This is a genomic window from Lacrimispora sphenoides JCM 1415 (assembly GCF_900105615.1).
In the GTDB taxonomy this organism is placed as follows: domain Bacteria; phylum Bacillota; class Clostridia; order Lachnospirales; family Lachnospiraceae; genus Lacrimispora; species Lacrimispora sphenoides.
Window position 1 is genome coordinate 2,768,001 of the sequence record NZ_LT630003.1, and the last position, 57,671, is coordinate 2,825,671.

Here is a 57,671-nt window from a genome sequence, read left to right on the forward strand (position 1 = left end):
CGGTTATCTCCCTGATATTTAAGAATTTCCCGGGCAAGGCTCCTGGGTATGCTGTCGTCAATCACGGTCTTTACAAAACTTCTGGTAATTTTATTCTGTGGATTACCGAATACTTCAAGCACTGTTCCCTTCTCTAGCACCCTTCCATTATCCATAACCGCAACTTTGTTACAAACATCACAAATAACGTGCATTTCGTGAGTGATCAGGAGAATCGTAACATTCAGCTCCCTGTTTATTTTTTTCAATAACTCCAGAATAGAATCCGTGGTCTTAGGATCCAAAGCACTTGTAGCCTCGTCGCAAAGTAAGATGCTGGGATTTGTGGCAAGGGCGCGGGCTATGCCGACCCTTTGTTTTTGACCGCCTGAAAGCTTTGATACATTGGTGTGGGTTTTATCCTCAAGCTCTACAAACTGCAAGAGCTCTTTTACCCGCTTTTCTATGTCCTTTTTGGGCACTTTGTTCAATACCAGCGGCGCCGCTACGTTCTGAAAAACAGATTTGGACTGGAGCAGATTAAATTGCTGGAAAATCATGCCGATATTCTTTCTCAGCTTTCGTAAGTCCGGTTTTGACAGGGTGGTGATGTCCGTGCCATCAACCAGTACCCGCCCTTCTGATGGGCGCTCCAATAAGTTTACCAGGCGTACCAGGGTAGATTTACCTGCTCCGCTGAAACCTATCACTCCGAAAATATCGCCCTTTTTTACTGTAAGGCTGACCTGCCGCAAGGCATGAACTTCACCAGAAGCAGAATCAAACCGTTTACTTACGTTTTGAATTTCAATCATCAGATGCCTCCTGCGCAGGAATCAATTCCCCGCTTTTTAAGGCTAAAAGAGTTTTTTGTGCCAAAGCTGCAAAATAATCAATGGCCGGCTTCAATGCATTGGTGTCAACTTGAAATTTCGGGTGGTGGTTGGGATAGGACTCACCAGTTCCTATACGAATGAAGAAACCTGGAATCTTTTCCTGATAAAAGGCAAAGTCTTCTCCGCCAAGAGACGGTGAAGAAGTTTTGACCTTCAGCCCCTGTTCTTTTGCTACGGCGGCAGCAGCAGGCTCAAAACACGGGGCATTATTTGTGGCAGGAGGCCCTGCAAGCCAGTCTATTTCTGCTTCTGTCCCCTGTGACAATGCAATATGCTGAACCAGTGTACGGAAACGTTCTTCGATCAGACGGCGATTGTGTCTACCCATGGTGCGTACCGTTCCTTCAAGCTCTGCTGTCTGCGGAATTACATTCCATGTGTTACCTGCCGTAACACGGGTTATGCTGAGCAGGCCCTGAGAAAACGGATCAATATTACGGCTGATGATGCTTTGGGCAAGGGTTACAATCTGTGATGCTGTAAGCACAGGATCAATTCCGTCCTGAGGGTGAGCCGCATGGGTGCCTTTTCCCGTAAGCCTGACTGTAAACCTGTCAACAGCGGCGGTAACACTTCCGGAAACAATTCCTACAGTTCCAACCGGGAGTGTGATATCGGTATGCAGGCCGTAGATCCCGTCAACATCATCAAGAACCTTTGTTTTGATTACTTCCAAAGCACCGACCGAGGATTCCTCGGCGGGTTGAAACAGGATTTTTACCGTTCCGTGCAAATGTTCCCGCTGCTCCTGTAATTTTTTTGCCACATACAGCATCACTGTGGTATGAAAGTCGTGACCGCAGGCGTGCATCTTTCCAGTTATGGCAGAGGCATAGGGTAACTCGGTTTCTTCCTGCACGGGCAGAGCGTCGATATCGCAGCGCAGTGCGATCACAGGACCGTCGTTTTCACCTTGTATTTCTGCTGCCAATCCTGTTTTTAAATCCAAATCCAGGATACGGATATTGTAGTATTCTAAAAACTCACGAATTCGGCCCGTTGTCTCGTACTCTTCAAAGGATAGTTCGGGATTTTGGTGAAACCAATGAAAGGTTTCTGTAATCTGGTTATAAAATGTAGAATCAGACATAAACGCTCCTGCCTTTCCTATTTTCTCTTTCCGAATTTCTCATCCCTGTTATTCGGTTCATCCCAGATGGAAACATCCGGTCCCAGGGGAAGAATGTTATATGGATTGTGTCCATGGCTTCCCAGGAGATATCCCCTTTTTATGGAATCAAAATCCGTGGCCTCTTTAAATGCCGGAATCGTATACAAGTCCTTTGCATAATTCCACAGATTATCAAAATCCGCAATGCGGTTCCTGTTTGTCTTATGACTGAAATAGTAAGCCACGTCAAACCGGGCAAGGGTTACATATAACCGGATATCAGAATCAGTGAGCCGGTCTCCAAACAGATATCTCCCCTTGGAAAGCCGTTCTTCCAGCCAGTCAAGCCTTTGAAACAGCACATCATATGCAGTTTCATATTCTTTTTGGGACTGTGCAAAACCTGCTTTGTATACCCCGTTGTTCACTTCATGGAATAAGATCACATTGAGTTCATCAATTTCCTCTCTTAAATCCTCAGGATACAGATCCGGTGCCCCCGGCTTATAAAATGGCTTCCATGCGGTTTCCCAGTAATTTGTCAAACGGTGATAATCGTTGTTTACCACCTTTCTGGTCTTTAAATCTACCACAGTGGGAACCGTTGCCCTTCCTTCATATTCCGGGTCTGTGGCTGCATAGATTTCCGGGAGATACCGGATTTTAAGAACCGGATCCACGCCGCCCTCGTCAAGGGAAAATTCCCAGCCGTTCTCCGTTCTTACGGGACTTACCTTACCGACGCTGATCGCATCTTCCAGCCCCAGAAGCTTTAAGGCAATGATCTGTCTTGTGGCCCATGGGCATAGGGGCGTCCATATGAGCCGGTACCGCCCGGCTTCCACCGGAAGCTCTCCCTCCCCTTCACCAAAGGGTGTGACAAAATAATTATCCTGTCTTACAAAAGCGCCTGTTTCAGATACTTCGTGGGTATCTTCTGTGGTCGCTACCTTTCCGAATCTCTCTTCTATTGCCATATTTTCTTCCTTCTTTCCTAAATTTGAGTACAAAAAAAGCAGATGCCCTCTGACACCTGCCTTCTATGCATAAAAACCATGCACAGGAGTTTCAGGTTTCAAGACACAAATTAAATGACCATTCTTTCCGCATTTACAGCAACAACACATCTTCTCATTCATCTGAACCATTATTAACTCCTTTCCAAACTTTTCTGATTCCTTATATTCATATCTTACCATTCCTATAGGTATTTGTATAATATGAAAAAAATACAGCTGGTAATAAGATAATCTTATAGCCAGCTGTTTCCTAAACCACCAGTCATCTTATTTCATGAAACAATTTAGCCGAATAAAGGAGTGGACAAATACCGGTCACCGGAATCCGGCAGTAAGACGACGATGGTCTTTCCCTTGTTTTCCGGTCTTTCCGCCAGCAGCTTTGCGGCTTTTAGTGCAGCGCCGGAAGAGATCCCCACCAGAATTCCCTCTGATACTGCAAAAGCCTTACCTTCCTTAAATGAATCCTCATTCTCAACGGTAATTATTTCATCGTAAATTCCGGTATCCAGGACTTCAGGCACAAATCCTGCGCCGATACCCTGAATCTTGTGAGGCCCTGGTTTGCCTCCGGAGAGTACCGGACTGCTTGCCGGTTCTACCGCTACAATTCTGACATCCGGTTTCTTTTCCTTTAAATATTGTCCCACACCTGTAATGGTTCCGCCTGTACCTACGCCAGCTACAAAAATGTCCACTTCCCCAGCTGTCTGTTCCCAGATCTCCGGCCCGGTGGTTTCCTTGTGTACTTTGGGGTTTGCCTGGTTCACAAACTGTCCCAGGATTATAGAACCAGGTATGCTGTCTTTCAGCTCCTCTGCTTTCTCAATAGCCCCTCTCATGCCCTTTGCTCCCTCAGTTAATTCTAATTCTGCACCATAGGCTTTTAATAAGTTTCTACGTTCCACGCTCATGGTATCCGGGAGCGTCAGAATGGTCCGGTAGCCTTTGGCCGCCGCAACGGCTGCCAAACCGATTCCGGTATTTCCTGATGTCGGCTCAATGATGGTTGCTCCAGGCTTTAAGATCCCTTTTTCTTCTGCATCTTCAATCATGGCAAGAGCGATCCTGTCTTTAACGGAACCGGCAGGATTTAAGTATTCCAGCTTAGCCAGAAGCGTAACGCCCTCGATTCCTTCCTTTGCACTGTACCGGTTTAATTTGAGTATCGGTGTTCCACCAATGAGTTCCACTGCGCTTTCTTTAATTGTTCCCATATTCTTTACCTCCGTTTTATATGATATTTAATATTTTTGGTTAATTAAATGAAAATAGAGCGGCTGCCAATTAGGGCACCTGCTCCTTTGTTCCGCTGAAATATGGATATTTCTCATATTCCAGGATATCAGGCATCATAATAAGCATTACAACAAAGCTATATCTCTATTCATACATACAGTCTGACAACAACATCTATTATTATAAAATCCATGATTACCTGCTGCCATGAATTTGAATTCCTTCATACTGATCATCTCTTTTCATTACCTATATTTTTAATAGGTTTATATGCTATAATTATATTAATATACGAAGAGAAATGTGTCAATACCTTTTTACAATATTTTTATTGATTCCGTTGCCGATCATCCCCTCTTATAATTCATGCCAAAGATGCAGAGCCAAACACATGTTAAGGAAACGTGGTGATCGGCTCTGCAACTTTTTGGTGTCATCGAAAATGGTGATATAATAAATCTTTTATTTCCATATCTTCCATTTTTTATTATAAACCAGGTGAAATCTGGTAACACTACTGGTAAATAAATTAGGAGGAACAAAACATGGTCGCACTGAAAGACAGCGTTACAAAAGAGAACCTTTTAAAAGCTTTTGCAGGAGAGTGCCAGGCTTGGCGGCGTTACGAATTTGCCGCGTCCCAGGCAAAAAATCAAAATCTTGCTGTTTTATACTGGCTTTTCCATTATACCGGAAATCAAGAGAAGGAACACGCTGAGGTATTCTATAATCACTTAAAAGAGTTCCATGGTCAGGAAATCTCCATAAGCGCCAACTATCCAATTGACAACTCCAATAACATCCTGGAGCTTTTGCAGCTCTCCGCCCAACATGAAGCTGCCGAGCACGACACCATTTATAAATCCTTTGGCGACAAGGCTAAGGAAGAGGGATTTTCCAGTATCGCAAATTCCTTTTATATGATCGCTGAAGTTGAAAAAGTACACAGCCAGCGTTTTGCCCAGTATGCGCAGCTGGTGCAAGACAATAAACTTTTTGAAAACGATACGACCACAGAATATATCTGCTTAAACTGCGGTCATATCCATAAAGGAACCAAAGCGCCGCAGGTCTGCCCTGTTTGCAGCCATAACCAGGGGTATTTTGTACGCCGGGAAGACTCTCCATTCGGAAAATAAAGGAATTTGACGTATGGGCATAATTGCCTGTTTTCCTTAATAAACAAAAGCATAGAATAAACGCCGAAGCCTCGCAATGACATCCTTTTTATGCGGGGCTCCGGCGTTTTCCATATCAGAAACCATTTCATAATCACGACTGGTGATAAAATTATGTTTCATAACGTTTTTATAGCTTGCTCTAAGTTATCTAAGGCCTGCTCCAGAATAGACCGGGGGCATGCGATGTTGATTCTTTCAAATCCCTCTCCCACCGGACCGAACATGGCCCCGCTGTCCAGCCAAAGCCCTGCCTTTTTTATGATCAGGTCTTCTCTCTCCCCTTCTGTAAGGCCCAGTTCCCGGAGATCCAGCCAGACAAGATAGGTTCCTTCCGGTTCTATAAGCTTGACGTTGGGTATTTTTTCTTTTAAAAACTCACGTACATAGGAAACGTTTGCCTTTAAATACTCCATGAGCTGATCATGCCACTCTTCTCCATTGCGGTACGCCGCTTCACATGCAGTTAAGCCCAGGGTATTAAGCTGACTGTACCCGGCTGCCGCCACCTGTCTGCGGAACCTACGCCTCAGCTTCTGATTTGCAATAAATATATTGGAAACCTGTAAACCCGCCAGATTAAAGGTCTTACTTGGGGAGGTACAGGTAATAGTCCTGTTTTTTAGTTCTTCGCTTAGATTGGCAAATACCAGGTGCTCTCCCTCAAACACAAAATCCTGATGAATCTCATCGCTGACCACAAGGATATCCCTGCGAATACAGATTTCCCCTAATTTTACCAACTCCTCCCGGCTCCAGACTCTTCCTACCGGATTATGGGGACTGCATAATAGAAATAATTTCACATGGAACTCTTCTGCTTTTCTTTCAAAATCTTCTAAATCCATGTGATACTTGCCATCTTCTCCAAGATACAGGGAATTATCCACGACTACCCTGTCATTATCCTCAATGATTTCGCTGAAGGGATAATATACCGGCTGCTGGATCATAACCCCATCCCCCTGATCTGTAAAAGCCTGGACAGCCATGGCTAAGGCAAATACAACACCAGGTGTTTTGATCAGCCATCTGCTCTCCACATTCCAGTGATGCTTTTTTTCCATCCAGTCCCGGATGGCTTCAAAATATTCTTCCTGGACCTCGCTGTAACCAAAAATCCCATGGTCAACCCGCTCATGAAGGGCCTCCAAAATCTTCCCGGATACCTTAAAGTCCATATCCGCTACCCACAGGGGTAAAAGATTTTCCGGTTTTCCCCTTCTTATTGCAAAATCATACTTGAGACTGTTCGTATGTTTACGGTTTATGACTTCATCAAAATTAATCGTTTCCTTACACATAAAATATTCTCTCCAATTCCCTTATCAGATCTTCTGAGTCCTCGATCCCCACTGATAATCTTAAGATCCTGTCGGTAACGCCATTGGCGGCCAGAACCTCTTTCGGCACATCGGCATGAGTCTGGGTAATCGGGTAAGTGATCAGCGTTTCCACACCACCCAAACTTTCTGCAAAACGGATCAGTTTCACCTCTTTTAAAATCCGATGGGCAAGCTCCGTTGTCTCCACCTCAAAGGTTACCATGGAGCCAAATCCCCTTGCCTGCTTTTTACAGACCTCGTGACCGGGATGAGACTGGATTCCGGGGTAATATACCTTTGTGACCTTCTTTTCCCTGCACAGCCATTCCACAAGTTTTCTGGCATTCTCCTCTCCCCGCTCCATCCGGATTCCAAGGGTTTTAATCCCTCTTAATATGAGCCAGCTGTCAAAAGGAGACAGACCAGAACCTACCGTCTTAATTATAAACCTGAGCTTTTCGGATATCTCTGCCGAGGCGGTGACCAGAAAGCCTGCGATGGTATCATTATGGCCGCCCAGATATTTGGTTCCGCTGTGGACAACAATATCAGCCCCCAGCTTCAATGGGTTTTGAAAGTAAGGGGACAAAAACGTATTGTCCACGATCAAAAGCAAATGGTTCTTCTTTGCAATCTCTGCCAGCTTACCGATGTCTATAACATTCATCATAGGGTTTGTCGGAGTCTCTATGTATATTGCTTTTGTATTTTCACCGATCAGGTTTTCAAATTCTGCAATGTCCCCGCGGGAACAGTCTACGGAACTGATCAAAATCCCGTTCTTCTTGCTGATATTATCAAACAAACGGATGCTCCCGCCATATAAATCACAATCGGTTATTATATGGTCTCCCGGCTGAAACAGTTCCATTAAAGCCGTGATTGCTGCCATACCGCTTGAAAATGCCAGGGCATCCACTCCATTTTCAAGGGAAGCCACCACCTTTTCCAGCTGCTCTCTGGTTGGATTCTGCAGGCGGCTGTAATCATAACCGGTGCTTTCCCCGATTCCCCTATGAGCAAAGGTCGCTGTCTGGTAAATAGGAAAGCTGATGGCTCCAGACTTGTCTGTAGCAACCCCTTCCCCATTGCCGTATAAACATTTAGTAGAAATCCCGTATTCCATATTCATACCCCTCTTTCTCAATTTGGAATCATGCATTTATTCTTTCCTTAAGTATACCAATGGAACGCCGCCAATGGTATTACTTAAAAGCAATCACCTGCTATAGTTAATTTCTATTGCTAAAGAATTTTATTTCATGGGTTGAATACCTATTCAACCCATGGTAAAATAGGTATTGATACACAAAATTGTTTTGTAAGGTGGTATACTATGAAAATATCAACTCGCGGCCGCTATTCCCTTCGCATGATGATTGATTTAGCGGAACATTATAATGAGGAATTCATTGCCTTAAAGGACATTTCCGAAAGGCAGAACATTTCTAAAAAATATCTTGAACAGATTGTTCCTTTTTTAAACCGTAGCAATCTGCTCACTACCTACCGTGGTCACATGGGTGGTTATAAGCTGGCAAGGCAACCCTCCCAGATAACCATCGGAGATATCCTGCTCAGCTCAGAAGGAAGCTTAAATCCTGTCAGCTGTATGGACAACGATCCAAACATATGCTCCAGGCAGGCTGACTGTCTGACTCTTCCCATCTGGCAGGGGCTTTCAGAAGTTATTGCAAATTATTTAAATGGCATTACCCTGCAGGACATTCTTGACAGGTATCAGGAGTCTCCTGAATATTATATTTAGGGAAGTGAAACTCAAATACACTCATATTTATGAGATTTCCTTTTAAATCAAGGATTTCACAGCTTTATTATGGATATGTTATTTTTGCGCTTAAAGATGTAGGATATTCAACATACAGGCTTAAAAAGGAAAAGCTTTTAAGCGAAGCAACTATGCAGAAGTTCCGCAATAACGAGCCAGTATCTTGGGATAATATCTCAACTGTTTGCTAATTACTTAAATGTCAGAATGGGAATTTATTGGAATACGTATCTGACGAGGAAGAGTAGGCTTGATATACCGTTCCAGATATGCTATATTAGAATTACAAAAGGAACAACCGCCCCAATACAAGGGGTTGGCCATTAAATGAGATAGAAAACTCCACCCTACTTAACACGCCAATGTTTTACAAGGGTGGTTTTTCTATGCCTGTTTCCAGGACTTTAAAGAAAAACGCTACTTACAATTAACGAAAATAAAGGTAAGTAATGCGATTATGAACATACCAAAGGCCATAAGGTCTTTAAAGTCATATTTCATCCGCACCACCTCCCATCTATGTATGATGGAAGGCCAAACGCCCTTGCAGTGACACGATTATTCCATTCCACTATGGTAACATATCCCATTTCAATGTGCAATTACTTCAGCCTCCCGCTTTCCCTGTTTTTAGCATTTTTTTACTATAGACAGGGCCGGTATAAGCACTCAGCGCAAAAATACGTTGTCTTCCATACAGCCGATTATTCGGCTCTATTCTATTATGATTTACCTCTAAGAACAACATGGGATAGAAGTTTCAGTACAGCGGAATTATCCGCTCTATTCGAATTACTTTTCCCACTATCCAAGTAACCATGGAACTAAAGTCAGCTAAAAGCCTAGTGAGCTTTTCCCAATGACAGCATTTTCCTCAGGGGTACAGTTTCCACCATTCTACTTCTCTTTCATAAACTGAGAAAGCCGGTATCTCTATACAATATCACTCATTCTATATTCCTGGTCAGTTCCTTTTCTTTCTCATGTAATAGCAATATTTCTATGCCCATTTCTGGGCCTTAATAGAAAACACCACTTACAATTATATATAATAAAGGTAAGTAATGCTAAATGAATGCACCGATCAAATAAAACGGGAAACGCCACGGAAATACTGAACTTCAGCACACCGTGACGCATGATAAACTGCTATTAAACTTAGTCAGGAAGATGTTTTTCTTTTAATCTGATCAGTTCCGCTATATATTTTTCACCAAGGATGCTTAAGGGCATTTTTTTCTTTTTTATATATCCAATTCTCATCTTATCATCGGTATTAAGAGGAATTGCCCTATATTCATCTCCATTTAAATCTTCACAGATAATCCCGGAGCACAGGGTATAGCCATTTAATCCTACCATGAGATTTAAGAGCGTGGCTCTGTCATCCGCCTTTATGATCTGCTTATATTCATAAGTGCTGAACACTTCTTCCGCCAGATAAAAGGAATTATTATTCCCCTGTTCAAAGGACAGGCAGGGATAATTCTTTAAATCATCAAATTCGATCAGCTCTTTTTCTGCCAGCGGATTGCCCTTCCATAGGAAAACGTAGATTCCGCACTGAAATAATTCCACAAATTCCAGTTCATTATCATTAAAAATTTTTTCAATGGCCTTCTGGTTAAAATCATTTAAGTACAGGATCCCTAATTCGCTTTTCTGGTTCCTTACATTTTCAATGACTTCATAGGTTTTGGTTTCGTGGACGGCAAATTCGTAATCATCCATACCGAATTCCTTTGCCATATGGATAAAGGCCTGAACGGCAAAGGTGTAATGCTGCATGGATACGCTGAATTTTTTCTTAAACTTTTCCTTCTTTACGAACCGCTCTTCCATCTGGCGGTACTGCTCCAGCATCTGTCTGGCATATCCAAGGAACTCCTCTCCTTCCGGAGTGATTACGATTCCCCGGTTTGAACGAAGAAACAGCTTAATGCCGATCTCTTCTTCCAGATCCCGGATGGTGCTTGATAGGCTGGGCTGCGTGATAAACAACTCGGCAGCCGCCTTATTCATGGATTTTTGAGTTGCAATGCATATGGCATAACGAAGCTGCTGTAATGTCATGGTATCTCCTTTCCTCATTCTTGCCCACGCTTTTTGGGCATAAAGGTATACCCGAAGGGTGTTTCCTCATTCTTGCCCACGCTTTTTGGGTAGATCACATCGCCGATGGCTTTTCTCCCTATACCAAGCGCTCAAAGGGCTGCCATAGGAGTATGGCAGCCTGTTTTTGATTCTGTTAAACCTGACTTATTGAACCGCCTTAAATGCTTCCTCTAAATCTTCTATAATATCAGCTGCATGTTCCGTTCCTATGGATAACCGGATGGTGTTCGGTTTGATTCCTGAATCCTCCAATTCCTCTACTGACATCTGGGAATGGGTCGTGGACGCCGGATGAATGACTAAAGATTTTACGTCAGCTACATTGGCTAACAGGGAGAATAATTCCAACTGGTCAATAAAATCTTTTGCCTTCCTGGCATCTCCCTTGATTTCGAAGGTAAATATGGAACCTCCGCCATTTGGAAAATATTTGCCGTATAATTCCTGCTGCTCCGGATCCTCTGAGACAGAAGGATGGTGCACCTTCTCCACCTGTGGATGGTTCTTTAAATACTGAGCCACCTTCAGAGCATTTTCCACATGGCGTTCTACACGAAGGGATAAGGTTTCTAAGCCCTGGAGGAATAAAAACCCATGGAAGGGAGAAAGAGCTGCTCCGGTATCACGGAGTAAAATGGCGCGGATCTTTGTTACATAAGCGGCCGCTCCTACAGCCTTGGTAAAACTGATTCCATGGTAGCTTGGGTTCGGCTCTGTAAGGGAAGCAAATTTCCCGGAAGCCTCCCAATCGAATGTTCCGCCGTCAACAATGACCCCGCCAATGGCTGTTCCATGGCCTCCAATATATTTTGTGGCGGAATGGACTACAATATCCGCTCCGTATTCAATTGGTCTTACCAGATAAGGAGTTGCAAAGGTATTGTCCACAATCAGCGGAATTTTATGTGCATGAGCGATGCCTGCAAGCTTTTCAATATCAACCACGTCGGAATTGGGATTGCCCAGAGTTTCAATGAATACCAGCTTTGTGTTTTCCCGAATGGCTTTGTCAAAAGCTTCGTAATCAAAAGGATCCACAAAGGTCGTTTCAACTCCGTATTCTGGGAGAGTATGCTCCAGCAGATTATAAGTACCGCCATAGATATTCTTTGCCGCTACAATATGATCCCCGCTTTTGGCAATATTCTCAATGGAATATGTAACTGCAGCAGCTCCGGAAGCCACTGCCAGGGCAGCCACTCCGCCTTCCAAAGCAGCTATCCTGCGCTCAAAGACGTCCTGGGTTGGGTTTGTCAGTCTCCCATAAATATTTCCTGCATCTGACAGGCTGAATCTGGCCGCAGCGTGATCGCTGTTATGGAACACATAGGAAGATGTCTGGTAAATGGGTACTGCTCTGGCATCGGTAACCGGATCCGCCTGTTCCTGTCCAACATGTAATTGTAATGTTTCAAATTTTAAATTTCTCTCAGCTCTTGTCTTCTTAGCCATATGAATTTCCTCCCAAATGTTATACTGATTATTTATTTCGTATCTTCTTAATTGGTATTATACCTGGTTTTATGGCTAAGTGTTAATTGATATTATTATGACCTGGTTATAGGAAAAACCTATAGCAGAGCCTTCATAGATTTCTGTTACAAGCTCCTGCTTATCCATCATATATCCCTGAGTACTGAATATATATATACAAATAATAATAAGGACAATGACCTATGAATGAACATTACCCCTTTGTAAACCTGCCGCTGCCGTATCCATACGATGCGCTGGAACCCTACATAGACACGCAAACCATGTACCTGCACCACGATAGGCTGCAGCAACGATATGTGGCGAATCTTAACGGGATCCTGTCGAATTATCCGCAGCTGCAAAACAAATCTTTGGAGGAGCTGCTTTCGGACACGGAAAGCCTTCCTTCGGAAGTCCGTCAGGGCATCATTAATAATGCGGGCGGAGTTTATAATCACACCATCTATTTCTTCGGAATGACCAATTCCATGACCCGGACCCAGGCTGAAGTATTGTATCCTGCCATCGTACAATACTTTGGATCGGTGGAACAGTTTTTTGATGAATTCAAAAGGTATGCACTGGCTATATTTGGATCCGGGTATGCCTGGCTGGTAGTGGATTCTAACGGCGTGCTGAAACTCGTAACAACACCAAACCAGAATTCCCCTATCTCAGATGGCCTTTGCGTGATTGCAGGCATCGACTGCTGGGAACATGCCTATTTTTTGAAGCGGTTTAACGACAGGGCCGCATACATAGAAGACTGGTTCCATGTGGTAAGCTGGGAGGCTGCGGACGAACGTTATAAAGCATGCATCAGTGCAAAATCTTAATATGGATACTCCGGATTATAAAATCAAACCTTCAAACCGATGATTATTATATTGTCTGTTTGAAGGTTTTCATTCTTCTGCCGGAAAGTCTTTCATTGGTCATACAGCTTCCCTCTGACTGGATATTTAATAAGCAAAAAGAGGAACCGGCAAAGCGACTCCTCTTTCCTTTTCTAAAAGTAAAACACCTTAAAAATCAAGGTTTATCCTTAGAATTTACCTTCTCTTGCACTCTCTTCAATTCCTACAGCCACAGCAACGGTAGCCCCAACCATAGGGTTGTTACCCATACCGATCAGACCCATCATTTCCACGTGAGCCGGAACGGAAGAAGAACCTGCGAACTGAGCATCAGAGTGCATACGTCCCATAGTATCAGTCATACCGTAGGAAGCTGGACCTGCTGCCATGTTATCCGGATGAAGGGTACGTCCTGTACCGCCGCCGGATGCTACGGAAAAGTACTTCTTGCCCTTCTCTGAACATTCTTTCTTATAGGTTCCTGCTACCGGATGCTGGAATCTGGTTGGGTTGGTAGAGTTTCCTGTGATAGAAACATCAACGCCTTCCTTCCACATAACTGCAACACCTTCTGTAACATCGTTTGCACCGTAGCAGTTAACTTTTGCTCTTAAACCTTCTGAGTATGACTTTCTCCAAAGCTCTTTTACTTCGCCTGAGTAATAATCCATCTCTGTTTCTACATATGTAAATCCATTGATTCTGGAAATGATCTGTGCTGCATCTTTTCCTAAACCATTTAAAATAACTCTTAATGGTTTCTGACGAACCTTGTTTGCCTTCTCAGCAATACCGATTGCGCCTTCAGCTGCTGCAAAGGACTCATGACCTGCTAAAAAGCAGAAGCACTCGGTCTCTTCTTCCAGAAGCATCTTTCCTAAGTTACCATGTCCCAGACCTACTTTACGCTGATCGGCAACGGAACCTGGAATACAGAAAGCCTGAAGACCTTCTCCAATAGCTGCTGCTGCGTCTGCTGCTTTTCTGCAGTCTTTCTTGATTGCAATTGCTGCACCAACGATGTAAGCCCAACAAGCATTCTCAAAACAGATCGGCTGGATCTTCTTTACCTGCTCGTATACATCCAGACCTGCATCTTTTGTAATCTTTTCAGCTTCTTCAATAGAAGCAATGCCATAGCTATTTAATACAGAATTGATTTTGTCAATTCTTCTCTCATATGATTCAAATAATGCCATTATCTTGTCCTCCTTATTATTGGCCAAATATCTTCGCTTTGATAACCGCTAACCGACAGGCTTTTGCCAATCTGATTATTCATGTCTTGGGTCAATGATCTTAGCAGCTTCGGCAACGCGTCCGTACTGTCCTTTTGCCTTTTCCCAAGCAGTCGTCGGGTCATCACCCTTCTTGATGAAGTCAGTCATCTTTCCAAGGCTTACGAACTGATAGCCAATGATCTGATCTTCTTCATCCAGAGCGATACCGGTTACATAGCCTTCCGCCATCTCTAAGTAACGAGGACCTTTCTTTAATGTTCCGTACATGGTACCAACCTGTGAACGGAGACCCTTTCCTAAGTCTTCCAGTCCTGCACCTACCGGAAGTCCATCCTCAGAAAATGCACTCTGTGTTCTGCCGTATGCGATCTGTAAGAATAATTCTCTCATAGCGGTGTTGATGGCGTCACAAACAAGGTCTGTATTTAATGCTTCTAAAACGGTCAGTCCTGGCAGGATCTCTGCTGCCATAGCAGCGGAATGTGTCATACCGGAACAGCCGATAGTTTCTACTAATGCTTCCTGGATAATACCCTCTTTTACGTTAAGAGTCAGCTTGCATGCACCCTGCTGAGGAGCACACCAGCCAACGCCATGTGTCAGACCGGAGATATCTTTAACTTCTCTAGATTTTACCCATTTTGCTTCTTCTGGGATTGGAGCAGCGCCGTGATGAACGCCCTGTGCCACTGTGCACATCTCTTCTACTTCCTGTGAATAAATCATGTTAAAACTCCTTTCGAATAAGTAATAATTGTGAACAGTACTTTGTTAAATATATCACATCATACTTGATTACATTTTCTCATATAATGTCGATTTCCGCAAGCTCTTTTTAAGGAAACAGGGAGGGATCAGCGGATCCCTCCCTGCAAAACACATTCCTATACAATTCTTCTGACGGATAAAATCGTCCGGTAGGTGGCATTTCCTACCTTAATACCGGTCGACGGGGAACTGGCATGAACTATTTGTCCATTACCGATGTAAATTCCTATATGGCCTGCATAGCAGATCAGGTCTCCCGGCTGGGCATCAGAATAGGATACCTCACGCCCTGCAGAGCGCTGCTCCGAAGAGCTTCTTGGTAGGGAGTAGCCGAATTTCTTGTACACAGACAGTACAAACCCGGAGCAGTCCGTACCGTTCGTCAGGCTGGTACCTCCAAATACATAGGGGTTCCCCACAAACTGAAGTCCGTAATCCGCAACCGCACGGCCCTCCGCTGATCCTCCGCTGCTTTTGGAAGCAGACGGACCGGTGTACTTGTTGTTGGCATTGGAGGACTTGGGTTTTGAGCTGGTGTTTGCCGCAGCTTTCTTTCTGGCCTCTTCCTCCGCTTTTTTCCTGGCTTCTTCGGCTGCCTTCTTTCTGGCCTCCTCTTCTTTCGCCTTGCGGATCTCTTCATTCTTCTTTGCTACCGTCTGGGCAAAAACCGCCGCATCCTGCTTGGCTTGTGCAAGCTGGCTGTCGAAATTGGAAACTTCCTTTTTCTTCGTGGAGATCAGTGTCTCAAGTGCAGATTGCTGTTCCTTATACTCCAGCTCCATGACCTCCATCTCAGCCTTGTCCTCTTCCAGGTCAGACTTATAATCGGCCACCTTCTGCTTTGTCTCCTGATAGGTGATCAGCATGTTCCGGTCGTATGTATAAATTCCTTCTACGTATTCCGCCTTATTAAGAAGATCAGACATGTTCTTAACCTGAAGGAAAATATCCAGATATTCTGTATCTCCCTTTTCGTACATGTACTGGATTCGCTTCTTCATGGAAGCGTACTGCTTTTCTTCCTCTTTCTTAGCTGCTGCATAGTCCAGCTCTGCCTGCTTGATCTCTGCTTCCTTGTTGGCCATATCACTTTCCAGAACTTTGATATCAGCCAAAAGAGCAGTCAGATCAGAAGTCAGCTTTGATACCTGATTCTGGGCAGCGCTCTTTTTGCCTTCAGCTTCCTGGGCTTTTTTATTTGCCTCTTCCAGTTTTTTTTGCGCTTCCTGTTTTTCTTTTTCCGCTTTTGACGTGGCCCAGGCGGGAACAGTCTGGCCGCAGACCATTGCACTTACCAACAGGCCGCAGAGAAGCTTTTTAATCATTTTCCTGTTTCTTTCATACATATTCTGCATTTTTCGTTTCATCGTCAGTTCCTTTTCCCCTTTTTTCTACCTTATATGTTAACGTATAACCATGGTGAAATTCAAGTCTTTTTTGGAAAATTTTGATAATTGTAAGATACTGCCAAATGAACTTCCGGTTATCTATTCAAGTTCCGCTTCCAGACGGGCCTGGTGCTTATCCTGTGGCAGCTTTCTTGCCACCACAAGGAAGGATAAGAAGAATAGAATCCCTTTGATGATACTTGAAATGGTAAAAGCCCACCAGATTCCGTCAAGCCCAAGGGCTGTGCTGCTTAGAATCTTGGCAAGAGGTATCCTGGCGGAAGTAAATAAAACGCTGATGACCGAGCAGAGAAGGGTCCTGCCAAGACCGGAGAGAGCCCCTACTGTTGTCAGTTCAATGCACATGAACATCTGGCAAAAGCCCAGGATCACAAGATAGCGCACTCCCATTGGAATAACTTCTGGTTCATGGATGAATAATCCGAATATATGCTCGGGAAAGCCGATCAGAAGAGCTGAGCTGAACAATCCCCAGACAAACATGACACCGATTGCCGTAAAATAGCCCTTTTTCACTCTTCCATACTGACCTGCCCCATAATTTTGACCCACAAAGGAGTTAATGGCGGCTGCAAATCCATCTGCCGTCATCCACGATATGGATTCGATCTGTCCGCCTACCCGCAACACCGCCACAGCAATATCCCCAAATCCGGTTACAAACCGGGTCAGAATCATGGAAATGCTGGTATAAATAATGTTCTGAACGGAAGCAGGGAAACCGATCCGGACCATGGCTTTCATGTAATCCCAGGGGACCTTATGAAACACCTTCACCTTATCAAACAGTACCTGGTCCTTTCGAATGGCAATGAGGAATACTGCAGTAACTACTGCCTGGGCCATGACCGTTGCAATGGCCGCCCCCGCTACTCCTGAGCCCTTTATCGGACCCACCCCAAAAATCAGGACAGGATCCAGCACCATATTCAAAACCAGGCCGATAAAATTCGCAAGCAATGGTGTCTTACTGTCGCCCATCGCTGTCATGATCCCGGTAATAATCGAATTTAAAAAGGAAAATACAATCAAGCCGCAGGTAATCTTTAAATAAACCTGTGCATTATAGGTAACGAAAGCATCGTTCAACCCGAAAAATGCGATCAAAGGCTTTGCCCCGAAAAACGTCACTACCCCATACAGCAGTGCAAATAAAAGCCCCATCTGAACCGAACCGGAAGCATAGACTGCCGCCTCCTTCCTGTCTCCCTTTCCAAGCGCATGAGCTACCTTTACCTGACCGCCCATTTTTGCCAGAGCGACAACGCCCTGGGAGAGCCAGACATACATACCCCCTGCGCCGACCGCTGCAACAGCCGGGGAACCGACGAACCCGATCCAGGCCATATCCGTCAGATTATAAGCCATCTGCACCAGGGCCGTGACCATGATGGGAAGGGCCAGACCGGTCAATGATGTAAAAATATGTCCATTTAATAAATCAATTTTCTTATTCATAAATTATGTAACAACCTTTCAAAAGGGCCGCCAGTGAACTGGCAGCCCTTTATTTTCTTACTATCTGGATTATTCCTTAGAAGAAAGGTATTCATCAATGCCTCTTGCTCCAGCCCGTCCGGCTTCCATAGCCAGAATAACGGTTGCAGCTCCTGTTACCGCATCTCCTCCGGCGTAAACGCCATCCTTGCTGGTCTTTCCTGTAGATTCCTCAGCAATGATACATTTGCGCTTATTGATATCCAGTCCTTTTGTTGTATTGGATATGAGCGGGTTCGGTGAAGTTCCTAAGGACATGATAACGGTATCTACATCAATGACGAATTCAGATCCCTCTATCTCAACAGGTCTTCTTCTGCCGGAAGCATCCGGTTCTCCAAGCTCCATTTTAATGCATTTCATTCCATTTACCCAGCCTTTATCATCGGTGAGAATTTCTAACGGGTTGGATAAAAGGTTGAAAATGATTCCTTCTTCCTTTGCGTGGTGAACTTCTTCCGCTCTTGCCGGAAGCTCCGCCTCACTTCTTCTATATACAACGTGTACCTCTGCGCCAAGACGAAGGGCCGTCCTTGCTGCATCCATGGCAACGTTTCCGCCGCCTACCACTGCAACCTTCTTGCCCGCTACGATAGGGGTATCATAATCACTGCGGAACGCTTTCATCAGGTTGCTTCTGGTTAAATATTCGTTGGCAGAGAATACGCCGTTTGCGTTCTCTCCCTGAATTCCCATGAACATAGGAAGACCTGCTCCAGAACCGATAAATATGGCCTGGAAGCCTTCTTCATCCAAAAGCTCGTCAATGGTCACGGACTTGCCGATGATTACATTGGTTTCAATCTTAACACCAAGCTTTCTTACGTTATCAATCTCCGGCTGAACCACACCTTCCTTTGGAAGACGGAATTCCGGAATGCCGTAGGTCAATACGCCGCCCGGCTCATGAAGAGCTTCAAAAATAGTAACTTCATAGCCCATTTTAGCCAGGTCACCGGCACAGGTTAAACCGGAAGGACCGGAACCGATGACGGCTACCTTCTTGCCATTGGTCTTTTCCGGAGCAGCCGGTACGAAACCGTGCTCTCTGGAATAGTCCGCCACAAAACGCTCCAGCTTTCCGATAGAAATAGGTTCTCCCTTGATTCCGCGGATACACTGGCCTTCGCACTGGCTCTCCTGGGGGCATACCCGGCCGCAGACAGCAGGAAGTGCAGAGGACTCAGCAATAATTCTTGCAGCTTCTTCGTGATTTCCTTTTTCCACTTCTTTAATAAAGCCGGGAATATTAATGGATACCGGGCAGCCTGCTACGCATTTTGGGTTTTTGCAATTAATACAGCGGCTGGCTTCCTCTTTTGCCTCTTCCTCATTATATCCAAGACAAACCTCTTCGAAGTTCGTCGCTCTTACCTTAGGGTCTTGTTCTCTTACTGGTACTTTCTTTAATACATCCATTACTCGTTACCTCCACACAATCCGCAGCCGCCGTGATGAGTATCGCCCTCACGTTCTTTTAAAACCGAGCGCCCTTCTTCTGACTTATACATCATCTGGCGCTTCATGGCCTCGTCAAAATTAACAAGATGGCCGTCAAACTCCGGTCCGTCTACGCAGGCAAATTTCACTTCACCGCCGACCGTAACACGGCAGGCACCGCACATGCCGGTTCCGTCTACCATGACCGGGTTTAAGCTGACAACCGTAGGAATACCAAGCTCCTTGGTCACAAGGCAGGCAAACTTCATCATGATCATCGGTCCGATGGCTACGCACACATCGTATTTCTTACCCTGGTTCAGGACCAGGTCTTTGATTACCTCAGTTACCAGGCCCTTTCTTTCATAAGAGCCGTCATCTGTGGTTATATATAAATTTCCGGCCTGCTCTCTCATAGCATCTTCCAGAATCAATAAGTCCTTGGTCTTTGCTCCCACAATGACATCCACGTCAATGCCGTGCTCTTTCATCCATTTTACCTGAGGATAAACAGGAGCAGTTCCTACACCGCCGGCCACAAATAAATATTTCTTTTTCTTCAGCTCTTCTATATCTTCGTGTACGAATTCAGACGCATTGCCCAAAGGACCCACCACATCCGCAAAGCTGTCTCCTGTCTTTAAAACAGCCATCTTTTCCGTGCTTGCGCCTACGGTTTGGAATACAATGGTAATGCTTCCCTTCTCACGATCATAATTACAAATGGTCAGGGGAATTCTCTCTCCTCTGTCATCCATCTTGACAATAACAAACTCTCCAGGCTGGCAGGCTTTGGCAATCCGAGGTGCTTCCACATCCATCAGATAGATCTTGTCAGCTAACATCTCTGCTTTTAAAATCCTATACATCTTCATCCTCCTAATGTCTTCGTGAATATACCTGTACACCTTTCCTGATGGCCTTCCCCAACAATCAGGCGAAATAGTACTCGTATCATATTACCATTTTTAAATGGCACTGACAACATTTATTAAAAAAATATCAATAAAAATTTATAGATTCCGTCGAATTTTGCCTATTATCTTACAGATTTTCAGCTTGTTGAAAAAACTGGATATGCTTGTATATCCAGTTTTTTCACAGGCGAAAGACCGAAAAGCGCCTGAATTTAACCGTTCCTCTGATACATGCGGAACGTATAGCACAAATTAAAATAAGTCTGTTCATCGCTTTCCGCCGCCATTTCCCATGTCGGATCCTGGTCTAAATTGGGGAAATGTGTATCGGCACTGTACATATAGTCAATATAAGTTACATGGGCGGTATTACAATATGGGAAAAACTGTTCGTAAATGCTTTGCCCGCCTATGATAAAGCAATCCTCCTCAGGATAATTGCCAAGCTCTTTAAGGGCCTCTGGAAGGCTGTGGCAGACGACCGCTCCCTTTACCTTGTAATCCGGATCCCTGGTCAATACGATGTTGGTTCTTCCATAAAGCGGCTGCTTTCCAGGAAGGCTCTCAAGTGTCTTTCGTCCCATGACGATCACCTTCCCCATGGTTTCCTCCCGGAACAGCTTCTTATCCTCTGGGATAGAAACAAGAAGCTGGCCCTGATTGCCGATGGACCAGTTTTTATCCACTGCAACAATGATATTCATAGGTCAACCCCTCCTTTTCCTTTATTCTTCTCCAATGATCAGTTCTTTTGCATAAGGAAGTGTTTCGATCCACCTGCAGAAGTCATGCCATTCTTCCAGCTTGTGGCTGCGCCTTGCAAAGTAGATGTTGATCAGGGTTTCATAATTTAAAGTGCATGTCCTCATCTGGTTATAGCCGGATGGAAGGAGCTGGATCAGATCATACCAATCCTCTTTCTTTTTATTCTCTATGTAGCGGAGACGTATCTTTTCCATTTCAGCCACCACAGTTTCCATAAAGGCCAGGGTTCCTTCCGACATATGGTCATGGCTGAAGTCCTCCAGTTCAAATGGCTTGCTGTGAATCTTATGCATGGTGCTGGTGGAATTGGCCACAGTAGCCACTTTGTAGGTATCGTATTCTTTCCACCAGTAAATCGGCGCCGTAATATCCACAGATACCAGGATCTGGCGGATGTATTTGCGGTGGTCGCTTCCTGCTTTTCTCAGCCGCTTTGCAAGGCCGAGATCATTAGGTCCAAGGATGTATTCACCCTTCTCATTATATCCGCTGTCCATCCGGTCCCAGCTATTCATGGGATTTCTTGCACCCCGAATGGCATTCTCTATGTTCATAACACTGGTTCTTTCGCAGTTTAACATGGTATCTTCCTTTCTGTATGTTGTTCTTGTTTCATGGCTCTATCCATTATAGAGCAAAATACCCGTTTCATCCATTGATTTATTTTTCAAAAAGTCTTAAGTTATTTAATTTCTTTTGGGCCGTGTATATGGATCTGTCTCCATTAAATAGATATGCAATGCTGCAGACCACAAAAAAATATGGCAAATAAGAATAGCCGAAAACCTCGGCTCCTATAAAAACTGGTGCTAAAAGAGTATTTGTGGCACTGCCGAAAACCGCCGCATATCCCATTGCGGCAACAAATTCAATCGGCAATCCCAGAATCCCTGCAACAGCGGCTCCAAGGCTTGTACCGATTGCAAACAGAGGAGTAACTTCTCCTCCCTGAAATCCTGCTGCGATCGTAATAATAGTCAGAACAAGTTTTAAAATCCAGTCCCAGCCATAGATACGGCCTCCTTGGAAACCGGCTGAAATCAAATTCGTTCCCAGACCGGAATATCTTCCCATTCCCAATAGAATAAACAATATTGCCAGAAAGATACTTACAATGGTTATCTTTCTAACCGGATCATGAAAAGTTTTCCCAAGCTTATCTTTCATGGAAACCAGACCGTAAGCAAACAGGGAACCTACCAGGCCGAACAAGGCTCCCAACACCATTAATTTTACTGCAAATAAAACATCTATCTGAATATTTGAGTTCAGGGCATAATGAAAATTTTCCAAACCCAGGGCTTTTGAAACCGTACTGGCTGTGAAGGAGGCGGCAATGGCCGGAAACAGGGCAGAATACTCCAGGGTTCCTGCCGTTAAAACCTCTAATGCAAAAAAGCAGGCTGCGACAGGCGTTCCGAATAAGCCGGAAAAACCAGCTGCCATACCTGTTACCAGGAAGATTTTGGAGTTGTTTTTCACTTTTATTTTAAGGCCGGCCCAGTGTGATAAGGTGGCTCCTATCTGTACGGCAACTCCTTCCCTTCCGGCACTTCCCCCGAATAAATGGGTAATCCAGGTGCTTATAACCGTTAGCGGGATCAGCCTTAAAGGAATCCTGTCTTCTTCTCCATGACCCACCTGAAAAATTAATCCCATTCCCTTAACACACTTTCCCTCATCCCAGTGATACAGCCAGACTGCCAAAGCTCCTGCGGCAGGAAGAAAAATGATCAGGGGGATAAAGTATTCCTCCCGTAATTCAGTTACAAAAAGCAAAACCTTTCCAAATCCCGTATCCAGTATCCCCACTGCTGCACCGATCACCACTCCGCAAATACCTAAGATCATCAGTTCCCTGTACTTTTTCAGCTTTTTTTCCAGCATCAAACAATTCCTCCCTGAAACCGGCCGCTTATAAAAGGTCCGGTCATTTATATTCTTGCATTTTTAAAATCAATCAAACCCTGACAATTAAAAAAGCTGATACCTTCTGCATATTCAGTCAAAATATACAGAAGCCATCAGCAAATTGCGGTTTTGATAATCCTATCATGGGAGCGCTTCATTCCCGTTTCAAAATTATTATACAGGTTTCTTCTCTGTTGTCAAGCTTTTATCTCACTTAAAAATACCGGACTTTCTCTTATCTTCCTGTCAAACGCCATCAGGAAGAACGTCTAAGTCCCACAAAATCCTGCTTCCTTTTTCTGTTTTTTTCACCAGGAGCTTCTTTCCGATCTGTTCCTTTAATTCCGTCACATGGGAAACAATCCCGATCAGTCTGTGTCCTCCGGCAAGTTCCTGAAGGATGCGGACTGCCTTAAGCCTGGATTCCTCATCCAGGGAACCAAAGCCTTCGTCAATGAAAAGAGCATCCATACTCACATTCCCTGCCGTGCGCTGGATGATATCCGTCATGCCAAGGGCCATGGCAAGAGCAGCCATAAAGGATTCTCCTCCGGAAAGGGTTTTAACATCCCGTACCTTATCTGTTGCCATGCTGTATACATCCAAATCCAGGCCTACCTCCCCCTGTTTTCCAAGGGTCTCCAAATCCCTGCACTGAAGCAGGAACTGGCCGTCCGTCATAACGTCAAGCCGTTTGTTAGCCGCATGGATCATCTGGTTAAAGTACTGCCTCTGGACATAGGTCTGAAAGTCCAGGCTGACGGAGCCTGCCATTTTCCCGTTGGCAGTCTGAAACAGGGTATGGTACAGACGGTATTTCTCTTCCAGCTGCACTCTCTCCTTCCACAGCCGCTCCAGATTTTGGGCAGCCTGAAGAGCCCTGCTGCCAATGGCCGTGACCCTGGCTTCCCTGGTCTGCAGCTGTTTCTGTTCTTCTTTAAGAGCTTCCGCCTGCCCGTTCCATTGTTCCGTTTCTATCCTTTCACGCCCCTTTGTCTGCTCCTTAAACTGGCCGTAAACGGTGCGGGCCTTTAACAGCTCCTTTTCATAATTCCCTGTTTCCTGCTCCCACTGTCTTACAATTTCCGGTGCCTGCTTTGCCCTGTGGTAATCCTCTTCTTTTAAAAATCCAAGTTCCACCAGGACGGATTGAAACACTGTATCTGCCTGCCCAAGTGCAAGCCTTCGCGTCTCTTTGTTTTCCTCTTCCGAGGCCAGACGGCCTTTCCCTTCCTTTTCTTTCACTAAGATATACTGGAATCGTTTATCCGCCTGCTCCTCTGCTCTTAAAAGCTCTTCTTTTCTTTTTTTGAAGCCTGCAAGTTTCCCCATAGCTTCCTCTTCCTTAGGATATGGCAGAAGCTTTTTTACGTGATCCGCCTCTGCGGCAGCGGCTGCCCTGTCCAGCTGTTTCTGCTGCCAGTTCTTCATGGTCTCTTCTTTTTTAAGTTCCAGTTCCGCAAGTCTCCCCCGGTTCGCTTTCCTTTCTTCCAGAAGCTTCTTAAGAAGGCGGTCCGACTCCAAGGCTTCCTGCTCTTCCTTTTCCACTTCCTGCAAAAGCATGCCGGCCCGCGCTCTCTCTTCATTCAGCCGGACATGAAGCTGATCCTGAGGGAAAGAAGTCCCAAACCATTTTTCTTCCTCCCCCTCCAGCAGTTCCTTTAAGTGACGGCAGACCTCCAAAGCCCTGACGGCAGTTTGAACGGCCTGGGAACGCCGTTCCTCCGCCTGATTTCTGGCTTTCTTTGCCTGCTCCACCTCTTCCTGGGTAACAGCACCCTCTATCAGCTCTGCCTTCAGAGGATGAAGGCTGGAACCACAGACAGGACAGGGGGCTCCGTCTGCCAGCTCTTTAGCCATAATTCCAGCCTGCAATGCCAGAAACTCACGAAACCTGTCATTATAATGTGCTTCCGCCTGTTCGTAATCTTTCTGGGCGCATATAACCGCTTCCTGGTATTCCTCTCGTTTTAAGTCTGCCGCCTCCCCTGCCTTAGCTGCTTTCTCAAGGTCTTCCATGGCCTGCTGCCGCTCCAGGAGCACAGTTTTTCTCTGTCTTATTTCCGGCAGGCTCCTTGCCTCTTCTTCCAGATTTTCCTGCCTTGCTTCGTTTGCAGTCAGGCGTTCCTTTAACCGGAACAGCTCGGCCTCAATTCTATGAAAGTGCTGTCCAGCCTCCTCTTCCTCTCTTTTCTTATCAAGGGAAGCCCTCTCCATGGTTTTCCAGCGGCCATAAAGCGGCATGGCCTCATTTAACCGTTCGATGAAAACTGACAGCCTGGGGACTTCTTCCTGGGAGGCCTCCCTGCTTTTCTTTGCCTCCTTTTCCGCAGATGCAAGGGCAAGGGTTATTTCCTCCAATTCCTTTTTAAGCTGTTCGGCCCTCTTTATGGCCGTCTCATAGTCTCTCCTTTTATCTAAGAACTGGTTCTCAGGGCCTTTCGCCTTTTCTGCCCGGACGGCTTCCTTTAATTGTTCTTCTATCTTAAGCCATTGTTCCTTCTGGCCTTCCAGAATATCCAGCCTGGCCTTTGCCTGCATAAGGCCGTCAAAAAGACGGTTCACTTCCTGGGCCCTGCTTAACTGCCCTTCTACTTCAGAAAGAAGCTTTCCCCTGTGATCCCGTTCTTCACAAAGCTCCTGTTCTTTTTCCTTTATCTCTGCCAGAATGGAACCTAAAAGCTTCTGGATTTCCTCTGTCCTTGTTTCCTTAAAATCCAAAAGCTCCCGCCATGGTTCCTGATACGTGCTTTCATCCAAAAGTACTACATTTTCCAGTTCATGAAAGCATAACCTGCGGTTGTTCTCCAGGCTGTCATAAAAAAGATTATTCTGCTCTTTTAATTTCAACTGGATACGGCTGTAAATCCCGGTGTTAAAGATCCTGGAAAAAATCTCTTTCCGTTCTCTGGAAGATGCATGAAGAAGTCTTAAATAATCTCCCTGGGCAATCATGGCGATTTGCGAAAACTGGTTTAAGTCCACGCCTACAATTTCCTGGATCTTCTGATTGATATCCCGAAGATTGCCTGGGTACTCCGATCCATCAGGCAAGAGGAGAGAGGCCTTTGCCGGAACGGGAACTGCAGAATACTCTCCATTTTTATTTCTTCTTTTGCTGATCCTTGTATAGGAAGGGCTTCTTGTAATTTCATACTTCTCACCCCTTTCAGAAAATTTCAGGGAAACATAAGTTTCCTGGTCTTCTGCCGCATACTGGCTGCGCATCATGGAAGGCTCCCGCTTCTGTCCGCTGGTTTCCCCGAACAGGGCAAATGATACGGCATCAAAAATGGTGGTCTTTCCTGCTCCCGTATCTCCTGTTATAAGGAAAATGCCGTGACCGATTTTCTTAAAATCCACGGTTTCCTTTCCTCCATAGGAACCAAAAGCGGACATGGTCAACTCCAATGGCTTCATAATCCCTCTTCCTCCTTTGCTTCCTGTACGATCCGCTCCATGGCCTGTTCTTCCTCCATTGTCATCTCTTCCCCTCTTACCGCCTTAAAAAACTGCCGGAATGCCTCCAAAGGCTTAAGAACCGGAACAGTCTCTCCCTCTTCCAGACGCTTTTGCCGGGTGCGCTCATTGTCCACCCGAAGCTCCAGCAAATGATCGAACACCTCTTCCAAGCGTTCTCTGACCCGGTAAGGTTCCTCTTCATCGGTGAGCGTGACGCTGACATAATCATGGCGGTTTTCTTCTGTGGCTCTTTTAAGAATCTCAGATAAGGACCCTCTTTCCCGCCTCACATCCTGGATTCCATTGAGCGGAAGAAATTCAAGCTCCGGTTCATCTCCCTTTTTACCTATATTCACCACAGTAACTGATTTTTTATGGTTTTCTTCGCTGACGGAATATTTATAGGGAGTCCCGCAGTATCGAATTGAAGCCTTGCCTACCTTTTGGGAACCGTGGAGATGTCCAAGTGCTGTGTAATCAAAGTCAGAAAGAACAGAAGCATCTACCCGGTCCAAGCCGCCCGCCATGATGACCGCCTGCTCCGACTCACAGGTTTCCGGGTCTTTATTGCCTGCGGCGTAAAATTGATGGGATAAAAGGATGTTACGCTCTCCGGCATCAATGGTTTCTCTCTCCAGAACAGCTTTTATGGCACTTTCGTATCCCTCCGGCTGGTTGTCCGTAAAAAGCGGCCGGACATACCCTGGTTTTAAAAAGGGCAGCAGGTAGAAATTCACCGGACCATTTTCATCCCGTAATACCACTTTTTTTAAGTACTCCTCCTGGCTCCTTGGCGGAAATACGGACAAATGAATGCGGTGCCGTTCCAAAAAGGCGGAGGCATAGGACAGACGTTCCGGTGAATCATGGTTTCCTGCGATAATCAGGACCGTGATCTCAGGCTTTATTCCGGAAAGGGCCTCCAGGAAATTGCCAAACATGGTATAGGCCTCCCCGGAAGGAGCTGTTTTATCATAGATATCACCGCAGATCAGGACAACATCCGGGTGCTGGGTTGCTGCATAATCCACAATCTGATTTAGGACCGCTCCCTGGTTTTCTTTTAAACTGTAGCCGTTTAACTGTTTTCCGATATGTAAATCAGATAGATGAAAAATCTTCATATTTCCTCTTTCCTGCCCATGGTTTGGGGATTAAGGATATACCCTCGGTATTTCCTCCCAGGCATTTTTATCTTAAATGTTTACCAGATGTTCCTTTTCATCCAGTAAAAAGGCAAGCACCGGGATCTCCCTGCCGCCAAATTTCTTATCATACAGGACTAAATTCTTAACAGGGAGGGACTGGAAGTTCCGACGGTTGAAAGGAAGCAAGGAAGCGAACGTTTGGGAAAATAGAGGAAGCTACAGGAATATCGCCAAAAACCTTTCCCCATATTTCTCGAACTTAAATTCTCCGACTCCGGAAACTGACAGCATCTCTTCCTTTGTCTTTGGTTTCTTCACGGACATATGTACCAGGGTTTTGTCAGAAAATACGATATAGGGCGGTACCTTTTCCTCTTTGGCAATTTCCATCCGAAGCGCCCTTAGGGTTTCAAACAGAGCTGCCTCCCCTTCTGTTAATTCCAGGGCGGATGTACTTGATTTCTTTATCTTCTTTCCGCTCTTTACCTTTTCCACAGGTTCCTGTTCCTTAGCCATCTTCATGATCACGGATTCACCATCTTCCAGTACCGCCTTAGATTTCTCTGTCAGCTTAACAATGGAGTATTCATCATTGGTTATGGCTAACCAATCGTTTAAAAATAAGTGGTTCATCACCTGCCGCAGCTTATAGGCTGGAACCTTTGCCAGATTTCCATAATGAGGGTTCTCATTCATTCGGTAGTTTCTGATTTTTGCCGTATTGGCTCCATGAACCGTATCGATAATGACAGCAGTTCCATACCTCTGCCTGCTAGCCTTTACGCATCCCACCAATTCTTTTGTAATATCCGTCACATCCACTGTTTCAAACTGACTTAAGCAGTTGGAACAGTTGCCGCAGTAATTCTCCCCGTACTCCCCAAAGTACCGCAGAATGTAGTCCCTGAGGCATTCGTTGGTAAAGGAGTAAAAGGTCATCTTCTTAAGCCGCTCACGGTCCCGTTCCATAACCATCTGGCGGGTAAGAGAATCCAACTCCTGATTATCCTGGTTATTGTCAATAAACATTTGATTGGTCACGACATCCTGACCACTGTATAACAGAATGCATTCTCCCGGCTCCCCGTCTCTGGAGCACCTGCCCACCTCCTGATAGTAGGATTCCAGGTTCTTTGGCATATTGTAATGGATAACAAACCGTACATTGGATTTATCGATTCCCATGCCAAAGGCATTGGTCGCCACCATGATCTGGCTTCTATCGTAGATAAAATCATCCTGGTTCTTCCGCCGCTCCTCATCGCTTAACCCGGCGTGATACCTGGTTGCTGAAAATCCCTCCTGATTCAGCCGGTCGCATACCTCTTCCACCAGCTTTCTGGTCAGGCAGTAAATAATCCCGCACTGATCCGGGTGACATTCCACATAGTTCTTTAATGTAGCATACTTATCCTTGGGAGACTGAACTCCCAGATAGAGATTGGGTCTGTCATATCCCGTAGACACCACGGCGGGTTCCCTGAGCATGAGAATATCAATGACATCTTCACGAACCTCTTTGGTAGCAGTTGCCGTAAACGCGCTGATGACCGGACGTTTTGGAAGCTTATCAATAAAATCCACGATTTTTAAGTAGCTGGGTCTGAAATCCTGTCCCCACTGGGATACACAGTGTGCTTCATCCACCGCTACCATGGAAATATTTGTGTTTAATGCAAAATCCAGAAATTCATCCGTTACAAGACGTTCCGGTGCTACATAAATAATGGGATATCGCCCTTCCCGCGCATAGGCCAGGGCCTTATAATACTGACTTGCAGTCAAAGAACTGTTAAGATATGCGGCATGAATGCCTGCTTGATTGAGAGTTGTTACCTGGTCCTTCATGAGGGAGATCAGGGGAGAAATAACCAGTGTGATTCCTTCCATCATAAGAGCTGGTATTTGGAAGCACAGGGATTTTCCGGAACCGGTGGGCATGATTCCTAAGGCGTCTCTTCCGGACAGAATGCTGTCGATAAGAATTTCCTGCCCCTCCCGGAAACTGTCGTAGCCGAAATAGTGCTTTAATGCTTGTAATTTATCCATATAACTTTTGTATCTGCTCCTTATCATTTGTTTTTTACAATTAGTTCTTTTCATTATACCATTTGTTCTTCAAATATGCCACAGGCTTTCCTTAAATTAGGGATTGTTTTTTTCTGCAATTCGAGGTCGATTCGCGGCACTGACTGTAATCTGGGAGTTGCATGAACCGTATTCATGCCTTAATAAAAAAAGAGTGATTACCGGCGTGATGAAGTTCGGTCATCTGCATACTGTATTCTTAGCGCTTTATTTTTGACTATCAGAAAGGTAAATAACACTGGCTTTTAGCAAACAATCATACTATAATTACTAAAGCATTTTATTGTATTATGCATTTATAATTTATAACCATAGGAGAAAAACTTTGAAGACTAATATTGGATTGTACCTGGCTTTGCTTTTCGGTGTCTTTTCCCTTTCCACCTCCGCAATTTTCGTGCGCCTGGCTAATGCCCCTTCTGCTATAACAGCATTTTTCCGATTATTTTTTGCAGCGCTGATTCTTTTGCCATTTTTATTTGGCAGCAAACAAAATAAGAATCAATTGCTGTCCCTCTCCAAAAAGCAATGGGCACTTGGGATCTTGTCAGGACTTCTCTTATCTGCTCATTATCTGCTGTGGTTTGAATCCCTGAGGCATACATCAGTGGCAAGCTCAACAGTGATCGTAACATTGCAGCCTCTTTTTTCGATCGCTATCGGATATACCTTTTTGAAGGAACGATTTCACAAGCTGGCAATTGGGGGGTGTCTGATCGCCATTATGGGCTGCTTCATCATAGGATGGGGGGATTTTCAAATAAGCTCTCAAGCTCTTTTTGGTGATTTATTAGCGCTTTTGGCGGCAGGAATTATCAGTGTCTACTTTTTTATAGGCCAGGCAATAAGAAAGGAATTATCTGCGGTTCCTTATTCCGTCATCAGCTATTTAAGCAGTTCCGTTTTTTTAGGGTGTTATGCAATGATTGAGGGTAACTCTTTCAGCAGTTATCCGAAAGCCACCTGGATAGCCTTTGGGGGATTAGCACTAATATCAACTATTTTTGGACAATTTATCTTTAATTGGCTGCTAAAGTGGATTTCTGCGACGGTTATTTCCATGAGCATACTGGGAGAAACCATCGGCACCTGCATTCTGGCCTATTTTATCTTACATGAGGCAATTTCTCTTCAGCAGGGTATCGGGATAGCAACGATTTTTATAGGTCTGGTACTCTTTTTTATTAGTCCTCAAATACATAAGGATCGGTAATATAGATAAGAGTTTTCAGCCACCATTCAGCTTCTTCCACTTTCTGATCTTACTTCTAAATGACTTAAAGGGCGCTACCGTATTCGTATGGATCCATTTCCAGACTGCCCAGTTGGAAGGTGTTGAAGAAGCCCATTTTCTGCTTCCTGGCTGAAAAAGCTCGGTTTCTTCATAATGTTCCGTAAGGTTTATGATTTTTTGTACCGTTTCCTTAAACATCGTACATAATTCCTGTAAACTGTATATTTCGTATTGCCTGTAAAAGCTCTCATATAATCCGCCCAGATTGTTCCACTTATAATCTGGGTGAGGTGTAACAACCGTATTCCCCTGCTGTTCCTGTTCTTCCCAATAAAGAAGAAGGTTTAACCACCCTAATTGATAGGCTATCATCTGTACCGGAGTCCTGTCCACGCCGTCAATCTGTTTGTCCTTGTCTGTTTCCTGAATATCTGAAAATTCATCTATGAATAATTTAGCACGATTTAATATCTCGTCGATCAATTCCTGCTTATCTTTATATTCCGTCAACGCATTGCCCTCCAAATTCCTGTTTTATTTGCTGCCGGCAGACAGCTATGCCTTATGAAAATTCAAAGCAATAAATCTACTTCATTTATCAATTTTTTCAGATGTTCACACGCCCCTGGCAAATTAGTACCGGATAATGAAAAGATAGAATCCACCTTTTCTTTATAATGGTCAGGAGAAACGGGAAACCCATCAATCATTTTCACCGCCTTTTTCTCGTTTATGCAGTATTGTTCATTTAGCGCGAACAACACTTGATTAAGCGCAGATATGGAACGGACCAAATGAGCGGATACATAATACACATCGTCCCCTGGGATACTCTTTTCTGCCAGCATCTGGGAAAAGCCTGCCTCAAAGGAAAAGAAACGAATGATCTCTTTCTTTAATTTTTGCGGGTAATCCTCAGCAAGTGCTTTTAATCGGAGTATCTCATCGTTTTGATTCCACAGCATCTTGCAGACTGCCAGTTCCCCCATGTATATTACATTAAAGTAAGCATGAGGATGTCCTGTTTGATAATGAGGAGAAACAATCCCTTCCCGACATTCCTCAATGGCTTTTTTCACCCGGCTCACATCGCGTAATATAAAATCTACGGGCATATTGCCAATGGTTAGCCAGCAGCCTCCATCCACCCATTTTCCCCATTCGCCAGGTTTTGCAAGGAGATTTTCCCTATGTTCCTGATCCAATTCCTGGGCTCTTTTCTCTAACAGAGGAAGGTCGATGGTTTCCTTGTTGTAATATAGGCCAATATCAATATCGGAATCAGGGCTATGGGTACCTTTTGCGCGGGAACCGCCAAGTACGATAGCTTCCAGTCCTTTTATATCCTTTAATGAATGAATGATGCCTTCGATGATATCTTTCAATTCAATTTCCTCCACAAAATGCAATCTGATTAAAATTCGGTTAAATCCTGACTGCCGGTTGGAATTCACGGTTGCAGTACGGCATTTTTATCCTATGTTACAGTGTTTCTATTAAAAGTCATTCACCGCCTGCAAAATACAGGCCACACGTATTTTCTAAGGCTGACAGAATGCTTTCTTCCGTCCCTATATACTCCACAATAAGATTATCATACAAATAGTAATGGGGGATGCTTATCCAGTCAACATTAACGTCAGTACCTTCCTCTCCATTCGTGAACTGGATTTTCGTACCGCTTTTATCTATACAATCAGCATCTGCTTTTGCTTTCTCCGGATCGTCGTATTCATAGATAACAACCTGCGTATCCAGGCTGTTGTTTAAAGTCAGCCGGTAACGTTCCCCCGTAAGCAGATGCTTTTCAACACTCTTTTTTTCTACTGTATAACCATGATCTTCCAATGCGGATGTAATTGCACCCATATTATCGTTGGTGTTTTCTGTCTTATGGTTTTTGCTGCATCCAGCTAATAGCAGTGTCATGCAGGCCAATACCAGCCCTGATGCTATCAATCTTTTCATAGAAAACATACCCCCTTAAAAACCCATCTTACTATATAACGATATTGTACCTTTAATCTTTAAAAAAGGCAAACAAAAACAACAGGAATACGGGCGTATGAGCAGTGCCGTTTTTGTTTCGTTATCACCTTTTTCTATCCGGCCTGCGGACCGCATCTCTCCCTTTTCCTGCATTAAGTTTGCCTGTATCAATCAATCTTATATTGATGTTCATTTTGACGTTTCCATGGTATACTTTGAGGTATTACAAACAAGGCGGTGATAGAATGATTTTTCAGATCAGCATATTTGCGTTAATAACCTGTTTTTACATTGCCTATTTTACGAAGCAAATCCTTCTTCGGAAAAAGGGCATTCACACAAACAGGCTGGCAAAGGGCCGCAAACCTCCTAAAACGGCTGCAATAGAAACGGCTCTTCTAGCAGCAACCTACGGTATTGCGGCTATTCAGTACGCAAGCGTGTTATTTTCCCGTTTCATGCTCCCTCTTTCATTTCCTGACAGTGTAAGGTGGATAGGAATTGCACTCACGGGAGGCGGGGTTATTTTCTTTGTACTGGCTATTACCTCCATGCGTGACAGCTGGCGCGCAGGTGTGGACGAAACCCAAAAAACTTCCATTGTAACACGAGGCATATATAAGGTCAGCAGGAATCCGGCTTTTGTGGGCTTTGACTTACTATATATGGGCTCTGCTCTTGCCCTTCCAAACATGATCAGCATCCTTTCCGCGTTCATTGGAATCCTGCTGCTTCATTTTCAGATTTTGGAAGAAGAAACGTATTTACCTCGAGCCTTTGGGGATGAGTATCTGAAATACAAGAGCAGCACGCCGCGATACTTCCTGTTTTTTTGAACCTTCTCTTGGGAGGCTTTCCCCAATACAAACATATGCTCCTTCCTGCGGCGAACAGTTTTTATGTTGTAAACTGACCGCGATAGGAAGGAGCATATCACAACTTGAATCTAGATACAGATCTCCTTTTGCATCTCATGCCAAATATGTCCATTGCTGACTATGAGATGGCTCTTTTTATGAAACTGCACCGGGGAACCGTCAAATTCAGCCACCATTCCTCCAGCCTCTTTCACAATCAGGTACGCTCCGCTATAATCCCAGGGATTCAAATTCATTTCAAAATATCCATCCAGTCTGCCGCAGGCAACATACACCATGTCAATGGCTGCCGAGCCGCCTCGGCGGATATCCTGGCATTTCATAAAAATCCTTCTGCTCATATCAAAGATTCTTTCCGCATTTTCCTTATAATAAGGGCTTGTGCCTATGGCGATCAACGATGCTTCCAGGGTTTTATTATTGCTGACACGGATTCTGCTGCCGTTTAAAAAAGCGCCTTCTCCCTCTACCGCCCAGAAAAATTCATTTAAGAATGGCAGGTATACAGCTCCTAACCCTATTCTTTTTCCATCCCATAAGCCTATGCTTACGGCACTTTGTTTGTAATCATGAAGTAAGTTGGTGGTTCCATCCACCGGATCCACAATCCACACCGGCCTGTTAAAATCCAGACCCGAATTGTCCTTCTCTTCTCCCATGAATTGGATCCGGGGATATTTCTCCTCCAGTTTTTCTTTCAGCCACTTTTGAACCTGGATATCTACCTGAGTGACGTAATCCGCCGGACCTTTAGACCGGACATCTGATGCCAGCCGCTGGTCATTAAAAAAGCGCCTGGTATAAAGTACCAGCTCTTCGATCTCTTTCCTGTCAATATGTAATTCTTTGTCCATCAAACTACAATTCCTCCATATACTTAAGCCCCTCTGCCATACCTAAAAACTGCAATATGTTCCCCCGGGGCTCTCTTTTTGCAGTTTTCAATGTGATCATGACAATGATACCGTCTTCTCCCTTACCCTTAGCTTTAAATGCCTGGATATCAATAATTTGTATATTCCTTTCTTTGCAGCTTTCCAGAAACAAATTCAAATTTGCCGCAGCATTGAAGTTCATATACAAATTAAAGATTCTTGAAGTTGCCATAAGCCGGCTGTCAACCTTTTGGAAAACCGTCATAATCAGACTGATGGCCAATCCCACAAGTATTGCCCCCTTGTAGAACCCGATGCCAACAGCCAGCCCTGCACAGGCAGCCGCCCATAATCCGGCTGCAGTGGTTAAACCACGTACCTGATTATTTCTGGTCACTATGATGGTACCTGCCCCTAAAAAGCCGATCCCACTGACTACCTGCGCGCCAAGCCTTGAGGGGTCTGAGCCGCCAAAGGTTTGCGAAATATACTGGTTGGTCATCATCACTGCTGCCGATCCCATACATACCAGCATATACGTCCGGAATCCTGCCGGCTGCTTCCTGACTTCTCTTTCCATTCCCAGAATGCCGCCTATAATCAGAGCCAGGCATATACGTACTGTAATTGTAATTTCGTTCAGTTCCTGTAAATTACCTAGGTTCAGCATACGTATCACCATCCACGTTTACTACGGAAAACCCTTTTCCTTCCAACAAACCTTTACAATCAGAATCCAAATGCATGCAAAATACCCTCCTTCTCATCTCATGGGGAATCCATGCCTCCAGTTTACCATAATAACAGTGGGTTGCATAGTCAGAATCATGGGTGCTTGTGTCATGATAAATGGTCTTGATTTCCCCCTTTTTAAAATCCTCCAGTATTCTTTGAGGCAGATGAGAGGAATCTCCGCTGTAATAAATTGCTTCTCCATTTACTTTTATAACATAGCCAAAACACTCCATATTATCCACGTGCTGAACCTGGATCGCTTCAAATTCTACACTTCTGCCGTCATAAGCCTCTTTATAACGGTAAAACTCCCTTCCGATCCCCATAAGGCTTAATAACTGGGCAATCGTAGGTTTGGGATGAATAACGGTAACCCGCTTCTTATCCAACATGCAATAAGTATAAGAAATCAAAGAAGCCAGGCTTCCCACATGATCCGCGTGCAGATGTGTGATCACAATGTAAATTTCCCTGTATTGTTCAAGATCAACCAATGAGAGCAATGTTTCAAATACAGTTTCTCCGCAATCGATCAAATAGAGGTCATTGTTTAATTCAAAATATGCACTGGTATTTTTATACTGAGGATAAAATGCCGATCCACAGCCTAAAAAATGTAATTCCATCGTCCTCTCCCCCTACTCCTTGATGCCTGCACTGACAAAGCTGCTCATAAACTGTCTTTGCAGGATGAAAAAGGCTATTAATAACGGCAGTATAATAATTAACGTGGCTGCGCAGACATTCGCCCACTGCATATTAGCTTCCTTGGATTTTGCAAAAATAGCAAGACCGACCGTCAGGGTACGGTTTGCTGGGGAATTTGTTACAATTAACGGCCACAGATAGTTGTTCCAGTGATAGCTGACCGAAATGACCGCAAATGACATATATGCCGGTTTTGCACATGGCATATATACCTGCCAGATGGTTTGCCATATATTTGCGCCGTCAATTCTTGCCGCTTCCGCTAAGGCCCTCGGTATGGTCTTAAAGTGCTGCCTTAAAAGGAAGATTGCCAGGGCACTTCCATAAAACGGCAGCATGATGCCCAGCTTTGTATCTGTAAGCCCCATCTCTGATAAGGTCATAAAGTTAGGCGTAATAAGTACATCATTAGGTATAATAATCTGCATAAAAATCACTGCCATCACCAGATACTGTCCCTTAAACTCCATGACACCAAGGGCATATCCAGCCAAGGTAGATGTAACAAACTGAATACCAAATGTTACCGCAACAAGGAAGAGGGTATTTAAATAATATCTTCCAAAGGGTATGGCATTCCACACATACACGACATTGCCCAAAGTAAACTTAGAATTGGGAAAGAACGTCATTTTAAACGTAGGCTCCGTTAAAGCTGTACACACAAGCCAAAACAGGGGAGCCAGCCACGCGGTTGCCAGCAGTACGGAACAAATGGATATTAATGGTTTTTTCAAATTCTTCATAACCTTCTCCCCTCTAATTATAATGGATCTTCTTGTCCTGGCTTATAAATCTTGGCAGTGACACAATTAACAGCAAGACAAGCATGATAACCGTCAGTGCAGAAGACACACCATAATTAAAATTCGTAAAGCCCTGCTGGTAAATGTAGTAAAGAAGAAGGGTGCTGGCATTGTTAGGAGCCCCCTCTGTCATGATTACAACATGATCCACAAGCTTAAAACTATTCGTAAAGGCAATGGTCGATACAAAAAGGAATGTAGGGGCCAGCAGTGGCAGGGTAATCTTTCTAAAGATTTTTAAGCTTCCAGCCCCGTCGATCTTTGCAGCCTCCATGACCTCCGTTGATATGCTCTGGATCCCCGACAGGAAAAATACCATCAAATATCCTGCTTCCTTCCATACGTACATGACCGCCATGGCAGGCAGCACCGTACTTTTCTTTGACAAGACGTTCAATGGGCGAAAGCCCATGCTTATGAGCATCTGGTCAAACAATCCGTTTTTCGCCATATAGATGAACATCCAGACACTGGCTATGGCTATCATAGGCATTACAACCGGATAGAAGAAAGCTGTTCTTACAAAACCGATTGCCCGGCTTCTTCTATTTACCAGAACGGCAAGGCCCAATCCCACAGCCATGCTGGGCAGTACAGTAATCAGTGCAAAAAAGACTGTATTTCCCATTACCTTCCAAAACAGCTTTGATGAAAACAGTTTTGCATAGTTTTCCAGCCCAATAAGCTCTGGCGCCCCCATTCCCATTTTATATTTCATAAGGCTTAGATACAGACTCCTGAATACAGGGTACGCTGTAAATACCAGCATGAACGCCAGTGCCGGGGCAACAAGCATCCATGCCGTGAAATTATGCTTCAATTCCTTCCTCTTTTTTAAGTCACCATTCATCGATCCGTCACCCTTCTTTAAAGAAAGGGGTTTGCAAGCTGCAATCCCCTTTCGGTTTCCTATACTATTGAAAATCTGCTAAAACTTCCTCTGCTTCCTCCTGGGCCTGGTCCAGGGCTTCCTGTGCTGTCATATCTCCCACTACTGCCGCCTGGATGTTATCGTTTAAAATCCTCCATATCTCAGCCGCATTATAAGTCGTCAGCTCCGGTTTTGCATAGGGAAGCTGCTCATAAGCGATGGAAGCCTGAGGAACCTTTGCGTAATAATCTTTAATCAGATCCGTTTCATAACAAGACTGTCTGGTCGCTACGTAACCAGTATCCAGGCTCCACTGGGCTGCTCTTTCGGTAGAAGTAGCAAATTTAATGAATTTCCAAGCTGCATCCGCACGCTCCTTCGCGATTCCGTTTGAGATATAGAAGTTTCCGCCGCCTGTGGGAGCCGCATCCCGTGCATGTCCCGGCATAAATGCCGTACCAAACTCAAACTTGGCGTTACTGTTGATATTGGCCATATTTCCGGTGGTATGATAGATCATAGCTACTTCCCCGGCCAGGAACTGTGTGGGCAGGTCGGTCCATTGAACGATCCCTTCTGCCATGCATTTGTATTTATTCTGGAGATCCAGCCAGAACTGAAGGGCTTCTACATTTTCAGGGGTATTAAAGTAAACAGTCTTTCCATCTTCACTCATGAGGTTTTTACCGTCTTTGCTGTTCTGTAACGCAAATCCTGTGAACGTCCACTGGGCAGAGCCGGAATTCAAAGCAATTCCAACACCATAATGGTCGCTGTTTGTCAGCTTCACCCCATAATCCGCCAGCTCCTCCCAGGTTCTAGGCGGCTTCTCCGGATCAAGTCCGGCTTCCTTGAACAGATCTTTGTTATAATAGAGGATCTCCGTACTTCTCTGGAAAGGAATGGAATAAATCTTTCCATCTACATAGGAGTCTTCCATGAATCCGGGAAGAAAGTCTGAGATGAATGCTTTTCCTTCTTCTCCGTCAGCTGCAATAAAATCATCCAGCGGCATAGCCATACCTGTAGATGACATGGTAAATCTCTGGGTCGCCAGGCTTACAAACACATCCGGCGGGGTTCCTCCCTGTACGGCCGTCTGGATTTTTGTAACAGTGTCGTCATAGTTTCCTGTATAAACCGGTTCAACAACAATATCTGGATTCTCCGAGTTAAAGTCCGTACAGATTTTTTCAATAAGCTGTGCAGCTGATCCGCCTACGTTGACTGGATAGTAAAACGTCAGGCGCAATGCATCCCCCGCATTTTCCTGAGTCTCTGCCTTTGCAGAATCTGTATCCGCTGAGTCTGACTCGGCGTTTGTTTCCGTTTGCTCTGCCTTTGCTGCACCTGTTGAATTGCCGCCGCACCCAGTCAATACTCCTGCTGCAGCCATGACCATTGCCAATGTGATCGCAGATAAATATTTCATTTTTTTCAAAACAACCCCTCCTTAAATTCAACAATTGATGTTTACATGGGTAGTTTATCACAACGATTGAAACGTGTCAATAATATTTTTATATATTTCATACAATATATTTGCAGATACTTACGTTTTAATGTTCGTTTTTCACATCTAAAAAGAGGTTTCATTTTTTATTTTATATGATATACTATAAATAATCATTTGTTTCTGGTAAATTATGGAGGTATTTTATGGTTACTATTAAAGATATTGCCAGGGCCGCCGGTGTTGCCCAGGGAACTGTTTCAAATGTTTTAAATGAAAAAGGCAACGTCAGCAGCGAAAAAATAAAACAGGTAATGGATGCCGCTGCCTCTCTTGGATATATCCCCAATGAAAGAGCTAAATTACTGCGCAAGGGGCGCTCCGATTTATTAGCCGTCATTCTTCCAAACCTGCGTTCCAAACAATACATCGATTTTTTTATGAGTTTTAAGGCTTACGCTGAAAATCATAGTTATTCCGTATGCCAGTATCTCACCAATGACGATCAGCCGGAGGCTGAGATCAATGCCTTACAGGACATACGTTCCCTTATGCCCGCCGGAATTGCATCATTTACTTCCTTTACCTCCCAGTCAGACTCTATTCCATACTTGGAGGGGAAGAAAAAGATCCGGGAAAATATCATTTTCATTGAACGGGATCCTGATATATCCTGTAAATATATTGGATTCAACTATGGACAGGCAGGAAAAGAATTAGCCAGAAAGGCTTTGGAAAAGAAATATACAAATATCTGTATTTTGACCGGCAGCCTTCGGCTGTCCAATGAGCTGGCATTTTATGACGGCTTTATGGACACGATGAGGAACTCTTCCTGTTCCGTGTACCACATACAGACGGACTCATACAGGAAACTGCAGAACATTATGCAGATCTTCCATGATTCCACGCCCCAGGCCATTTTTATATCCAATTACGGTTTTGCTGAATCTGTAAAAGATATACATAATACCTTTTACCCAGAGCTCAGCTTAAATATATACACCGTTTCTCCTGTATTTACCATGCCTGAAAACGACTTTGATAAATACGAACTGAATTACCGCCAGTTGGGAAAGATCGCTGCCGAAACCCTGATTGAAAATGATCCCTCAGGCAAATATCCGGAGAAAAGAATTCTTGAAAATTCAGGTTTCCGAGATTGGTTTTCAAATATCATCTACAGCGATAACAAATCCCCGTTAAACATCCTGACCCTTGACACCCCCAGCGCCTACACTCTTCGCAGCCTTTCCCGCCTGTATACACAAAAAACCGGGATACCCGTTAACATCACCATTTATTCCTACGATGAAATCTATGAAGCCTTTACAAATATGACAAAGGACTCCGTATTCGATATCCTGCGTCTGGATGTGACCTGGTTATCCTGGTTTGCAGAAAAAATATTACAGCCACTGGATGGAATCGATCCGTCGGTCTCTCAATGTCTCAATGAATTTATAGATGGTACCATTGAGCCGTTTTCAATGATCAACGGACATGTTTACGCATTGCCCACTTCTCCAAGTATGCAGCTTCTGTTTTACAGAAAAGATTTGTTCAATGACCCTATTTACCGCCGCATGTACTTTGAAAAATACCGGGAAGAGCTGCTCCCTCCAGATACTTTTGATAAGTTCAACCGGATTGCCGCATTCTTTACAAAATCTCTGAATCCAACATCTCCTGTGGATTATGGGGCCACTCTCACCCTTGGTTCCACCGGAGTAGCAGGCTCTGAATTTTTGGCCCGTTTTTTCAGTTATCAGGACAATCTGTATGACGAACACTACAATGTGGCCCTGAATTCTCCGGCCGCGGTCCGGGCATTGGAACAGCTTGTGGATATCCGCAATTATTCCAGCCCAAAGTATAATTCCTGGTGGACCAATACCGCCACCTCTTTTGCCAGCGGAAACATTGCTATGACCCTGCTGTACAGCAACTATGCTTCTGACCTGCTCAGTTCAACTTCCAAGGTTGTGGGAAATATCGGATATGCTCTGGTTCCCGGAGGCAACCCAGTCATCGGCGGCGGAACTCTCGGCGTTTCAAAATACAGCCGCCGGGCCAATGAAGCATTATCCTTTATCCGCTGGATATGCAGTGAAACAATCGCCTCCGCCGAAACACTGCTGGGAAGCGTTTCCCCCTGTAAGAAATCCTATGAAAATTATGAAATCGTCAATTCTTATCCATGGCTGAATTTTGCAAAGGATTGTTTTGTAATGGCCAAAGGACGGCGGGTGCCTGAGTTGTCCGGTTTTCCATTTGATGAACGCCGTTTTTTGAGCATTATCGGTATGGCGGTGAAAAATGCTTACAGCAATGTCCAATCGCCCACAATTGCATTGAACCAAGCCCAGAAGATGTATGATGAACAGTTTTTAAAAAGGGATGTGTGATTATCTTGATACAAATGGCCCAAGGGAATGAAGTTCTCCCTGTGCTGATTTTAGCCGAACCGCTTATTAAGCTGATGACTTCTGCAATTATTTCATTGCAGAAGTGTCGGCTTTTTTGCATTTCTGCACAAAGGAGGATAAGTATGCCTTTCAGTCTTGCAATGATGGTTCTTTGCGTCATGATATGGAGCGGAACCATGCAGAAACTAAAACTCCCTGTTGTGCCTAAAATGTTAAAGCTGATGGAGCATGGCTCTGAAGACCATTTAATCTTTAGAAATAACCATATCCCTAAAATTCTCAAACTGCATTTTAACATCCGGATTTTGGATAAAAAACTCCATCAGCATCTTTATTTCCAATACAGTCAAATCCCCCAGCATGTGTTCAACCAATTCTGCTTCTTCCAATGGACGCGGGCTTTTAAGCATGGTAAAAAAACGCTCCAAAGTATTATGACGTTCCAGCAGATATTCGCCGGTTATTCTTCCCTCATCAGTCAGCAGGATATTTTCAAAGCCATCGTATCTCAAATACCCAAGCTGGACAAGCTTGGATACCATCTTTGACGCAGACGATGGACGAACGTGCAGCTGCCCGGAAAGTCTGTTTATGCGAGTGCAGCTCTCTTCCAGACACAATCGGTACGCCATTTCTAGATAATCCTCAAGAGCAGGCGTAAGTCTGCTCTCATTTTGTTTTTTCAGTTCATATCCCCGGACGGTACGGAATTCCTGAGGCGGAAGTTGGCTCATTGTCATTCATCCTCTGTTTTTTTAACTTTATATAGTGTATTCGTAACACTTTCTACTTAAGTCCCATAAATTAGCCAAGGGAAACGTTATTTCCCTCCCCTAACAGAACTGAATAATGAAATGATTGATTTTATATGTAAACCACTTGCATTTCTACATATTTAGGCATATAATATAATAAAGTTTAGGCATGCCTAAACATTTAAATACAATGACACAACAGGAGGAAAATTATGGATACTTATACAAAACAGCTTTTTCGCAGCAAGATACCTACTTTAATAGTAACCGCCCTTATCCTGCTGATTGGGGGAATTGTGAAAATATTTGCGGTATAAAGACCTTTACTCTTCAAACAATTTCTTTACCCACGCATGTGGCGGGGTTCATATATCTAAAACGGAGGAAGATAAAATGACACCAAACAAAGAAGATTATTTAAAAGCTATTTATAAGCTCGGCGGTATGGAAGGGCTGGTAAGCAATAAACAGATTGCGGAAACTTTGCAGATCGCTCCTGCTTCTGTTACGGAAATGCTTGGAAAGCTGAAACGGGAGGGGCTGATTCATTATGAGCCCTACAAAGGTTCATGCCTGACCCCTGAGGGAATTCAGGTTGCCATTTCGCTGGTGCGGGGCCACCGGCTCTGGGAGGTTTTCCTGATGCGTCATCTTGGCTACTCGTGGAGTGAGGCACATGAAGACGCGGAACTGCTGGAACATATCACCCCGTCACGGCTGACCGCCCGGCTGGATAAATTTCTGAATTACCCTGCCTATTGCCCCCACGGCAGTGCAATTCCCCATCCCGACGGCCAAATCGACCGCGCTCCGCTGCTGACTTTGAACCTGCTTCCTATGGGTGCGACCTCCCATATCCGGCGTGTAAAGGAAGAAAAGGAACTATTAGACTATCTGCAGGAAAGCGGAATCACAATCGGATGCTCTGTCCGCATTATAGAAGCTGCCGCATACGAAGGGCCGCTGACCCTCGACCTGGAAGGAAAACGCGTCCAAATCAGTTATAAGGCCGCTTGTCAAATCTATGTAGACGAGACATAGGGGGATACACCAAATATAATTTAAGGAGGTTTCTCATGAATCAAAAAATGAAAGGCATTCTTGGTACAATCCTGAGTTTCACCTTACTGCTTACGGGCTGTTCTGCTCCGGCGGTAAACGAAGACTCATCAAAAGATAAATTAAATATAGTCGCTACCACCACCATGCTGGCTGATCTGGTTTCATCCATCGGCGGGGAACGGGTTACGGTAAACGGCCTGATGGGGCCAGGTATTGACCCGCATTTGTATCAGGCCAGTGCCGGAGATGTATCCCTGATGCAGAAAGCGGATGTGGTAGTGTATAACGGCCTGCATCTGGAAGGAAAAATGGGGGAAATATTTGAGAACCTGTCAAACCAGGGATCGGCAGTCATCTGCATTGAAAAGGGCTTAGACGAATCCAGGCTTCTGGCATGGGAGGATGACAACTCCATCCACGATCCTCATATCTGGTTCGACGTTTCCCTATGGAAGGATGCAGCTAAAACCGTTGCAAAAGGATTAACAGACGCCGATCCCAATGGAAAGGCAGACTATGAGGCAAATCTGGACGCTTACTTAAAAGAACTTGATGAGACAGATACGTATATTCGCGGCCGGGCTGATGAGCTGCCGGAAAAACAACGCGTGCTGGTGACCGCTCACGATGCGTTTCAATACTTTGGCAAAGCCTATGGCTTTGAGGTACGGGGTCTGCAGGGCATCAGCACCGATGCGGAAGCAGGTACCGCCGATGTAAGTGATCTGGCCAATTTCATTGTGGAACGGCAGATTAAGGCAATTTTCGTAGAATCTTCTGTGCCGCCAAAAACCATTGAAGCGCTTCAAGCTGCGGTAAAAGCGAAGGGCTTTGATGTTTCCATCGGCGGAGAGCTTTATTCTGACTCCCTGGGCGATGCCCAGTCCGGAGCCGACACTTATATCCTGACCGTTAAAGCAAATGTTGACACGATTGTAGATGCATTAAAGTGACAGGAGGGAATCATATGGAAAGACAACAAACCTATGCAGTGGAGGTAGAGGATTTAACCGTAGCCTATGACGCCAAGCCTGTCCTTTGGGATATCGACTTAAAAATCCCAAAGGGAAAACTGATGGCGGTGGTCGGTCCAAACGGAGCCGGTAAAACGACCTTAATCAAAGCTATGCTCGGACTTTTAAAGCCAGTCACCGGAGCCGTCCGGTTTCTGGACGGAAATGATGATATACGTACCTTAAAAAAACGCATCGGCTATGTACCTCAAAGCGGCAGTGTGGACTGGGATTTCCCGGCCACAGTGCAGGATGTGGTGCTGATGGGCTGCTACGGAAAGTTGGGCTGGATCCGCCGTCCCGGTAAACCGGATGTGGAGCTGGCAAAACAAATGCTGGCAAAAGTAGGCATGCAGGAGTATGCTTCCCGCCAGATCAGCCAGCTCTCCGGCGGCCAGCAGCAGCGGGTTTTCCTGGCCCGCGCCCTGGCACAGGAAGCTGAAGTTTACTTTATGGATGAACCCTTTAAGGGAGTAGACGCTCAAACGGAACGGGCGATCGTAGCACTGTTAAAAGAACTGAAAGAGCAGAATAAAACCGTGGTGGTCGTCCATCACGATCTGCAGACGGTACCCGATTACTTCGACTGGGTTACCCTGATTAATTTGCGCGTGGTTGCCTGTGGTCCTGTGGAGGAAGTATTCCACGAAGATAATTTAAAAAAGACCTACCAAAGCTCCGGTACGCTTCTAAGGGGTGTGATGTGATGTTAAGCAGTATTATTTCGTTATTTTCCGACTATACATTCCAGACAGTGGCTCTGGGTTCCGCCCTCTTGGGACTGATCAGCGGAGTACTCGGCAGCTTTGCAGTGCTTCGCAGGCAAAGCCTGCTGGGTGACGGAATATCCCACTCCGCCCTACCCGGTGTGGTGATGGCCTTTGTTCTGTCTGGCAGTAAAAATACAGAGGTTCTGTTGATGGGCGCCCTTATTTCCGGTTTGCTGGCAACACTGTTTATTGTCAGTATTGTGAGGCATACCCGCGTAAAATTTGACAGTGCGCTGGCTCTGGTGATGTCCGTATTCTTCGGATTGGGCCTGGTGCTGCTCACTTACGTACAGAAGATTCCAAACTCCAATCAGGCTGGGCTGAAACGCTTTATCTTCGGTCAGGCGTCCACGCTTTTACAGCGGGATATCATTCTGATGGTAATTTGCGGTCTTATATTATTGACACTGGTGCTGCTGTTCTGGAAGGAATTTAAGCTTTTCACTTTTGACAGCGACTTTGCCCAGAGCCTTGGCTTTTCCCCAAAAAAGCTGAATCTTCTGCTGTCATTTATGATTGTACTGGCAATCATTATCGGTTTGCAGACGGTGGGCGTCATTCTTATGAGCGCCATGCTGATTACCCCTGCAGTTGCCGCACGCCAGTGGACCAATAAGCTGTGGGTCATGGTAACGCTCTCAGCGCTTTTCGGAGCAGCGTCCGGTATCGCAGGAACGGCTGCCAGTTCTCTCGTTCCAAAACTGCCGACAGGCCCGGCTATTGTGGTATGCGTTAGTGCCATCGTGATCATCAGCGTCTTGTTCGCTCCTGGGCGCGGTGTTCTGCACAGGGTATATCAACGAAGAAAAAATAAGGTTTTATATAAGCTGGAAGGAGGTGTGCCGGATGACACCACAAATTGAAATTCAAATCATAGCCGTTATTGTTGCTGTGGCCTGCGCTCTCCCCGGAACGTTTCTGGTACTTCGTAAAATGTCAATGATGTCGGATTCCATTACCCATACGATTCTATTGGGAATTGTACTCGCTTTTTTCGGCACCCACGATCTCTCATCACCTTTGCTCATTGTGGGAGCCGCGTTAATGGGGGTGGTGACCGTGTGGCTGACGGAGCTTCTAAGCCGGACACAGCTGCTGGCGGAAGACGCCGCCATCGGCGTGGTGTTCCCCTTGCTCTTTTCCATAGCCATTATCCTGATTACCCGATATGCCGGTTCCGTTCACCTGGATACTGATTCGGTACTATTGGGAGAGCTGGCTTTTGCTCCATTTGACCGTATGGTCATAGGCGGCGTTGATGTAGGTGCAAAGGCGATTTACACAACAGGGATTCTGATGTTGATCAATCTTTCTGCAATCATCATTTTCTTTAAAGAACTAAAGATAGCAACCTTTGATCCCATGCTGGCTGCCGTGCTGGGCTTTTCCCCGGCACTGGTACATTATGGACTGATGACGCTGGTATCCCTTACCACTGTCGGAGCATTTCAGGCGGTAGGATTTGTGCTGGTGGTAGCCTTTATGATCGGCCCCCCGGTGACGGCTTATCTGCTGACAGACGATCTCAAACGAATGCTGATTTTAAGCGGGATCATAGGAGCAGTTAATGGAATCCTGGGGTATCAGGCGGCGGCTATGCTGGATGTGTCCATAGCAGGCAGTATGGCTGTGGTCACCGGATTAGTGTTCTTCCTTGTGTTTGTTTTTGCACCCCGCAGAGGACTGATCCGTTCACTTCTAAGGCGGAGGAATCAGAAACTGGAATTTGCTAAAGCGACCCTGCTTTTTCACCTATCTAATCATGAAAACAGTGCAGAAGAAAATGCGGAAGCAGGTATTGATACCATAAAGACGCATTTGCACTGGACTGGTGAATTTACTTCGAAAATTATCAAATCTTTAGTACGTGAAGATTGTGTTCAGCTATCCGGTGGCTTAGTGAAACTGACGCCTGAAGGGCGGTATGTCATTATGCGTAACTATATCACGCTTTTCTCACGATAATATTGATTATTAAAAACCAGACCCTAGCTTTTGGAAAAGGAAGGGTCTGGTTTTTTCATAGTTGTTTTTTATTTTAACTTACAAGATCTTGATTGCAGATTTTCGTTAAACAAATATCACTCGCTTAATGTGTCGTTTTCTTACCTTTCAATGCTGCAGCTGACGCCTGCACCGCCGCATACATAACTCCTGCGCAAGGCCAGATAATCCATGTCCTGCTCCAATTTCCCGTATAAAAGCTGATGCCGAGATATACTGCGGTTATGGTACTCCAATAGATCACATGCAGGTATTCTGTCTGCTTCTTTTCCAGTTTTTTCTCTACCGTATAATCCCCCTCCTGCAGCAGCATCTGGAAGCAGCCTTTTTTCTCTCCTGCTATTACGAATAAAAATACAGCACAGGCAACTATGATCAACAGGAACACTACACACATAACATAGACAAAGTCTGAGCTGCTTAACGCAACGGCTGTCATCAATGGCAAAGCGCAGATAATACACAGGAAAACACCTGCCACATTAAAGATTCTATAGGTTCCTTCATATTCTGCCATTCTTTTTCGTACGATCCCTTCCACTCCATATTCCAGGCGGAAGATTTCTTTCTCCAAATACTGGTAAGATTCCATCTTCATACCATTCATTACAAAAAACACTGTGACAATTCCGACAATCAGCAGTAATATGGCCACTCCCAATCCTCCTGCCATGTTTTCACTGATGTTTACATTTTTTAATTCTGTTAATCCTCCCAGAAAAATCAGCATGACCGGAGACAAAACATAAGCCGCGATACCTGAGGCTGTCTTTTTTGCCCCCCGGATCTTGATATCCATGAATTGATTGGCCATATCAAGGGTAACTGTCTTCTGAACCTCATCGCGATCAGTTTCCATGGCAATAGATGCCGGATCTGCCTCCATCTCTTCCTTTAATAAATAATCCGTACTGACATCGAATGCCTGACTAAGTTTTAAAATTCGTTCCAAATCAGGAATTGAAGTTCCGGACTCCCACTTAGATACTGACTGCCTCGATACGCCCATCTGGTGTGCCAGCTCCTCCTGCGACCATCCGGCCTTCTTACGCAATGCAATAATTTTTTCTGATAATATCACAATGCACCATCCTTTCAAAATTTATTTATGTCATTCCATCTTCAAATGTCCTGTAATAAATATCTGCGTTCACCTGGTGATATATGACTGTCTGTATTATAGTATTTTTACCGGTTGACAACCACCAAGTGCGCTGTATAATTTGTCAACTGGCGGTTGCAAATTCTACTTTACTATATCAATGACCGTTTTTACAATACAAATGTGATGATTTAACTGAAATACTAAAAGAATTTTTATAGTTCCATATCTGACCCGGCCTATAAATTTGAGTTTGAGGACAAGGTAAATTACTGGACAATCGGATATTCGAAATCCGCGCCTCTACTTGATGAGGCTAAACTATATAAACCAAAGCCACTTTGGATCAAAACGGAACAAAGCAACACCGGAATCACCACTCAAAAAACGCTGCAGCCCGCATAAATACCAGGCTGCAGCGTTTCAACTCCGTATTCACTCTAAAATATCCCCTTCCTCTCCCTGCAGCACTAACCTCACCTTACGCTCAAAGGGTACATATTCATTTAAGTAAATGGTATACCCCTGGGAATTCACCTTTTCACCACTATAATGTCCTTTAAACGCATGCAGGCCAAATCCTGGTCCAATCTTAATTCGTTGTCCCTCATGATGAAGATCAACATCTCCATCCCGCAGAATCATTGAGGCTCCCGGATAAGTATCCATGAAAAAACTCTTACTCTCTAACACTGCGCCGGACGGTACACACAGTTGAAGCCGAATAGGAACACGGCTTATCCCCTCTGCTTTTAGGGATAATTCTGCACCGCCCTTTACTTCTGTCACTCCAACCCACAGCTTCACAGCTCCCTTCACCAGCACCTCTCGTTCCGTATGGTCCATTTTCCACCAATCGCTGGTATCCGGAGCCTCTTTCCAGGGGAGGTAATAGCGGTTTTCCACGGTAGAAGACAGCTCATATTCCTTCTCTTTCATCATCACCTTCATATCAGCCGCTCGAAAATCCCTGTTATCCCCTATGCTTTCTCCAATCCGTACATAAATTAGAGTTGATTTCCATTTTAAATAGAGGAATTCATCCTTTCCTCTCAATACACTGTATCCAAAGTTACCCTGCCTGACCCGAACCACTCCTGATTCTTCATAAAACTTACGGTAATTTTCCAAGTACCCATATTCCTTAAATTCAAAATTCTTCATTCTCTGATGCAGCATAACGATATGCAGACAATCCGGTGCCAGGTCTCCCCGTTCCATATTGTCTCTGATGATCTTATGGGCCGCTCCTTCAAACACTCTGCGGTTCTCCTCAGAGGAAGACGAAAGGCTTGCCATGTAAAGATATTGATAGAAATATTTATCCGGATAATCTGCCTTTCCTCTATCCTGCCTGGTTGAGTTTTGGGTAAATATCGTATCATCCGGATCTATAAAGGTAAGCATCATTTGCAGATTCCGTTCTACATATCCCAGATATTCTTCATTTCCGGTCTCCTCATAAAGAGCCATCATAGAATTGTTGACCACCGCATTATAATTCCCTGTGGACCGCTCAGCATATTCCCCATCTGCGTTTCCGTCAATTCCCTCTCTTATATACATCATGGCTCTCTTGGTCAGACGTTCAGACAGCTCCGGCTCTTTAAACAAATGACTTCCCTGAAGAAGTGCTGCTGCAAACCCCACCTGTGATTGGGCGTATGAAATCCTCCTGTGGCGATGGCATCTAAGGCCTTTCTCATAATCCATTGATACTTATCCTTTAATTCTTTTGCATCATCTTCTTTTTCATAGGCCTCAAGCAGCCGGTAAGCAGCAATCAGACGTTTAAAACAAAAGGAAGTGTCAGCCGCAGAATAAAAATTACAGGAAGGATAGTCGAAACTTCCATCCTCCCTTTGACACCGGATAACAAAATCCAGAGCTCGGTTCATTGCATCATACAAACGCGGCTCATGATAGAACCGGCTTTCCTGATTTACATAAACTGCTGCCGCAGCTGACAGCAAATAGATCGTAGGCTTTGCCTCTAAAAGCTGGGTCTCAAAAGCACCGTCAGCAATGTTTCCTCTGTCTTTCATCTGATGGGCCAGAAACTCTTCAGTTCTCTTTTCTGCCGACCGTACCATATGTTCCATGTAGCGTTTCACAGACCATTCCTCCCATCACCCTTTTACACCGGTTGCTGCGATTCCCCCGGTAATATACTTCTGCAAAAACATAAAGATAATAATGAGGGGCAAAATAGAAATAATGGAAGAAGATAAAATCGCATTCCAATTCACGCCCATCATACCAATGTAGCTCTTTATCGCAATCTGAATTGTAAACTTCTTCTGATCTGACAGTACCATGAGCGGAAGAATATAGTCATTCCACCTCCACATAAAGGAGAAAATAGTAAGTGTTACCGTCACAGAAGATCCAAGGGGCAGCATAATCGACCGGAAAATCTGGAACTCACTGGCGCCATCAAGCCTTGCTGACTCGGCCAGAGAAAGGGGAATAGACATATAATGCTGACGGTACATAAAAATTCCTGTTGTAGTGGTCACCACCGGAAGGATAACACCCCAGATATTATTGTACAGATGAAGTTCACTGATTACCGAAAACTGAGCGATGGTAAGAATCTCTCCCGGAATCAGAGTACCAAGTAAAAAGATGCCAAATACCTTATTTGTATACGGAATATCATGGCGGTAAATAGCCAGGGCATAGCCGCACATGGAACTGATCACTAAGGTAATCGCCGTCCCAACTACCGCTAAGAACAAACTGTTCTTTACATAAGTGAAGAAACCGCTTGCAATTACACTCTCATAAGACTTAAACGTAAATTCCTTTGGAAAAAAGTTCAGCGGATAGGCAAATAATTCCGTAGAATCTTTAAAAGAACTCATAAGCAGCCAGATAATAGGAAATATCATCACAAAAACTGTGCCCATACCGATAGCCGTGACAAGCACAGAAGTAAATCTTTTCTTTCCGCTGTTCATCATACCTCACCTCCTCTGGTCATCTTAAACTGAATCATGGCAATTGCAATAAAGATAAGGCTAACTACCACTCCGATTGCCGATGCATATCCATAGCGGGCCTGGGTAAATCCCTGGTCAAAAATGTACTGAACGATATAAGTAGTGGAGGTTCCGGGTCCTCCAGAGGTAATACCTTGTACCAATGCGTACTCCTTCAATAAGTTAACAGTAGAAAGAAGCAGTACAATAAAAACAGTAGGTGACAAAAGCGGTACGGTAATTCTGAAAAAAGCCTGAACCGGTTTGGCACCATCCACACTGGCAGCCTCAAATAATTCCTTGGATATATTATTGATGCCTCCGATAAACATAACCATATAAAATCCTGTCGAAGCCCAGTTGGAGGCGAAACTGACTACAAAAGTAGCCAGTTTCGAATTCAGTGCCCACTGAAGCGGAGTTCCTCCAAAGGACTGTATTACATAATTAATCAATCCATATTCCTGTCCAAACATCCAGTTAATTGTAATACCTACTACCAGTGCTGATAATAGAACCGGAATATACACCACTGTCCTGACCAATGTAGTAAGCTTTAATTGCTTAGAGGTAACCAATGTGGCGATAAGAAGAGGAACAATCACTTTAAAGGGCAGGCTAAACAGCATATATACAAAGGTTCTACCCAATACCTTATAGAAATCCTTACTGACCAGCAGTTTCGTATAATTCTTTAGTCCTACAAAGTCCATCGTCTTCCATCCGTCATAATTTGTAAAGGAAAATCCAATACTTAAGATCAGAGGAAGGATGAAAAATACGGAAAACAACAGCACTGCCGGTGCCACAAATATCCAGAATGCCCTGGTATGCGAAAATGCCTTTCTTCTCTTCCCCATATAAGTCTCCTCCTTTTGCTTTGTTGCTTATTCTTATTGAGTAGTTGTCCAGCCTGATGATTCAGCTAATTCTTTTGTAAATGCATCCAGAGCTTCTTTTGCGGTGATCTCACCGCTTACCGCACGTTTTATGTAATCCCGGTATTCATTATCCTTGTAGGTTCTCCATGCAGAGCTTTCATCTACCATAAAGTTGTCTGTCACATAAGAAACCTCATTCTGAAGAATCTTAAAGTCTGCCGCTGCTTTTTCGTCAGCCGGTTCATAGATCACTGATTTAAGTGAAGATAATCCCTTGTCTTCCTGAATATAATTCTTGAAATTTTTCTCATCGTAGAACCATTTTACAAATTCAACGGCAAGGTCTTTTCCTGCTGCATTCTCCGGTATTGCCAAAGCTTCACCACCGATAATAGCTGCCTGTGAAGCACTTCCCTTAGGAGTCGGCATTACACCGAACTTAAATTTAGACACATCTGTGGTCAAAGAATTATAATTCCAGGAACCGGATAAAAGGATGGCAGCATCTCCATTCTTAAAATACTCCACCGGGTTGTCAGTAGAACCGCCGGCCCAGATGGCTTTTGGCATAACACCGCTTTCATTCGCAGCCACGAACTTCTCCAAAGTAGACACGTTTACCGGATTATTTACATTAACTTTAAAAGTGTCTCCGTCTTTTTCTACTAAAGAACCGCCATTGGCATACATCAGAATATCATATCTGGCTCTCGAAACATCTGCTGCAAAACCATACTTAACAGTACCGCTGGCCTGGATCTTCGCAGCATTCTCATACAGTTCGTCCCAAGTCCATGGGTTGTCGACCGTTGGAGCCTCTACTCCGGCGGCTGCAAATGCATCTTCATTGTAATACATGCAGGTAGTAGTAAACTGTCTGGGCAGGCCTGATATCTTATCTGATTTATAATCCTTGCCTACGATCTTTAAAGCAGAATCTTCAAATAAACTTAAATCCACTACCTTTGCCATATCCATAAATTCTTCCGGATATAACTGATGAAGTCTGGTTGTTGCGATGATATCCGGCAGATCCTTATTCTTTGCCATAGCCGGGAATTTGGTCAACTGGTCATCATGGGAAATGATAATCATATCAATCTGGTTTCCTGTTTCCTCACTCCAGGCTTTAAGCGCATTATTCAGTGAGTTTTCGGCCCCCGGCTCCTCTGGCATCAGGACTTTCAGTGTTCCGGCAGCGGCTGCCCCACCCGCTGCTCCCGTTGTTTCCGGTGCTTTTGTTGTCGCTGTTCCCGATCCCTTAGAACCGCAGGCGGCTAAAGAAGCAGCCATAACGGTTGCCAGCATTCCTGCTGCCACTCTCTTCCATGCTTTTTTCATAGTAAATTCCTCCTTAATTTTTTTGTATTTTTATACTAAAACCTGCCCTACGTTCGGCAGATAGAGCATAGCCCATGCCCTGTTTCCCTCTTGCGTTCCAAACATCTACTGCTTCTCGGTCGCATATTTCTTTGGCGTTGTTCCTGTATTCTTTTTAAAGGTATTGATAAAATGGCTGTCGCTGTTATAAGAAAGAGCCACCGCAGTTTCTGTCACGGAAAAACCATTCTTTAACATTCCTTTCGCCGCTGTCATCTTAAGATTAGTAATATACTGGCTGATGGTAAAACCTGTTTCTTTTTTAAAATAATGGCTCAAATAGTACTTATTCATATAGAACTGTTCGGCGATACCATCTAAGTCCAGCTTGTCTTCCACATGAGCAGCAATATATTTCTTAATTAATTCGATTCGATCCCTGTCATGAACCGGTCCGCTCTCACCTTCAAATGCAGCCATTTCTGCATCGTCTATGGATTTTTCTGAGAAGAAATCATACAGCCGGTTAATGTAAACCAGCAGCTCCATAATAGCCAGATTTAAAACAACCCCGTCCATCCCTTGTTGTGTGGATACACTGCATTTCTCCACCTTTTCAAACAACCCAATCACTTCTCCAAGATGCTCTTTATTCAGATACAGCTTGTGAATAAATCCTTCTGGCCGGTGTTCGAAATATTTAAAGAAGTCATAATCCATAGCCTGTGATACAGCCCTTAAACGATCCGGATCAAACATAACCACATAGCGGTTATAATCCTGCCCTTTTACACCGGATGTTTTATGATATTCCCGATTGTTAATTACAAAAAGAGTCCCTTTTTCCACCTCATATTCCCGGTTGTCAATACAAATTCCGGCACCATCACTCATAACCAAGATAATTTCATAATTCTTATGAAAATGGAGCCCTTGCATATTCCAATTCTGAGTACCGCCGCTATAATAGTAAAATGAATCAAATTCCTCATAAAATATGCGTGATTTCACCGTATTCTTCCTTTCAGGGCATTCCTTCCTTACTTCATAAACTCTGCCAATAATCCTCCATCATCTCCTGAAGCATTAATATCATAAGCGCCTGGCCATAAGTCATGGGATAACAGGGGATATCTTGATAAAATGATACATTCATACCAATGGGAGTACCATAAGAAACCTGATCCACTGTTCCATCTTCCTGTATGTACGCAAGGATATGTTTGACGCCTTCTGAAATCACAGGAAGATATTCTTCTGCTTCCAGATACCCCAGACGAACCCCTTTCATCATACCAGCCAGGAAACCGGCGCCGGCGGAAATTTCAATATAAGTGCCCGCATCATTGATCACCGTATGCCACAATCCGTGAGCCTTGTCCTGATAACGTTTAATCGCCTGGCATTGGTAGCGGTACACGCTTAAATAATGTCTTTTTAGGGCTGTATAAACGTCTCTTTCTTCCAGATATTCCATCATACCAACCGTATACCAGCTATTTCCTCTTCCCCATAAAACCTTGCCATAATTGTGGTTATAATTAAAGTTCCAGCCATGATAAAACAGGCCTTCTTCTTTATTGTATAAATACTTGATATGATTGACAATCTGATAATCTGCCTCTTCTGCATAGTCTGGCCTGTTAAGCAATTTTCCAGCCCGGCTTAAGAATAAAATAGTCATAAATAAGGTATCAATCAGGATTTCTCCGTCATTGGGATCTCCGGTTATCATGTGCTGAAAGCATCCGTCCTTTGTTTTTAACAGGCCATTTTCATCCATCACCCAATCAGCCCAGGAACGTATCAATTCCAAGTAAGATTCTTTTTGGGTAATCTCATAAATATAAGTCAGTGTTAACATGGGAGCTGTCGTATTCACATTCCGCTCCGATATTCCCTCTGAAATCCGCTCGTCAAACCAACGGATCAAAAAATCCAGCACTTCTTGTTCCTGAGATTTGCAATAATACTTATAAAGTCCAAACAAGCCTACTCCCTGAGGCCACTCCCAACAGTTCATATCAATAAGGCTGACCGGAAACTTCTCTTTTACTCCCGGATTTTTCAGATGCATCATTTTGTCGCTTACTTTGCCTAATATTCCTTCGATTTCATTCTTGCTAATCACCTTGATTCCTCCATTTACATTAGCTGCATGTTTTTTCCATAACCCCTTGATAGGTATAGGGATAATTTGCAGCTTTTTTGCCGCCAATCAAAAGTCCTTCCTCAGCAAGAACCACATCACCATATTCGGTTCCTACAATATTCCAAACCTCACGATCCTCCTGTTTTATCATTTGAATCTTCTTAATCTTCTGATAAAATGCTTGTAAGCTTCCATATACATCTTTTCTGCCCATCTTGATCAGCCATACATTTTCCCGCCCGGGGCTTATAAATTCCCGGTATTTGCAAGGGCCCTCCTGCTGCATATGCAGACCGTTAAGGGCAATCACACCGATATATCCGTCCTCCTGCTCCACAGTTACCACATGATCATCACCGATATATCCTTTAAATTCACTGAGCGGAATATAGGCATGGGTGTAAGAAACCGGGTGTTCCTGAGGAATCTTATATTGCAGTATCCCTAAATCACGGTATTGTGCACCTCTTGGCCTGCTTCCATTACCTGCAAAAAAGTTAGGCCGTCCATTGCCGTAAGGCTGTACTTCTCCCGGATGATTGACGAATACCTGGGCCGTGGGGTTGATGGTCGCCTGCATAATATGCTCCTGATATCCCGGTGTAAAGGGATAAAAATCTACTGCTGTCGATAATTGTACCGTTGAGTCTTTATACATATATAGGTTTACATAACCTTCGTACCCCTGGGTCTTTTTATATATGATTGCCTCACCCTCCGGAAGTTCCATAAATTGCCTATACTCTGCGGGCGGCTCATATTCTCCCAGGGCAAAGGATGTGTAGGCCAGAGCTGCACGGTTTAAGCAGCCTTTATTATATGCAATATAAAGTAAAGAGGTGGTACCTGCCGTATAATTGCCTTTCAATTCCTTTTCATAACTGCGGCCAAAGGTAGTCATGACCGTTCCCTTATGCTCCAGTAACGCCATGTCATAGAAGATATGGTCAAGGGCCTTCCTGGCGGCTTCCTTCCACTGGTTTCCAGCTTCTGTCAGATTATATAAGGAACAAAGCCCCAGTACATCTACCGGAATATAGGCATTGGAATTCCATTCGGTTATATATTCTCCCAAGAATCCGGCAAACCATTTATCTAACAGTATTTCCGCCTTTGCCACCAGCTGGGCTCCAGTCAAACCGCTGTTTGTAAATATTTGATCCGGAAACAATCTTCCTGCGGCGTATTGACAGATATGAAATAATAATGCATGGTTTTCGCTGAAAAACCACATAACATCATTCCCCGGTTCATCAAACCAGTACCGGAAGTTAAGCAATACTTCTTCGATCCGTCTCTTCGTTTCATCCCATAAAAGACCAGAAAACCGAATATAAATCTGTATAACAATGACAAGATGGAAATCACTGCAATCTTTGCGTAGCTCGATTCCTTTTAACTCTTCCAACAATATTTGGTTAGCTGCTCTTGCATTTCCGTCCAGATGAAGCATGGCGGCGGCCTTGTACACATTCTCTACTTCCACATCCCGCAGGTATGCAAGTGCTTCCTGCTTACGCTCCTTGATCATGTATGTTTTAGGTTCTAAGAGTTTGTGATGAAATACCTGGGTACCGATCCTGCGCCCTACTGCAATACCTTCGAATAAAACTTCTATTTGAAAGTAATAAAATCCGGGCTTTACATCATCTGCCTCAAACAGCCGCACTTCTGTCTTGTCATTTGTCAGTTCATAGGTCCGTTTTTCTATCAGGCTTCCGGCGTCAGTCATCTTGTCCGCCACCGGTTTATAAAAAGCTGTCATCTGCAACGGTTCATGAAATGGATTATGTATCTGAAGTTCTACGGGTTCGCTTATGTATACCTCCTTTTCAAAAGAGATATCATCCATCATATGTTCGATCTGATAGATTTTGTCCGCTTCAATCTCAGCCGGTACCGGAATACACATCCGTATTTTTTCATCACCTAAGTAGATCAGATGGAAATAATAGTCAGTATCTCTCTCAGCTAAGTCATCTAAGCATATTACCAGTTTATTAAAGCCTTGTTTTAGCGG

The 57,671-nt window shown here is 44.4% G+C and carries 50 protein-coding genes and 2 riboswitches (2 of these 52 cut by a window edge); of the genes, 11 read left to right on the top strand and 39 right to left on the bottom strand.

What is annotated here, in order from left to right; genetic code table 11:
• The 4 genes from BMX69_RS12555 to cysK all read right to left on the bottom strand — a co-directional run.
• On the bottom strand, positions 1-794 hold the 5' portion of the coding sequence (locus BMX69_RS12555; protein WP_054790868.1) for a methionine ABC transporter ATP-binding protein. Its footprint begins 256 nt before the window's first position; only the first 794 of its 1,050 coding nucleotides appear in the window; the start codon lies at positions 792-794; the stop codon falls past the left edge of the window.
• Positions 787-1,965 carry an amidohydrolase gene (locus tag BMX69_RS12560; protein ID WP_100042520.1) on the bottom strand — a complete coding sequence of 393 codons (1,179 nt, stop codon included), beginning with the start codon at positions 1,963-1,965 and terminating at the stop codon, positions 787-789. Before BMX69_RS12560 ends, BMX69_RS12555 begins: the two co-directional genes overlap by 8 nt.
• 17 nt (positions 1,966-1,982) lie before the next feature.
• The gene (locus BMX69_RS12565; RefSeq protein WP_100042521.1) at positions 1,983-2,963 is read right to left on the bottom strand and encodes a glutathione S-transferase family protein; all 981 of its coding nucleotides are present in this window, start codon (positions 2,961-2,963) and stop codon (positions 1,983-1,985) included.
• Positions 2,964-3,289: 326 nt separating this feature from the next.
• Positions 3,290-4,222, bottom strand: a complete 933-nt coding sequence (cysK, locus tag BMX69_RS12570) for a cysteine synthase A (protein ID WP_054790869.1) — start codon at positions 4,220-4,222, stop codon at positions 3,290-3,292.
• A 567-nt stretch (positions 4,223-4,789) separates the two neighbouring features.
• Between cysK and rbr the strand changes: the two genes are divergently transcribed.
• On the top strand, positions 4,790-5,383 hold the full coding sequence (gene rbr / locus BMX69_RS12575; RefSeq protein ID WP_054790870.1) for a rubrerythrin: 594 nt from the start codon (positions 4,790-4,792) through the stop codon (positions 5,381-5,383).
• A 158-nt stretch (positions 5,384-5,541) separates the two neighbouring features.
• On the opposite strand, the gene BMX69_RS12580 is transcribed toward rbr, so the two are convergent.
• Positions 5,542-6,726: a MalY/PatB family protein gene (locus BMX69_RS12580; protein ID WP_100042522.1), complete on the bottom strand. Its 1,185-nt coding sequence runs from the start codon at positions 6,724-6,726 to the stop codon at positions 5,542-5,544.
• On the bottom strand, positions 6,719-7,873 hold the full coding sequence (locus BMX69_RS12585; RefSeq protein ID WP_054790917.1) for a trans-sulfuration enzyme family protein: 1,155 nt from the start codon (positions 7,871-7,873) through the stop codon (positions 6,719-6,721). Before BMX69_RS12585 ends, BMX69_RS12580 begins: the two co-directional genes overlap by 8 nt.
• Before the next feature lie 210 nt (positions 7,874-8,083).
• Here BMX69_RS12585 and BMX69_RS12590 point away from each other — a divergent pair, with 210 nt between their 5' ends.
• Positions 8,084-8,515 (top strand): RrF2 family transcriptional regulator, encoded by a 432-nt coding sequence (locus BMX69_RS12590; RefSeq protein WP_025234287.1) that lies wholly within the window; start codon positions 8,084-8,086, stop codon positions 8,513-8,515.
• Between the two features lie 1,179 nt (positions 8,516-9,694).
• Here BMX69_RS12590 and BMX69_RS12600 read toward each other — a convergent pair.
• Both BMX69_RS12600 and BMX69_RS12605 read right to left on the bottom strand, forming a co-directional pair.
• Positions 9,695-10,609 (bottom strand): LysR family transcriptional regulator, encoded by a 915-nt coding sequence (locus tag BMX69_RS12600; RefSeq protein WP_100042523.1) that lies wholly within the window; start codon positions 10,607-10,609, stop codon positions 9,695-9,697.
• Between the two features lie 186 nt (positions 10,610-10,795).
• Positions 10,796-12,103, bottom strand: coding sequence for an O-acetylhomoserine aminocarboxypropyltransferase/cysteine synthase family protein (locus BMX69_RS12605; protein ID WP_025234289.1), 1,308 nt, complete (start codon positions 12,101-12,103; stop codon positions 10,796-10,798).
• Between the two features lie 224 nt (positions 12,104-12,327).
• Here BMX69_RS12605 and BMX69_RS12610 point away from each other — a divergent pair, with 224 nt between their 5' ends.
• A complete protein-coding gene (locus BMX69_RS12610) occupies positions 12,328-12,963 on the top strand; it encodes a superoxide dismutase (protein WP_100042524.1) in 636 nt (211 codons plus the stop codon).
• A 209-nt stretch (positions 12,964-13,172) separates the two neighbouring features.
• Here the strand turns inward: BMX69_RS12610 and BMX69_RS12615 are convergent, their stop codons facing one another.
• The 12 genes from BMX69_RS12615 to recQ form a co-directional block, all read right to left on the bottom strand.
• Entirely contained in the window at positions 13,173-14,183 is a 1,011-nt protein-coding gene (locus BMX69_RS12615) for a GGGtGRT protein (RefSeq protein WP_025234292.1), read from the bottom strand.
• A 75-nt stretch (positions 14,184-14,258) separates the two neighbouring features.
• Complete coding sequence (locus BMX69_RS12620; RefSeq protein ID WP_025234293.1) at positions 14,259-14,951, bottom strand: iron-sulfur cluster assembly scaffold protein; 693 nt, start codon at positions 14,949-14,951, stop codon at positions 14,259-14,261.
• Positions 14,952-15,109: 158 nt separating this feature from the next.
• Positions 15,110-16,360, bottom strand: coding sequence for a C40 family peptidase (locus BMX69_RS12625; RefSeq protein ID WP_100042525.1), 1,251 nt, complete (start codon positions 16,358-16,360; stop codon positions 15,110-15,112).
• Between the two features lie 120 nt (positions 16,361-16,480).
• Positions 16,481-17,860, bottom strand: coding sequence for an MATE family efflux transporter (locus BMX69_RS12630; protein ID WP_100042526.1), 1,380 nt, complete (start codon positions 17,858-17,860; stop codon positions 16,481-16,483).
• Between the two features lie 69 nt (positions 17,861-17,929).
• Entirely contained in the window at positions 17,930-19,318 is a 1,389-nt protein-coding gene (gene gltA / locus BMX69_RS12635) for an NADPH-dependent glutamate synthase (protein ID WP_054790872.1), read from the bottom strand.
• Entirely contained in the window at positions 19,318-20,208 is an 891-nt protein-coding gene (locus tag BMX69_RS12640; protein WP_054790873.1) for a sulfide/dihydroorotate dehydrogenase-like FAD/NAD-binding protein, read from the bottom strand. The genes gltA and BMX69_RS12640 overlap by 1 nt, the downstream gene beginning before the upstream one ends.
• A gap of 260 nt (positions 20,209-20,468) precedes the next feature.
• The gene (locus tag BMX69_RS12645) at positions 20,469-20,960 is read right to left on the bottom strand and encodes a dihydrofolate reductase (RefSeq protein WP_054790874.1); all 492 of its coding nucleotides are present in this window, start codon (positions 20,958-20,960) and stop codon (positions 20,469-20,471) included.
• Positions 20,961-20,981: 21 nt separating this feature from the next.
• Complete coding sequence (locus tag BMX69_RS12650; RefSeq protein WP_054790875.1) at positions 20,982-21,602, bottom strand: hypothetical protein; 621 nt, start codon at positions 21,600-21,602, stop codon at positions 20,982-20,984.
• Between the two features lie 79 nt (positions 21,603-21,681).
• Entirely contained in the window at positions 21,682-22,908 is a 1,227-nt protein-coding gene (locus tag BMX69_RS12655; RefSeq protein WP_100042527.1) for a chloride channel protein, read from the bottom strand.
• 121 nt (positions 22,909-23,029) lie between these two features.
• Positions 23,030-23,103, bottom strand: a riboswitch (Fluoride riboswitch).
• A 75-nt stretch (positions 23,104-23,178) separates the two neighbouring features.
• Positions 23,179-26,352 (bottom strand): AAA family ATPase, encoded by a 3,174-nt coding sequence (locus BMX69_RS12660; RefSeq protein ID WP_100042528.1) that lies wholly within the window; start codon positions 26,350-26,352, stop codon positions 23,179-23,181.
• Positions 26,349-27,518: an exonuclease SbcCD subunit D gene (locus BMX69_RS12665; protein WP_100042529.1), complete on the bottom strand. Its 1,170-nt coding sequence runs from the start codon at positions 27,516-27,518 to the stop codon at positions 26,349-26,351. Before BMX69_RS12665 ends, BMX69_RS12660 begins: the two co-directional genes overlap by 4 nt.
• A gap of 240 nt (positions 27,519-27,758) precedes the next feature.
• Positions 27,759-29,591, bottom strand: coding sequence for a DNA helicase RecQ (recQ, locus tag BMX69_RS12670; RefSeq protein ID WP_054790881.1), 1,833 nt, complete (start codon positions 29,589-29,591; stop codon positions 27,759-27,761).
• A 364-nt stretch (positions 29,592-29,955) separates the two neighbouring features.
• Here recQ and BMX69_RS12675 point away from each other — a divergent pair, with 364 nt between their 5' ends.
• On the top strand, positions 29,956-30,843 hold the full coding sequence (locus tag BMX69_RS12675) for a DMT family transporter (protein WP_100042530.1): 888 nt from the start codon (positions 29,956-29,958) through the stop codon (positions 30,841-30,843).
• A gap of 15 nt (positions 30,844-30,858) precedes the next feature.
• Here the strand turns inward: BMX69_RS12675 and BMX69_RS12680 are convergent, their stop codons facing one another.
• The 3 genes from BMX69_RS12680 to BMX69_RS12690 all read right to left on the bottom strand — a co-directional run bounded on the left by BMX69_RS12680 (position 30,859) and on the right by BMX69_RS12690 (position 32,832).
• Positions 30,859-31,374 carry a ClbS/DfsB family four-helix bundle protein gene (locus BMX69_RS12680; protein WP_054790882.1) on the bottom strand — a complete coding sequence of 172 codons (516 nt, stop codon included), beginning with the start codon at positions 31,372-31,374 and terminating at the stop codon, positions 30,859-30,861.
• Positions 31,375-31,436: 62 nt separating this feature from the next.
• Positions 31,437-32,249, bottom strand: coding sequence for a nucleotidyltransferase domain-containing protein (locus BMX69_RS12685; RefSeq protein WP_330387427.1), 813 nt, complete (start codon positions 32,247-32,249; stop codon positions 31,437-31,439).
• Between the two features lie 118 nt (positions 32,250-32,367).
• Complete coding sequence (locus tag BMX69_RS12690; protein ID WP_054790883.1) at positions 32,368-32,832, bottom strand: hypothetical protein; 465 nt, start codon at positions 32,830-32,832, stop codon at positions 32,368-32,370.
• A gap of 266 nt (positions 32,833-33,098) precedes the next feature.
• Between BMX69_RS12690 and BMX69_RS12695 the strand changes: the two genes are divergently transcribed.
• Positions 33,099-33,689 (top strand): methyltransferase family protein, encoded by a 591-nt coding sequence (locus tag BMX69_RS12695; RefSeq protein WP_054790884.1) that lies wholly within the window; start codon positions 33,099-33,101, stop codon positions 33,687-33,689.
• A gap of 110 nt (positions 33,690-33,799) precedes the next feature.
• Here BMX69_RS12695 and BMX69_RS12700 read toward each other — a convergent pair whose 3' ends face one another.
• The 6 genes from BMX69_RS12700 to BMX69_RS12725 form a co-directional block, all read right to left on the bottom strand.
• Positions 33,800-34,585, bottom strand: a complete 786-nt coding sequence (locus BMX69_RS12700) for an inositol monophosphatase family protein (protein WP_100043846.1) — start codon at positions 34,583-34,585, stop codon at positions 33,800-33,802.
• A gap of 4 nt (positions 34,586-34,589) precedes the next feature.
• Positions 34,590-35,276 carry an MgtC/SapB family protein gene (locus tag BMX69_RS12705; RefSeq protein WP_100042532.1) on the bottom strand — a complete coding sequence of 229 codons (687 nt, stop codon included), beginning with the start codon at positions 35,274-35,276 and terminating at the stop codon, positions 34,590-34,592.
• Positions 35,260-35,967, bottom strand: a complete 708-nt coding sequence (locus BMX69_RS12710; RefSeq protein ID WP_054790885.1) for an MBL fold metallo-hydrolase — start codon at positions 35,965-35,967, stop codon at positions 35,260-35,262. The genes BMX69_RS12705 and BMX69_RS12710 overlap by 17 nt, the downstream gene beginning before the upstream one ends.
• Positions 35,968-35,979: 12 nt before the next feature.
• Positions 35,980-36,795, bottom strand: coding sequence for a carbohydrate ABC transporter permease (locus tag BMX69_RS12715; protein WP_100042533.1), 816 nt, complete (start codon positions 36,793-36,795; stop codon positions 35,980-35,982).
• 13 nt (positions 36,796-36,808) lie between these two features.
• A complete protein-coding gene (locus tag BMX69_RS12720; protein WP_100042534.1) occupies positions 36,809-37,705 on the bottom strand; it encodes a carbohydrate ABC transporter permease in 897 nt (298 codons plus the stop codon).
• Positions 37,706-37,769: 64 nt separating this feature from the next.
• Positions 37,770-39,167: an ABC transporter substrate-binding protein gene (locus BMX69_RS12725; RefSeq protein ID WP_054790886.1), complete on the bottom strand. Its 1,398-nt coding sequence runs from the start codon at positions 39,165-39,167 to the stop codon at positions 37,770-37,772.
• Positions 39,168-39,385: 218 nt separating this feature from the next.
• Here BMX69_RS12725 and BMX69_RS12730 point away from each other — a divergent pair, with 218 nt between their 5' ends.
• A complete protein-coding gene (locus BMX69_RS12730; protein ID WP_100042535.1) occupies positions 39,386-41,587 on the top strand; it encodes an extracellular solute-binding protein in 2,202 nt (733 codons plus the stop codon).
• Between the two features lie 14 nt (positions 41,588-41,601).
• Positions 41,602-41,678: riboswitch (Fluoride riboswitch) on the top strand.
• A gap of 175 nt (positions 41,679-41,853) precedes the next feature.
• On the opposite strand, the gene BMX69_RS12735 is transcribed toward BMX69_RS12730, so the two are convergent.
• Positions 41,854-42,342 carry a metal-dependent transcriptional regulator gene (locus BMX69_RS12735; protein ID WP_100042536.1) on the bottom strand — a complete coding sequence of 163 codons (489 nt, stop codon included), beginning with the start codon at positions 42,340-42,342 and terminating at the stop codon, positions 41,854-41,856.
• A 414-nt stretch (positions 42,343-42,756) separates the two neighbouring features.
• On the opposite strand from BMX69_RS12735, the gene BMX69_RS12740 reads away from it, so the two are divergent.
• The 5 genes from BMX69_RS12740 to BMX69_RS12760 are packed head-to-tail and all read left to right on the top strand — an operon-like array spanning position 42,757 to position 47,173.
• Positions 42,757-43,404, top strand: a complete 648-nt coding sequence (locus BMX69_RS12740; protein ID WP_100042537.1) for a metal-dependent transcriptional regulator — start codon at positions 42,757-42,759, stop codon at positions 43,402-43,404.
• A 35-nt stretch (positions 43,405-43,439) separates the two neighbouring features.
• Positions 43,440-44,378, top strand: a complete 939-nt coding sequence (locus tag BMX69_RS12745; protein ID WP_054790887.1) for a metal ABC transporter solute-binding protein, Zn/Mn family — start codon at positions 43,440-43,442, stop codon at positions 44,376-44,378.
• A 14-nt stretch (positions 44,379-44,392) separates the two neighbouring features.
• Positions 44,393-45,145 carry a metal ABC transporter ATP-binding protein gene (locus tag BMX69_RS12750; protein WP_100042538.1) on the top strand — a complete coding sequence of 251 codons (753 nt, stop codon included), beginning with the start codon at positions 44,393-44,395 and terminating at the stop codon, positions 45,143-45,145.
• Positions 45,145-46,071, top strand: a complete 927-nt coding sequence (locus tag BMX69_RS12755; protein WP_100042539.1) for a metal ABC transporter permease — start codon at positions 45,145-45,147, stop codon at positions 46,069-46,071. The genes BMX69_RS12750 and BMX69_RS12755 overlap by 1 nt, the downstream gene beginning before the upstream one ends.
• Positions 46,055-47,173, top strand: a complete 1,119-nt coding sequence (locus tag BMX69_RS12760; protein ID WP_100042540.1) for a metal ABC transporter permease — start codon at positions 46,055-46,057, stop codon at positions 47,171-47,173. Before BMX69_RS12755 ends, BMX69_RS12760 begins: the two co-directional genes overlap by 17 nt.
• 124 nt (positions 47,174-47,297) lie before the next feature.
• On the opposite strand, the gene BMX69_RS12765 is transcribed toward BMX69_RS12760, so the two are convergent.
• The 9 genes from BMX69_RS12765 to BMX69_RS12800 all read right to left on the bottom strand — a co-directional run.
• The gene (locus BMX69_RS12765; protein ID WP_157724413.1) at positions 47,298-48,293 is read right to left on the bottom strand and encodes a helix-turn-helix domain-containing protein; all 996 of its coding nucleotides are present in this window, start codon (positions 48,291-48,293) and stop codon (positions 47,298-47,300) included.
• Between the two features lie 456 nt (positions 48,294-48,749).
• Positions 48,750-49,964, bottom strand: coding sequence for a hypothetical protein (locus tag BMX69_RS12770; RefSeq protein ID WP_242941252.1), 1,215 nt, complete (start codon positions 49,962-49,964; stop codon positions 48,750-48,752).
• Entirely contained in the window at positions 49,895-50,428 is a 534-nt protein-coding gene (locus BMX69_RS24710) for a glycoside hydrolase family 127 protein (RefSeq protein WP_242941253.1), read from the bottom strand. Before BMX69_RS24710 ends, BMX69_RS12770 begins: the two co-directional genes overlap by 70 nt.
• Positions 50,429-50,443: 15 nt before the next feature.
• Positions 50,444-51,280 (bottom strand): carbohydrate ABC transporter permease, encoded by an 837-nt coding sequence (locus BMX69_RS12775; protein WP_242941254.1) that lies wholly within the window; start codon positions 51,278-51,280, stop codon positions 50,444-50,446.
• Positions 51,277-52,158 carry a carbohydrate ABC transporter permease gene (locus tag BMX69_RS12780; RefSeq protein ID WP_100042542.1) on the bottom strand — a complete coding sequence of 294 codons (882 nt, stop codon included), beginning with the start codon at positions 52,156-52,158 and terminating at the stop codon, positions 51,277-51,279. The genes BMX69_RS12775 and BMX69_RS12780 overlap by 4 nt, the downstream gene beginning before the upstream one ends.
• Positions 52,159-52,191: 33 nt before the next feature.
• Positions 52,192-53,520, bottom strand: a complete 1,329-nt coding sequence (locus BMX69_RS12785) for an ABC transporter substrate-binding protein (RefSeq protein WP_054790890.1) — start codon at positions 53,518-53,520, stop codon at positions 52,192-52,194.
• Between the two features lie 105 nt (positions 53,521-53,625).
• Complete coding sequence (locus BMX69_RS12790; RefSeq protein WP_100042543.1) at positions 53,626-54,510, bottom strand: AraC family transcriptional regulator; 885 nt, start codon at positions 54,508-54,510, stop codon at positions 53,626-53,628.
• Positions 54,511-54,544: 34 nt separating this feature from the next.
• Positions 54,545-55,630, bottom strand: coding sequence for a glycoside hydrolase family 88/105 protein (locus tag BMX69_RS12795; protein ID WP_054790919.1), 1,086 nt, complete (start codon positions 55,628-55,630; stop codon positions 54,545-54,547).
• 19 nt (positions 55,631-55,649) lie between these two features.
• A protein-coding gene (locus BMX69_RS12800; protein WP_100042544.1) for a hypothetical protein crosses the window boundary here: on the bottom strand, positions 55,650-57,671 show its 3' portion. It continues 495 nt past the right edge of the window; only the last 2,022 of its 2,517 coding nucleotides appear in the window; its start codon lies beyond the right edge, outside the window; the stop codon is at positions 55,650-55,652.

Excerpts from the sequence above, each read along its gene's own strand:
- BMX69_RS12760 (WP_100042540.1), top strand. The coding sequence starts at position 46,055 with ATGACACCACAAATTGAAATTCAAATCATAGCCGTTATTGTTGCTGTG.
- BMX69_RS12750 (WP_100042538.1), top strand. The coding sequence starts at position 44,393 with ATGGAAAGACAACAAACCTATGCAGTGGAGGTAGAGGATTTAACCGTA.
- BMX69_RS12665 (WP_100042529.1), bottom strand. The coding sequence starts at position 27,518 with ATGAAGATTTTTCATCTATCTGATTTACATATCGGAAAACAGTTAAAC.
- BMX69_RS12580 (WP_100042522.1), bottom strand. The coding sequence starts at position 6,726 with ATGTGTAAGGAAACGATTAATTTTGATGAAGTCATAAACCGTAAACAT.
- BMX69_RS12585 (WP_054790917.1), bottom strand. The coding sequence starts at position 7,873 with ATGGAATACGGGATTTCTACTAAATGTTTATACGGCAATGGGGAAGGG.
- BMX69_RS12630 (WP_100042526.1), bottom strand. The coding sequence starts at position 17,860 with ATGAATAAGAAAATTGATTTATTAAATGGACATATTTTTACATCATTG.
- BMX69_RS12785 (WP_054790890.1), bottom strand. The coding sequence starts at position 53,520 with ATGAAAAAAGCATGGAAGAGAGTGGCAGCAGGAATGCTGGCAACCGTT.
- BMX69_RS12755 (WP_100042539.1), top strand. The coding sequence starts at position 45,145 with ATGTTAAGCAGTATTATTTCGTTATTTTCCGACTATACATTCCAGACA.
- cysK (WP_054790869.1), bottom strand. The coding sequence starts at position 4,222 with ATGGGAACAATTAAAGAAAGCGCAGTGGAACTCATTGGTGGAACACCG.
- BMX69_RS12715 (WP_100042533.1), bottom strand. The coding sequence starts at position 36,795 with ATGAAGAATTTGAAAAAACCATTAATATCCATTTGTTCCGTACTGCTG.
- BMX69_RS12695 (WP_054790884.1), top strand. The coding sequence starts at position 33,099 with ATGATTTTTCAGATCAGCATATTTGCGTTAATAACCTGTTTTTACATT.
- BMX69_RS12600 (WP_100042523.1), bottom strand. The coding sequence starts at position 10,609 with ATGACATTACAGCAGCTTCGTTATGCCATATGCATTGCAACTCAAAAA.
- BMX69_RS12745 (WP_054790887.1), top strand. The coding sequence starts at position 43,440 with ATGAATCAAAAAATGAAAGGCATTCTTGGTACAATCCTGAGTTTCACC.
- BMX69_RS12655 (WP_100042527.1), bottom strand. The coding sequence starts at position 22,908 with ATGCTGGAAAAAAAGCTGAAAAAGTACAGGGAACTGATGATCTTAGGT.
- BMX69_RS12625 (WP_100042525.1), bottom strand. The coding sequence starts at position 16,360 with ATGAAACGAAAAATGCAGAATATGTATGAAAGAAACAGGAAAATGATT.
- BMX69_RS12565 (WP_100042521.1), bottom strand. The coding sequence starts at position 2,963 with ATGGCAATAGAAGAGAGATTCGGAAAGGTAGCGACCACAGAAGATACC.
- BMX69_RS12740 (WP_100042537.1), top strand. The coding sequence starts at position 42,757 with ATGACACCAAACAAAGAAGATTATTTAAAAGCTATTTATAAGCTCGGC.
- gltA (WP_054790872.1), bottom strand. The coding sequence starts at position 19,318 with ATGGATGTATTAAAGAAAGTACCAGTAAGAGAACAAGACCCTAAGGTA.
- recQ (WP_054790881.1), bottom strand. The coding sequence starts at position 29,591 with ATGGATAAATTACAAGCATTAAAGCACTATTTCGGCTACGACAGTTTC.
- rbr (WP_054790870.1), top strand. The coding sequence starts at position 4,790 with ATGGTCGCACTGAAAGACAGCGTTACAAAAGAGAACCTTTTAAAAGCT.
- BMX69_RS12690 (WP_054790883.1), bottom strand. The coding sequence starts at position 32,832 with ATGAAAAGATTGATAGCATCAGGGCTGGTATTGGCCTGCATGACACTG.
- BMX69_RS12640 (WP_054790873.1), bottom strand. The coding sequence starts at position 20,208 with ATGTATAGGATTTTAAAAGCAGAGATGTTAGCTGACAAGATCTATCTG.
- BMX69_RS12605 (WP_025234289.1), bottom strand. The coding sequence starts at position 12,103 with ATGGCTAAGAAGACAAGAGCTGAGAGAAATTTAAAATTTGAAACATTA.
- BMX69_RS12650 (WP_054790875.1), bottom strand. The coding sequence starts at position 21,602 with ATGTTAAACTGCGAAAGAACCAGTGTTATGAACATAGAGAATGCCATT.
- BMX69_RS12645 (WP_054790874.1), bottom strand. The coding sequence starts at position 20,960 with ATGAATATCATTGTTGCAGTGGATAAAAACTGGTCCATCGGCAATCAG.
- BMX69_RS12615 (WP_025234292.1), bottom strand. The coding sequence starts at position 14,183 with ATGGCATTATTTGAATCATATGAGAGAAGAATTGACAAAATCAATTCT.
- BMX69_RS12610 (WP_100042524.1), top strand. The coding sequence starts at position 12,328 with ATGAATGAACATTACCCCTTTGTAAACCTGCCGCTGCCGTATCCATAC.
- BMX69_RS12590 (WP_025234287.1), top strand. The coding sequence starts at position 8,084 with ATGAAAATATCAACTCGCGGCCGCTATTCCCTTCGCATGATGATTGAT.
- BMX69_RS12735 (WP_100042536.1), bottom strand. The coding sequence starts at position 42,342 with ATGAGCCAACTTCCGCCTCAGGAATTCCGTACCGTCCGGGGATATGAA.
- BMX69_RS12700 (WP_100043846.1), bottom strand. The coding sequence starts at position 34,585 with ATGGACAAAGAATTACATATTGACAGGAAAGAGATCGAAGAGCTGGTA.
- BMX69_RS12705 (WP_100042532.1), bottom strand. The coding sequence starts at position 35,276 with ATGCTGAACCTAGGTAATTTACAGGAACTGAACGAAATTACAATTACA.
- BMX69_RS12780 (WP_100042542.1), bottom strand. The coding sequence starts at position 52,158 with ATGGGGAAGAGAAGAAAGGCATTTTCGCATACCAGGGCATTCTGGATA.
- BMX69_RS12660 (WP_100042528.1), bottom strand. The coding sequence starts at position 26,352 with ATGAAGCCATTGGAGTTGACCATGTCCGCTTTTGGTTCCTATGGAGGA.
- BMX69_RS12620 (WP_025234293.1), bottom strand. The coding sequence starts at position 14,951 with ATGATTTATTCACAGGAAGTAGAAGAGATGTGCACAGTGGCACAGGGC.
- BMX69_RS12730 (WP_100042535.1), top strand. The coding sequence starts at position 39,386 with ATGGTTACTATTAAAGATATTGCCAGGGCCGCCGGTGTTGCCCAGGGA.
- BMX69_RS12720 (WP_100042534.1), bottom strand. The coding sequence starts at position 37,705 with ATGAATGGTGACTTAAAAAAGAGGAAGGAATTGAAGCATAATTTCACG.
- BMX69_RS12560 (WP_100042520.1), bottom strand. The coding sequence starts at position 1,965 with ATGTCTGATTCTACATTTTATAACCAGATTACAGAAACCTTTCATTGG.
- BMX69_RS12775 (WP_242941254.1), bottom strand. The coding sequence starts at position 51,280 with ATGATGAACAGCGGAAAGAAAAGATTTACTTCTGTGCTTGTCACGGCT.
- BMX69_RS12710 (WP_054790885.1), bottom strand. The coding sequence starts at position 35,967 with ATGGAATTACATTTTTTAGGCTGTGGATCGGCATTTTATCCTCAGTAT.